Annotated in this window: 54 protein-coding genes and 1 pseudogene (1 of these 55 running past the window's edge); 33 read left to right on the top strand and 22 right to left on the bottom strand. The window is 61.0% G+C overall.

Annotated elements, in window-relative coordinates; translation table 11 throughout:
* Positions 1-234 carry the 5' portion of a hypothetical protein gene (locus NKH37_RS23635; protein ID WP_352642131.1) on the bottom strand. It extends 57 nt beyond the left edge of the window, so the window shows 234 of its 291 coding nt (coding positions 1-234); the start codon lies at positions 232-234; its stop codon lies beyond the left edge, outside the window.
* A gap of 235 nt (positions 235-469) precedes the next feature.
* On the opposite strand from NKH37_RS23635, the gene NKH37_RS23630 reads away from it, so the two are divergent.
* Positions 470-646: a hypothetical protein gene (locus NKH37_RS23630; protein ID WP_023722873.1), complete on the top strand. Its 177-nt coding sequence runs from the start codon at positions 470-472 to the stop codon at positions 644-646.
* Positions 647-1,023: 377 nt separating this feature from the next.
* On the opposite strand, the gene NKH37_RS23625 is transcribed toward NKH37_RS23630, so the two are convergent.
* Entirely contained in the window at positions 1,024-1,260 is a 237-nt protein-coding gene (locus tag NKH37_RS23625) for a hypothetical protein (RefSeq protein WP_353041563.1), read from the bottom strand.
* Between the two features lie 1,889 nt (positions 1,261-3,149).
* Here NKH37_RS23625 and NKH37_RS23620 point away from each other — a divergent pair.
* The 10 genes from NKH37_RS23620 (at position 3,150) to NKH37_RS23575 (ending at position 12,905) form a co-directional block, all read left to right on the top strand.
* The gene (locus tag NKH37_RS23620) at positions 3,150-3,332 is read left to right on the top strand and encodes a hypothetical protein (RefSeq protein WP_023679139.1); all 183 of its coding nucleotides are present in this window, start codon (positions 3,150-3,152) and stop codon (positions 3,330-3,332) included.
* 219 nt (positions 3,333-3,551) lie between these two features.
* Positions 3,552-4,484, top strand: coding sequence for a sugar ABC transporter substrate-binding protein (locus NKH37_RS23615; protein WP_353041561.1), 933 nt, complete (start codon positions 3,552-3,554; stop codon positions 4,482-4,484).
* Between the two features lie 67 nt (positions 4,485-4,551).
* Entirely contained in the window at positions 4,552-5,607 is a 1,056-nt protein-coding gene (locus NKH37_RS23610; protein WP_352642135.1) for an ABC transporter permease, read from the top strand.
* 3 nt (positions 5,608-5,610) lie between these two features.
* Positions 5,611-6,390, top strand: coding sequence for an ATP-binding cassette domain-containing protein (locus NKH37_RS23605; protein WP_353041560.1), 780 nt, complete (start codon positions 5,611-5,613; stop codon positions 6,388-6,390).
* Complete coding sequence (locus tag NKH37_RS23600) at positions 6,387-7,346, top strand: cyclase family protein (protein WP_353041558.1); 960 nt, start codon at positions 6,387-6,389, stop codon at positions 7,344-7,346. The genes NKH37_RS23605 and NKH37_RS23600 overlap by 4 nt, the downstream gene beginning before the upstream one ends.
* Positions 7,347-7,369: 23 nt before the next feature.
* Positions 7,370-8,845, top strand: a complete 1,476-nt coding sequence (locus tag NKH37_RS23595) for an amidase (protein WP_353041556.1) — start codon at positions 7,370-7,372, stop codon at positions 8,843-8,845.
* Positions 8,846-10,093: 1,248 nt separating this feature from the next.
* The gene (locus tag NKH37_RS23590) at positions 10,094-10,693 is read left to right on the top strand and encodes an OsmC family protein (protein WP_353041554.1); all 600 of its coding nucleotides are present in this window, start codon (positions 10,094-10,096) and stop codon (positions 10,691-10,693) included.
* Positions 10,694-10,781: 88 nt separating this feature from the next.
* A complete protein-coding gene (locus NKH37_RS23585) occupies positions 10,782-12,023 on the top strand; it encodes an NAD(P)-binding domain-containing protein (protein WP_353041553.1) in 1,242 nt (413 codons plus the stop codon).
* 109 nt (positions 12,024-12,132) lie between these two features.
* Positions 12,133-12,432: a YjiS-like domain-containing protein gene (locus NKH37_RS23580; RefSeq protein ID WP_084643204.1), complete on the top strand. Its 300-nt coding sequence runs from the start codon at positions 12,133-12,135 to the stop codon at positions 12,430-12,432.
* 14 nt (positions 12,433-12,446) lie between these two features.
* A complete protein-coding gene (locus NKH37_RS23575; protein WP_353041551.1) occupies positions 12,447-12,905 on the top strand; it encodes an alpha/beta fold hydrolase in 459 nt (152 codons plus the stop codon).
* Between the two features lie 287 nt (positions 12,906-13,192).
* Here NKH37_RS23575 and NKH37_RS23570 read toward each other — a convergent pair whose 3' ends face one another.
* The 4 genes from NKH37_RS23570 to NKH37_RS23555 form a co-directional block, all read right to left on the bottom strand.
* Positions 13,193-17,911 carry an alpha/beta fold hydrolase gene (locus tag NKH37_RS23570; RefSeq protein WP_353041550.1) on the bottom strand — a complete coding sequence of 1,573 codons (4,719 nt, stop codon included), beginning with the start codon at positions 17,909-17,911 and terminating at the stop codon, positions 13,193-13,195.
* A 242-nt stretch (positions 17,912-18,153) separates the two neighbouring features.
* Complete coding sequence (cysK, locus tag NKH37_RS23565; protein ID WP_353041548.1) at positions 18,154-19,647, bottom strand: cysteine synthase A; 1,494 nt, start codon at positions 19,645-19,647, stop codon at positions 18,154-18,156.
* A gap of 122 nt (positions 19,648-19,769) precedes the next feature.
* The gene (locus NKH37_RS23560; protein WP_353041546.1) at positions 19,770-21,044 is read right to left on the bottom strand and encodes an MFS transporter; all 1,275 of its coding nucleotides are present in this window, start codon (positions 21,042-21,044) and stop codon (positions 19,770-19,772) included.
* A gap of 108 nt (positions 21,045-21,152) precedes the next feature.
* Positions 21,153-22,439 (bottom strand): ROK family transcriptional regulator, encoded by a 1,287-nt coding sequence (locus NKH37_RS23555; protein ID WP_353041544.1) that lies wholly within the window; start codon positions 22,437-22,439, stop codon positions 21,153-21,155.
* A gap of 216 nt (positions 22,440-22,655) precedes the next feature.
* Here NKH37_RS23555 and NKH37_RS23550 point away from each other — a divergent pair, with 216 nt between their 5' ends.
* The 9 genes from NKH37_RS23550 to NKH37_RS23510 all read left to right on the top strand — a co-directional run bounded on the left by NKH37_RS23550 (position 22,656) and on the right by NKH37_RS23510 (position 30,540).
* Positions 22,656-23,060: a recombinase family protein gene (locus NKH37_RS23550; protein WP_353041542.1), complete on the top strand. Its 405-nt coding sequence runs from the start codon at positions 22,656-22,658 to the stop codon at positions 23,058-23,060.
* Positions 23,061-23,208: 148 nt separating this feature from the next.
* Positions 23,209-23,478: a recombinase family protein gene (locus NKH37_RS23545; RefSeq protein WP_353041649.1), complete on the top strand. Its 270-nt coding sequence runs from the start codon at positions 23,209-23,211 to the stop codon at positions 23,476-23,478.
* Positions 23,479-23,808: 330 nt separating this feature from the next.
* Entirely contained in the window at positions 23,809-24,378 is a 570-nt protein-coding gene (locus NKH37_RS23540) for a hypothetical protein (RefSeq protein ID WP_352642159.1), read from the top strand.
* 262 nt (positions 24,379-24,640) lie between these two features.
* Positions 24,641-25,081, top strand: coding sequence for a hypothetical protein (locus NKH37_RS23535; protein WP_353041541.1), 441 nt, complete (start codon positions 24,641-24,643; stop codon positions 25,079-25,081).
* 717 nt (positions 25,082-25,798) lie between these two features.
* Complete coding sequence (repA, locus tag NKH37_RS23530) at positions 25,799-27,001, top strand: plasmid partitioning protein RepA (protein ID WP_023723090.1); 1,203 nt, start codon at positions 25,799-25,801, stop codon at positions 26,999-27,001.
* Positions 27,002-27,078: 77 nt separating this feature from the next.
* Complete coding sequence (repB, locus tag NKH37_RS23525; RefSeq protein ID WP_352642163.1) at positions 27,079-28,044, top strand: plasmid partitioning protein RepB; 966 nt, start codon at positions 27,079-27,081, stop codon at positions 28,042-28,044.
* A 156-nt stretch (positions 28,045-28,200) separates the two neighbouring features.
* Complete coding sequence (gene repC / locus NKH37_RS23520) at positions 28,201-29,406, top strand: plasmid replication protein RepC (protein ID WP_353041539.1); 1,206 nt, start codon at positions 28,201-28,203, stop codon at positions 29,404-29,406.
* Positions 29,407-29,635: 229 nt separating this feature from the next.
* Entirely contained in the window at positions 29,636-30,025 is a 390-nt protein-coding gene (locus tag NKH37_RS23515; RefSeq protein WP_353041537.1) for an antitoxin Xre/MbcA/ParS toxin-binding domain-containing protein, read from the top strand.
* Positions 30,022-30,540: an RES family NAD+ phosphorylase gene (locus NKH37_RS23510; protein ID WP_352642169.1), complete on the top strand. Its 519-nt coding sequence runs from the start codon at positions 30,022-30,024 to the stop codon at positions 30,538-30,540. The genes NKH37_RS23515 and NKH37_RS23510 overlap by 4 nt, the downstream gene beginning before the upstream one ends.
* A 133-nt stretch (positions 30,541-30,673) precedes the next feature.
* On the opposite strand, the gene NKH37_RS23505 is transcribed toward NKH37_RS23510, so the two are convergent.
* The 3 genes from NKH37_RS23505 to NKH37_RS23495 are packed head-to-tail and all read right to left on the bottom strand — an operon-like array spanning position 30,674 to position 32,447.
* Entirely contained in the window at positions 30,674-31,807 is a 1,134-nt protein-coding gene (locus NKH37_RS23505) for a site-specific integrase (RefSeq protein WP_353041535.1), read from the bottom strand.
* A complete protein-coding gene (locus NKH37_RS23500; protein ID WP_353041533.1) occupies positions 31,804-32,190 on the bottom strand; it encodes a type II toxin-antitoxin system VapC family toxin in 387 nt (128 codons plus the stop codon). Before NKH37_RS23500 ends, NKH37_RS23505 begins: the two co-directional genes overlap by 4 nt.
* Complete coding sequence (locus NKH37_RS23495) at positions 32,190-32,447, bottom strand: type II toxin-antitoxin system VapB family antitoxin (RefSeq protein WP_031195575.1); 258 nt, start codon at positions 32,445-32,447, stop codon at positions 32,190-32,192. Before NKH37_RS23495 ends, NKH37_RS23500 begins: the two co-directional genes overlap by 1 nt.
* 170 nt (positions 32,448-32,617) lie before the next feature.
* Here NKH37_RS23495 and NKH37_RS23490 point away from each other — a divergent pair, with 170 nt between their 5' ends.
* Together NKH37_RS23490 and scpB are read left to right on the top strand one after the other, a co-directional pair.
* Entirely contained in the window at positions 32,618-33,574 is a 957-nt protein-coding gene (locus NKH37_RS23490) for a DUF1403 family protein (protein WP_353041531.1), read from the top strand.
* A 2-nt stretch (positions 33,575-33,576) separates the two neighbouring features.
* Positions 33,577-34,284, top strand: a complete 708-nt coding sequence (scpB, locus tag NKH37_RS23485; protein ID WP_353041529.1) for an SMC-Scp complex subunit ScpB — start codon at positions 33,577-33,579, stop codon at positions 34,282-34,284.
* A 41-nt stretch (positions 34,285-34,325) separates the two neighbouring features.
* Here the strand turns inward: scpB and NKH37_RS23480 are convergent, their stop codons facing one another.
* Both NKH37_RS23480 and NKH37_RS23475 read right to left on the bottom strand, forming a co-directional pair.
* Positions 34,326-34,850, bottom strand: coding sequence for an RES family NAD+ phosphorylase (locus tag NKH37_RS23480; protein WP_352642177.1), 525 nt, complete (start codon positions 34,848-34,850; stop codon positions 34,326-34,328).
* On the bottom strand, positions 34,847-35,233 hold the full coding sequence (locus NKH37_RS23475; RefSeq protein ID WP_352610130.1) for a hypothetical protein: 387 nt from the start codon (positions 35,231-35,233) through the stop codon (positions 34,847-34,849). The genes NKH37_RS23480 and NKH37_RS23475 overlap by 4 nt, the downstream gene beginning before the upstream one ends.
* On the opposite strand from NKH37_RS23475, the gene NKH37_RS23470 reads away from it, so the two are divergent.
* A complete protein-coding gene (locus NKH37_RS23470) occupies positions 35,210-35,632 on the top strand; it encodes a DUF982 domain-containing protein (RefSeq protein WP_353041527.1) in 423 nt (140 codons plus the stop codon). The two genes, NKH37_RS23475 and NKH37_RS23470, sit on opposite strands and share 24 nt — an antisense overlap.
* Positions 35,633-35,905: 273 nt before the next feature.
* On the opposite strand, the gene NKH37_RS34080 is transcribed toward NKH37_RS23470, so the two are convergent.
* Entirely contained in the window at positions 35,906-36,067 is a 162-nt protein-coding gene (locus tag NKH37_RS34080; RefSeq protein ID WP_502897854.1) for a DUF6894 family protein, read from the bottom strand.
* Between the two features lie 191 nt (positions 36,068-36,258).
* On the opposite strand from NKH37_RS34080, the gene NKH37_RS23465 reads away from it, so the two are divergent.
* Complete coding sequence (locus NKH37_RS23465) at positions 36,259-36,519, top strand: hypothetical protein (RefSeq protein ID WP_352642178.1); 261 nt, start codon at positions 36,259-36,261, stop codon at positions 36,517-36,519.
* Between the two features lie 378 nt (positions 36,520-36,897).
* On the opposite strand, the pseudogene NKH37_RS23460 reads toward NKH37_RS23465, so the two are convergent.
* The 9 genes and pseudogenes from NKH37_RS23460 to NKH37_RS23420 form a co-directional block, all read right to left on the bottom strand.
* Positions 36,898-37,615 (bottom strand): annotated as a pseudogene (locus NKH37_RS23460) (aspartate/glutamate racemase family protein).
* 29 nt (positions 37,616-37,644) lie between these two features.
* Complete coding sequence (locus NKH37_RS23455) at positions 37,645-38,874, bottom strand: MalY/PatB family protein (protein ID WP_353041525.1); 1,230 nt, start codon at positions 38,872-38,874, stop codon at positions 37,645-37,647.
* 59 nt (positions 38,875-38,933) lie between these two features.
* The gene (locus NKH37_RS23450) at positions 38,934-39,701 is read right to left on the bottom strand and encodes an amino acid ABC transporter ATP-binding protein (protein WP_353041647.1); all 768 of its coding nucleotides are present in this window, start codon (positions 39,699-39,701) and stop codon (positions 38,934-38,936) included.
* 24 nt (positions 39,702-39,725) lie between these two features.
* Positions 39,726-40,850: an amino acid ABC transporter permease gene (locus tag NKH37_RS23445; protein WP_502906001.1), complete on the bottom strand. Its 1,125-nt coding sequence runs from the start codon at positions 40,848-40,850 to the stop codon at positions 39,726-39,728.
* Positions 40,851-40,868: 18 nt separating this feature from the next.
* On the bottom strand, positions 40,869-42,056 hold the full coding sequence (locus tag NKH37_RS23440; protein ID WP_352642183.1) for an amino acid ABC transporter permease: 1,188 nt from the start codon (positions 42,054-42,056) through the stop codon (positions 40,869-40,871).
* 70 nt (positions 42,057-42,126) lie between these two features.
* Entirely contained in the window at positions 42,127-43,140 is a 1,014-nt protein-coding gene (locus NKH37_RS23435; RefSeq protein ID WP_352642185.1) for an amino acid ABC transporter substrate-binding protein, read from the bottom strand.
* A 164-nt stretch (positions 43,141-43,304) separates the two neighbouring features.
* Positions 43,305-44,267 carry a LysR family transcriptional regulator gene (locus NKH37_RS23430; protein ID WP_352483467.1) on the bottom strand — a complete coding sequence of 321 codons (963 nt, stop codon included), beginning with the start codon at positions 44,265-44,267 and terminating at the stop codon, positions 43,305-43,307.
* A gap of 44 nt (positions 44,268-44,311) precedes the next feature.
* Positions 44,312-44,593: a hypothetical protein gene (locus NKH37_RS23425; protein WP_352483466.1), complete on the bottom strand. Its 282-nt coding sequence runs from the start codon at positions 44,591-44,593 to the stop codon at positions 44,312-44,314.
* A 274-nt stretch (positions 44,594-44,867) separates the two neighbouring features.
* Positions 44,868-45,650: an IclR family transcriptional regulator gene (locus tag NKH37_RS23420; protein ID WP_352483465.1), complete on the bottom strand. Its 783-nt coding sequence runs from the start codon at positions 45,648-45,650 to the stop codon at positions 44,868-44,870.
* 242 nt (positions 45,651-45,892) lie between these two features.
* Here NKH37_RS23420 and NKH37_RS23415 point away from each other — a divergent pair, with 242 nt between their 5' ends.
* The 9 genes from NKH37_RS23415 to NKH37_RS23375 all read left to right on the top strand — a co-directional run bounded on the left by NKH37_RS23415 (position 45,893) and on the right by NKH37_RS23375 (position 56,988).
* Entirely contained in the window at positions 45,893-47,494 is a 1,602-nt protein-coding gene (locus NKH37_RS23415) for an ABC transporter substrate-binding protein (protein WP_352483464.1), read from the top strand.
* 12 nt (positions 47,495-47,506) lie between these two features.
* Positions 47,507-48,364, top strand: a complete 858-nt coding sequence (locus NKH37_RS23410) for an alpha/beta hydrolase (RefSeq protein WP_353041521.1) — start codon at positions 47,507-47,509, stop codon at positions 48,362-48,364.
* Complete coding sequence (gene ggt, locus NKH37_RS23405) at positions 48,361-49,974, top strand: gamma-glutamyltransferase (protein WP_031195105.1); 1,614 nt, start codon at positions 48,361-48,363, stop codon at positions 49,972-49,974. The genes NKH37_RS23410 and ggt overlap by 4 nt, the downstream gene beginning before the upstream one ends.
* A 58-nt stretch (positions 49,975-50,032) precedes the next feature.
* A complete protein-coding gene (locus NKH37_RS23400) occupies positions 50,033-51,010 on the top strand; it encodes an ABC transporter permease (RefSeq protein ID WP_352483463.1) in 978 nt (325 codons plus the stop codon).
* A 1-nt stretch (position 51,011) separates the two neighbouring features.
* Positions 51,012-51,935 (top strand): ABC transporter permease, encoded by a 924-nt coding sequence (locus NKH37_RS23395; protein ID WP_084643072.1) that lies wholly within the window; start codon positions 51,012-51,014, stop codon positions 51,933-51,935.
* Positions 51,932-52,894 carry an ABC transporter ATP-binding protein gene (locus NKH37_RS23390; RefSeq protein ID WP_023722414.1) on the top strand — a complete coding sequence of 321 codons (963 nt, stop codon included), beginning with the start codon at positions 51,932-51,934 and terminating at the stop codon, positions 52,892-52,894. The genes NKH37_RS23395 and NKH37_RS23390 overlap by 4 nt, the downstream gene beginning before the upstream one ends.
* The gene (locus tag NKH37_RS23385; RefSeq protein ID WP_353041519.1) at positions 52,891-53,949 is read left to right on the top strand and encodes an ABC transporter ATP-binding protein; all 1,059 of its coding nucleotides are present in this window, start codon (positions 52,891-52,893) and stop codon (positions 53,947-53,949) included. The genes NKH37_RS23390 and NKH37_RS23385 overlap by 4 nt, the downstream gene beginning before the upstream one ends.
* Before the next feature lie 19 nt (positions 53,950-53,968).
* Positions 53,969-55,849 (top strand): CocE/NonD family hydrolase, encoded by a 1,881-nt coding sequence (locus NKH37_RS23380; protein ID WP_353041517.1) that lies wholly within the window; start codon positions 53,969-53,971, stop codon positions 55,847-55,849.
* Positions 55,850-56,304: 455 nt separating this feature from the next.
* Positions 56,305-56,988: a recombinase family protein gene (locus NKH37_RS23375; RefSeq protein ID WP_353041515.1), complete on the top strand. Its 684-nt coding sequence runs from the start codon at positions 56,305-56,307 to the stop codon at positions 56,986-56,988.
* A gap of 271 nt (positions 56,989-57,259) precedes the next feature.
* Here NKH37_RS23375 and NKH37_RS23370 read toward each other — a convergent pair whose 3' ends face one another.
* Entirely contained in the window at positions 57,260-57,583 is a 324-nt protein-coding gene (locus NKH37_RS23370) for a hypothetical protein (protein ID WP_353041513.1), read from the bottom strand.
* Positions 57,584-57,671 lie beyond the last annotated feature (88 nt).

Genomic DNA, 57,671 nt, shown 5'->3' with positions numbered 1-57,671 from the left:
ACCTGTGACGAGAAAACATTTATCACCGAGGACTTCGAAGAGTGAGCTTGACGCGGCACAAACCGGCAGGTTCTTCGAATTGGCGTACGTGCCGAGGGTCGCGGTTTCGACCTTACGGTCCTTGGCTTCGGCACAGCCGACACTGATGGCGAGGATTGCGATAGCAATGAGAGTCGTCTTGCTCGTATTTTGCCCCTGGAGCCAGGCTCTTGTCGGGTAAGTCGCGCGATCCATCAAAGTAGCAGTGGCCCACGATCGGCTTCATCCATCGATCGGAGGAAGCGGGCTCATCCATAATTAGCAATATCTTGAGTAAGGCGCCGAGCGCACCAGACTCATGGAACCGCGCGCGGAATTTCCATTCGTGACGAGGTGGCGATCAAGGCCACCTTCGCAAACGGGTCACTCAGCACCTAAACGTCTCGATTGCGAGCTATAGCTTTCCGCATTCGATCATCGAACAACCAAGGTGAAGAAGGGGCAGCAGATCGAGCTTGCCGGAGAGATCACGCTCATAGACGAGGAAGGCGGCAGGGTGACCGTCGATGTGGGACCGCTGGTGACGATCGCCATCGACAAGGTCAGGCTGGTCGAGAAGTACAGGACGCCAAAGCGCAAGAAGCCGCTGCGCGACATGGTGGATTAGCTCGCGGACCGCCGCTTATCCACGCGACATCGGTACCACTCAAACGAATGGCAATTTTCTGTCTGAATGCGTTTAGGGTCCATGCTCGAGACCTCGCATGGGTGTCGCGCGGGAGACAGGTGACTCCCCGTTTCAAGGCGTCGAGATGCTACGAGCACTGAAAAGTCAGTTCCTTAGACCTAAAGATCGGGCGATCTGCCAGCGGGTTGTCGACCAGGTAACCGCCGACGCGAAATGGTACAGCACCCCGATAGACGGTCAGATTCTGGCCTCGACCACTCTGAATCTCTTTCAATCAGGGGTCGTAAACGAAACGAATTTGCTGGCACATGTTCGCGCGCGGCGCCACGACTTCACTAAACTGACAGGCTAGTTCTTCACCCTCGCGACATGGGCGCGAAATGCGGCTCCTCGTAGTCCGCCGGCCTATTATTCAACAGATTGAGCGCCTTTCGCATATCACGATGCAACTGGTCGATTGTTTCCCAATGCGCACAGAACGGCTTGAGCGCCAACTGCGCATCGCGGAGTTCTACCGTCAAAAGCCATGCCTGCCATTCGATTTTGGCGAGATGGAATTCGGAAATCTCTTCATGGCGGCGATAGCGTGGCATCCCGCTCTCCTTGGGTGAACAGGATAGGAATATATTCCTGATGCCGTCAAGGCACATAGACTTCGTCCCGCCCTCAGCGCATGCTCGCCGCGGGCATTTTGGGGGAAGCATGAAAATCAAGTTATGTGCGTTTGTAGCCATCGACGTTTTGTCGGGCTGCGCTACTCGCCCAGCCGACATCAAGCCCATGCTGGTTTCGTCCAGCGTACGCGGGCAAGTCCTGCAGCCAGTTGGAAGCCGAACTTTACCGAACGAGTTCCGACCTGGTGCCGAATAATGGCCGTACAAGACAGAACCGCCCGCCATGACGTGGACGGCGTGTTTTGGCTTGGCTTGCCGGTTGGCAGCATGATGGACAACACAGACATGAAGGCACGTTAAGCCACGATCAGCGAGCTGAAGGGCAACATGGACGCGATCAACGCAGCCCGACGAAAGGGCGGCTGTGTTGCCGGCACTCTGTAAGCCGTTCCAACGTTAAAATTGTCGGCTTGCTTCCCGCCCTCGCGACTGCGGAGTGGTCGTTTAATTCGATTGACTCGCGTAATGCACCGGCAGTTAATCTCCCCGCCAGGGCAAAAAGAGGGGCTATGAAACTGGGAGAAAACGATGACTGTCCAAAAAGAAGACTATCGAACCAACAGAGCCGACTACGCCACAGCTGCGATGCATAGCCGAGCGACCGTTGAGGGCGATCGTGACGATTTGGTGGCGAGGAAAAAGTCCCTGTGGGTAACAGATCGGCGATCTGCAAAATTGGCCGCAAACCCGTCCGAAAGCTCGCCAGAACCCAAGGCAAAAGCGCGCGGTAAGTGAATCGTGCCAGCCACTTTCTTACCGCCGCGTACTTCGTTCGCATGGTTCAATTACATTAGGTTTATCTAATATATTAACCAGCCAGTCGAGCATTCCCTAAGGCTCGCTGGTCAGGCCCAGCGGCCGCCCCCCCTAACCCAAGCTGCTGGGCCGCCACTCAGAGCAAAGCGATGTATGAGCATACTAGCATAAGTGATCGTCTCCACCTTGCCGGCCTTGCTTAGCACCACCTGGAATCAGCTTCGAATCCCCGAAGGTGCGGGGTCCAGGGGCCATCACTAGACATTTCGAGATTTGCGGTTCGAGCCGGCTCCCCTCATCGGCATGAGCGGTGACAGAGTACATCATCTTGGCAAATCAACACAGCCGGCATCCTCGTCCCCTCGTTCGGTCGAAAGCTAGGTGGAACAATCAGGGTGCGCAACTTGTCATCACTGATATTGCCGCTTCACCCCAGCTTTGAGCGTGCGCCCTTCGGCCTATGCGTGGTTCACCGTTTTTTACTTTATTAGCGCACGTTCATAAACGGACATGTTGGTGTAGCTTGTACTTGCCCAAAGCCCCGGCGCAACGACCCAGCGCCGGGGCTTTTTTGTCCGCCTGGTAATCCGCGTGTTAAATCCGAGGTAGCTCTCAATTCGAACGCGAGCGAATTACGCCGCAAAGTCCCTTAAGCAAGACGCTGAGGGCGGCACCGTGGTGCGAAGCGCGAGTGCGGAGGGACGTTCTGGCACTCCGCCAATTATTCTGCATGTCCCAAACAGCACACGTCGAACCGCCCCTTCTCTCCCAGGACAGCCCGGACAGGAGCGTGAACTGCGCAGTCGCCCTCGAGGCGCGTACGCCGCTCTGGTGTCCTCTTGCATCGAGCAAGGCTGGACGGCTGAAAAGACTGCCACCGCACTTTTCAACCTCGCCAAGGAATACCTTGAACAGCTCAAGACGAGGCCATCGACTTAAGCCTAGCTGTGCGAGTTTCGGCATTTCGACGTCGCGGTGTCGGATTATTTGCATGCAAACCAGTTTTACGACGCTATCCTCCCATCCTCAACGGAAGATTCTGGGAGGAGTGCATGGCTGCGCATGAGCAACATGCCGTTGAAATCATTAGGGACAAAGAGTGGTCGGTTCGCGTGACGGTCAACGGCACCACCACCACGGTCCCTTTTACATCTGAGAGCTACGCGCGTTCGTTTGCAGACGGTCAGGCGTTCCGACTGGGCGTTCAGGTCGCGGAGATCAAGAAGGCGGCCTAGCTGCGCGCTTGCCCCAAGAGCCCCACAGCGATTGAACCTCGAGTGACCAAAGCCGGTTGAAATTAGCCGTTGCGCGGCATAAGAGCTTGTGCCTATAGTTAGTACGTGGCTCGCACGAACAAACAGACTGAGTGTGACGACCTGTAGATGGCGCCCAAGCTGGGCTGCTGCGCGGTCTGGAGGTGAGCCGGAACACTCGGTCAACAGGGGATACGCACAGTGAACCGCTTTCAGAAACTCTCGACCGCAGCGCTCGTCGCAACATCCTTCACGTCGGCCGCCCTCGCCGCGAATGACAAGCTGACGATCGGCATCGTCACCTTCTCGACATCCGACGTCGACACAAACCAGATGGTCGACACGATGAGCCAGGAAGCCAAGTCCAAGGGCTGGTCGGTGGAAACGCTCAATGCCAATGGCGATCCTTCGCAAGCGATCACCAGCATCAAGCAGCTGGCAACCAAGAAGGTGGACGCCATCATCGTCACTGTCTTCGATTCGACGGGCCTGGCGGCCGGGCTCCAGGCGGCGGCGGACGCAAAGATCCCCGTGCTTTCGGCCGGCGGCGGCATGGCAGACGGGATCGCGCTGTCTGCAAGTACCGGTGCTGCGCAACCGCTGATCGACTTGATGCTGAAGGACATCGGCAAGTCCGGAACTGTACTCGACCTCACCTACCATCCCGGCATTCCGTGCCGCGAACGAGCCGACGCCTTCGACGCGGCGGTCAAGGCAAATCCGGGGCTCAAGGCGACCTCGCACGAGATCAGTATCCCGGGTGCTGCCGAATCCTCGCAGGCCGCGACCAGCGCCTGGCTTGCAGCCAATGCCAACGCCAAGGGGCCGTTCGCCATCTTCAACTGCTATGACGACAACGCTATGGGCGCGATCGCGGCGCTGAAGCAGAACGGCCGCAGCGACGTGAAGGTCTATTCGTTCAACGCCACGGCGCCCGCTGTCCAGGCTGTCAAGGACGGGACGATGACCGCCACGCTCGGTGTCGATCTGACTTCGACAGGCAAAATGCTAGTCGATCAGATTCCCGACATCCTGGCAGCCGGCGACCAGTGGAGGCCCAAATCCTTCGTGCCAGGCTATACGCTCGTCACCAAAGACAACGTCGACAAGTTCATCAAGGACAATCCGCAGTAAGCTCTCCTGAGTGGGGGTCTGGGCCGGACTTGACTGGCCGGGCCGGAGTGCTGTCATGAGAGCCGCCATGTCCGCTGATCATTCCCTGCCTGAAACCCACGCTCCGGCAGAGGCGCCCCGCGTCCTGCCGTCAACGCAGACCGGCTATGCCTCGCCCAATGCCCGACAGCGGCGCGCGTTGCTCATGCGCCTGCTTGGGACTTACGGCACCATCATCGTGCTGGCGTCGATGCTGGGGATATTCTCGGTGCTGGAGCCGGGGACCTTCGCAACCATCGGCAATTTTCGCAATATCGTAAACGACATGGCGATCGGCACCATTGTCGCGGCCGGCCTCACCGTGCCACTCGTCGCCGGTGATTTCGACCTCAGTATCGGCTATGTCGCGAGTTTCTGCGGGCTGCTCGTGGTCGGGCTGTTGAGCAGCAGTGGCTTGCCGATCCTACCCGCCATCTTCCTTGTCGTCGGCCTCGGAACGGTCGTCGGCATTGTCAACGGCATTGTCGTTTCGAAGATCGGGGTGAACGCCTTCATTGCCACGCTTGGCACGGGCACCATCGTCGTCGGGCTGAACTACGCCTATTCGGGCGGAATTCCGCTGCAGCTCACCCAATCGCGCGAATTCACCAATATCGCGATCGGCCGGATTGCCGGAGTGCCGCACCTCGTCATCATCATGGCCGTCGTGCTTGTGCTGCTGTGGGTGATCCTCAACCGAACGGTGCAGGGCCAACACATCAAGGCCATCGGCGTCAGCCCGGAATCAGCGCGCCGCGCCGGCGTCGCCGTCGATCGCAGCCGCATCGTTGCCTTCGCCATTGCCAGCACCTGTGCTGCCATCGGTGGCGTGCTGATGGCCTCCAATCTCGGCTCCGGCCAGGTGACGGCGGGTGACAGCTTCATGCTGACGTCGTTCTCGGCCGCCTTCCTCGGCTCGGCGGCGCTGCGAGAGGGTCAGTTCCATATCCTCGGAACCTTGATCGGCGTGCTGACGGTCGCCGTCGGCAACAATGGGCTGGCCATGATCGGCGCGCCGATCTTCACTCAGTTCCTGTTCACCGGCTGCCTTCTCGTCGTCGCCGTAGCGCTCGGCGGTATTGGCCGCCGCTATGCGAGGGGATAGGCCATGGCGCAGAAGATGCTGCTCAGCCTGCGCCGGATCTGCCGCAGCTTCGGCGGCATCCAGGCACTCGATGACGTTTCGCTGGACATCGCCAAGCGCGACATACTCGGCCTCGTTGGCGACAATGGTGCCGGCAAGTCCACGCTGATCAAAATCCTGGCCGGCGCGCATGATCCGGATTCCGGCGACGTGATCCTCGAAGGGCGGCCGCAAAAGTTGTCGCCGCCGTCCGAAGCGCAACGCCTCGGCATTGAGACGGTCTATCAGGACCTGTCGCTGATCGGCACGTTCACTGCCGCCGAAAACTTCTTTCTCGGCCGCGAGATCGCGCTTGGCCGCGGCCCGGCGCTGCTGCGCTGGATCCGCCGCAAATCGATGGGCGACATCGCGATGCGCGGCCTCGAGGAACTGCACATCGATATCCCCGGGGTGCGCAGCAAACCGGTGGATCGCATGTCCGGCGGCCAGCGCCAATTGGTGGCGATCGCGCGCGGTGCCTTTTGGGGCCACAAGCTGCTGCTGCTCGACGAGCCCACCGCGGCGCTCGGCGTACGCGAATCCCGTGAGGTGCTCGACCTCATCAAACGACTCGGCGCCCAGGGGCTGACGATCGTCATGGTCACCCACAATCTCGATCATCTCTGGCAGGTGTGCAACCGCGTGGTGGTGATGCGCAGGGGCCGCAAGGTCGCCGATCTCGCAAGTTCCGGCACCAACATGGAGGACGTCGTCGCTTATATCACCGGCGCCAGGCAGCCGGCGACCGCGCAGGCGGAAGCATGAGCGCGACTGAAACGATGACGCTGCGCCGGCTGCTGGGCAATGCGCCGAGCCGCTGGGGGCATTGGGGTGCCGACGACGAGATCGGAGCGCTCAACTATCTGACCGCCGACGAGGTCAAGCGCGGCCTGGCGTCGGTGCGGGACGGCCGCACCTTCACCCTTGGCGTGCCGGTCGGGACCTCTGAGGGCGATGCCGTCTTTCCCGGCCGCTGGCCGGCGAAGCATTTCATGGTCGCCGACAAGGCCGGCTTCGCGAACGGTCACTGGCAACCGCTTGCCGGCGGCCTCGAATTCGCAGACGACTATATCACCGGCTTCGCACAGGCCGGCACGCATTGCGACGCGCTCGGCCACATGTGGTTCGACGACACGCTTTGGAACGGCTTCGCGGCAAGCAGTACCAATGGCGGCATGACCAAGGCCAGCATCATGCCGATCGCGGAGCGCGGGATCGTCGGACGCGGCGTGCTGCTCGACATCGCCCGGTTCCGCGGCAAACCGGCGCTTGAGCGCGCTGAAACATTCACGCATCGCGACCTCATGGAATGCGCCCGGGCCCAGACGGTCGATATCCTGCCGCGCAGCATCCTTCTCGTTCGCACCGGCTGGGTCGGCGCACTGGCGGCGGGAAGCCAGTGCGTCGGCGATGGATATTGGGAACCCGGACTGACCTTCAGCCTCGACCTCGTGCGCTGGTTCGACGAGATGCAGATCCCCTGTCTAGTTACCGACACACTGGCCAACGAGACAACCTACGAGCCCGAGACCGGGTTGATGCTGGTTCTGCACGCCGCGCTGATGCGCAATCTGGGCGTGGCGTTCACCGAAATGGCATCGCTCGACCTGCTGGCCGCCGACTGTGCCTCGGACCGCCGCTACGAAGGCTTCTACTGCGCCAGTCCGGTCAAAGTGAGCAAGGGCACCGGCGGCGGGGCAAATCCAGTGTTCATCAAATAGCACCCAACAAGGTGGAACGGCTTATGACTTCTGCAGACGACCAGATCTGTTTCCTGCCAGCCACGGAACTGGCCCAGCGCATCCGGCGCCGCGACCTGTCGCCGGTTGAAGTGACCGAGGCCTATCTGCGCCGCATCGAGGCGCGCAACCCGGTGGTCAACGCCTATACGCTGGTTCTCGGCGACCAGGCGATGGAAGCTGCGCGGGCCGCCGAAAAGGCCGTGATGGCAGGCGCTCCGCTTGGACCGCTGCATGGCGTCCCCGTCGGCATCAAGGACCTCGACGATATGGCCGGCGTGCCGACCTCAATGGGGTCGTGGGCGGTGCACGACCGGGTGCCCAAAACAAGTGCCGTGGCGGTCGAGCGCCTGCTCGACGCAGGCGCCATCGTGCTAGGCAAGACCAACACGCCGGAGTTCGGCCATAAGGGCATCACCGACAATCTGCGCTTCGGGCCGACCAGCACGCCCTTCGCGATCGGCTACAATTCCGGCGGCTCGTCCGGCGGCAGTGCGGCAGCGGTCGCCGACGGCATGGCGGCCCTGGCGCAAGGCACGGACGGCGGTGGTTCGGTCCGCATCCCCGCCTCGTTCAGCGGCACCGTCGGCTTCAAGCCCTCTTTCGGCCGCATTCCTTCGGTGACTCGCCCCGACGCCTTCCTGTGGGGACATCCTCTGGTCCATATCGGACCGCTGACCCGCACCGTTGCGGACGCCGCGCTGATGACCAAGATCATGGCCGGGCCACACAACCGCGACCCGTTCTGCCTGGCGGATGACGGCGTCGACTATGTCGGCGCCGTTGCCGGGTGGACGCCGAAACTGCGCGTCGCCTACAGCCCGCGACTAGGCAATTTCCCGGTGGACGCTGAGGTCGCCACCGTCGTTGCCCGTGCCGTCGATGTCATGCGAGGACGTGGCATCGAGGTTGACGAGGTCGAGCTCGATTTCAGGGCCGATCACAAGGAACTGGCGGCGCTTTGGGTGCGCACGATCTCGATCCACTATGCTGCCATCGCCGTGTACTTGAAACAGGAGGGCATCGACCTGATGGGCAAGCACGCCAAGGTGCTCACCCCGCAGTTCCTCGCCATGCTGGAGGGCGCCTACAAGGTGTCCGCCATCGACCATGCGCTCGACGATCTTTTGCGCACCGGCGTCCATGAGGGCCTCGAGGATGTATTCGAAACCCATGACCTGATCGTCTCGCCGACGCTGGCCGTTCCGCCCGTCAAGAATGCCACGGACGGCAACACGATCGGGCCGACATCGATCAATGGCGAGGCGGTCGATCCGCTGATCGGCTGGTGCATGACTTATCCGATCAACTATACCGGCCACCCGGCGATTTCGGTTCCGGCCGGCCTTACGGCGCGGGGCCTGCCGGTCGGCCTGCAGATCATCGGGCGGCGGCACGCCGACGAAACCGTTCTGGCGATGGCGGCTCAGTTCGAACGCATGCAGCCCTGGTTCCCAAGCTATCCGGGGCTCGCTGGATAGTTGGGTGTCGAAATACCCAAGGTCGTGAACCCATAAATCTGAGAGAAGGATGGGTTCACGCTGGTGGCATAAAAATAGGCCTCAGGGGGGAACCGATCTCCCTCGCACATCAGCTTTCCGCCGCTCTCTTCGGCCCTCCGCTGGGATTTCGAGTTCCACGGCCGCTGATACGCTGATATCGGCCCGCAAGTGCGGGCGGATACATACTTGCCTGAACTAAGTAATCGCCAGAGGCAGACCCCCCTTACCGGACTGGTCGGCGTGCTAAGCAAAGCCCGCCATATGTTACGTTGAGTCAGCAGCCCACATCAGCTCCTCTGATAAGAGTATTCACCTCGTCGACTGAGCTCGCATCGGCGGGCGTACGTCGGAAACCCACCGCGAACCCGAGAAGCGAACAGGCGGATAACGGGATGAGAACTGGCCCGACTAGCGAATAGCTGGCGAAGCAGCTTGGTAGGCCGTTGCCAATCTGACTGCGAGGTCATCCAGCGCGACCACATCGACTTCTGTGGGAGGCGTGTCGGTCGACGACCTCGGCGTTGGAGCCACCACCTCCAACTCGGGTGACCGAGTTGAAACCGGACAGAGCGGCAATCTCAGGTTGGGCGCCGAGCATCTCCGGGAATTTTGGGCAAGACCGGGCACGACGCAAGTTGATCGTAATGCGGTCATTCCCGAGTGCGGGCTGGCTCCTCGAAGCATGCGTCGAGCGAAAATCCCGACATTCGCCGGACGTGTTCGGGCGCGGTCTTCTTTGCCTGGCTGGACGTCGACCGAAAACATTATTCCGACAAGTGTTGTCGAGGGGGCCGATCGGCACTCCCGCCGCAACAAGCCTCATGTGGTTTTTTCGCGGCCGTGCCGATTCAGGGTGCTCGCGTATGTGTGAGTCTTCGCGATATGGGCAAGCACCTCGGCTTTGCTTGGCCCGCGAACTATCACTGCCCAGTCGGTCGAGGACGGGCGGGTATCCATTCCAAACGAACGAGACATGGTCTGATCTCCTGTGGTTTCGGTGTGACGCCTTCTCGGCGCTTACGGGAGGATCGCAGCGTGGCGGCGAAGCAAGCGTTTGAAGGCCCGTCGTTTTGCTGACTGCAGACCAGCGCGGCTCACCGTTGGCTGACGCAAAAAACCTCTCGTTTTCCCACTATTGTTCCCACTGCACGTCAAACGCTGCCGGCCGATGGTTAGCCGTCCGGGGCGATCCCGGTCGCGCAACATCCGAACCCAGGAGTGAATGACATGCAGGACGATACAATGGTCATGGAAAAGGCTACCGTTAAGAAGGCGCCGCGGGAGCCGAGGAACGGCGTCAATACGCCCACCCTTCTGGCCACCATCAATGCCGTCGCGGGCCAGCCGGAGCTTGCCAAGTTCCAGTTCCGGGCCAAGAGCCGCTGGATCACCGGCACGCACAGCCGCAGCACGATGGCCAACTTCTTCGGCGCTGGCGCCGAGCAGCCGCATGTGACGGCATACCAGGCCGACAGCGATCATCCGGCGGTCCTGTGCGGCGAAGACAACGGCCCGACGCCGGTCGAATACCTCCTCCACGCGCTTGCTTCCTGCCTCACCGCCGGCATCGCGAACATCGCGGCCTCGCGCGGCGTAACGCTGCATGAGGTGGAATCGACCGTCGAAGGCGACATCGACCTTCGCGGCATCCTCGGCATCTCTAACGAAGTCCGCAACGGCTACCAGGGCATCCGTATCTCCTTCAAGATCAAGGGCGATGCTTCGGCTGAGAAGCTCGAGGAAATCGTCATGCAGTCGCGCGCCCGCTCCGCGGTGTTCGACGTGCTGACCAACGGCGTGCCGGTCTCGGTTGCCGTGAATGGCTGACTTCGGTCCGCAAGAGCAATATCGCCGGCCTCGTCCTGGAAAGGATGGCGCCGGCGATCTGTTGCCCCTGCTTACGAGGCGCGAATCCATGCAGCGTACAGACGTAGCCATTATCGGCGCCGGACAGGCGGGTCTCGCCATGAGCCGGTGCCTGTCCGAGCGCGGAATCTACCACGTCATTCTGGAGCGCGGCCGGATCGCGGAGCGCTGGCGCAGCGAACGGTGGGATTCGCTGCGCCTGCTGACGCCCAACTGGATGACGCGCCTGCCCGGCGGCGGCTATCGCGGGGCCGATCCCGATGGCTTCATGACAATGGCCGAGACCGTCGGGTTCCTGAAGGATTACGCGTGCTCGATCACCGCGCCGGTAGAGGACGGTGTGGAGGTGCTTTCGGTCGAAAAGATCGAGGGAGGCTTCCGGCTGCTGACCGATCGTGGCCAATGGAGCGTGCGTGCGGTCGTGGTCGCGACCGGAAACAGCGACCGGCCCCGAATTCCATCAATCGCAAAGCACATCTCCTCCCGTATCAGGCAGATCGTGCCGCGAGACTATCGCAATCCTCGGCAGCTGGTTCAGGGCGGCGTTCTCGTGGCCGGAGCCTCGGCGACGGGAATACAACTTGCGGAGGAGATCCATCGCTCCGGGCGCCCGGTGACCCTGTCGGTCGGCAGCCATACACGCCTGCCTAGGCTATATCGCGGGCATGACATCCTGTGGTGGCTCGACCGGCTGGGAGCGCTTGTCAAGCCTGTCGCTGAAGTTCCGGATCTCGCCGCGGCACGGCGGCAGCCCTCGCTGCAGCTCATAGGGACACCCGAGCGCAGGTCGCTCGATCTCGCCGGCCTTCAGGAGCAAGGCGTTCGTCTTGTCGGTCGAGCCATTGCCGCCTGCGATACACGCATTCGGTTCAATGGCGATCTCGCCGACACGACCGCGGCGGCGGAACGCACACTGAGGCGCGTACTGGCCAACATAGACCGCGCGGCCGTCGCCGAGGGTCGTGACTCGATCGATCCCGGTTCCATTCCGAGCCTGATCCTGAGCGCCGAACCGACCGAAATCGACCTCATCGACGAGGGTATCGAGACCATCATATGGGCCACCGGCTATCGCCGCGAATACCCATGGCTGAAGTTGGATGTGTTCGACACCCGGGGCGAAATCCTGAACGATGGCGGCATCTGCTCGTATCCGGGACTTTACGTGCTCGGCCTCAATTTCATGCGCCATCGAAGCTCCAGCTTCCTCGATGGCGTCGGCCGCGATGCCGAGGCTTTGGCGGCTCACATGGCAATGTTTCTCGACGCCTCCCGCCGAGCCGCGGCCTGACCGTCGAATACAACGTTGGCGCGGCAAAGATCGACGTTGACTTCAACGCTGACGCTCACGCCCGACCACGACAAGGGCTCCACTGGCGCCGTAGTCAGCGCCCGCAACCATGGAGAAAATCAAAATGAGTGCAATGGTGAACCCATCCCTCTCGCTCACCACAACGCGAGGTTTGCGCTGGGCCGGCGGAACAATGCTGGCCGCAGTCTGGCGTTTCATTCGCATCCAGCGGGACCGTCGACAGCTCCATGAGCTGCCGGACTACCTCCTGCGCGACGTCGGCATCACCCGCTTCGAAATCAACTCGATCACTTGGTTTGCTGGGCGTGATACCAGCACGCGTTCAGGCGTTTTTGAGCGCGAAGGGGGAGGTCATCCGATGACGTATCGACGTTCTGCGTCTCGCTAAGGTGTGCCACGCGCTTGTCATCGTCCTGTACTGCTCCCGGCGGCAGCGGACGGCAATGGCGCAACCTGGCGGAGCGGCTCGATGACGGATACCGGTTCATCCCACCCGATCTGATCGGGGCGCCGGGCGGCGGCACCTGGACTATCGCCGGCGCTTTCCATCTGGCCGACGAAGCCGCCGGGGTCCTGGAGATGATCGACCACCATGACGGAGTGCATCTTGTTGGCCATTCCTATGGCGGTGGATTGGCCCTGCATACAGCGTCGATGCGTCAAGACCGGCTGGCCGGCCTCTCCCTTTATGAACCGTTGCCTTTCGCCGGCAGCGTAAGCTGGACTCTGAGGGCCACGAGGTGCTCGGCGAATGCCGGCGGTCGCAGCGCGATACACGACGGCTTGATCGGCGGTAGCCATCTCTCCGGACAGCTCGTTTCATCGACCACTGGAGCGGAGCCGGCACCTTCGACGCGATGAGCCAAACTTCAGACTGCACTCGTACAGTTTCTGCGGAGCAGGCTCGACTTCCACACGTCCATGCCGGCTCGGGAATATGCCCGATTTGGCTTTCGGGTCTTGGTGTTGTGCGGCGAAGTTGCACCGGCTCCGACTCGGCTCATCATCCGTGAGCTGGTTTCCGTATTCCGGCCGCGATTGGGCGATTGTTCCCGGCGCTGCTGACCCATGCGCGAGCTGCGTGACCGCAACTTGCCTGCCCTACAGGCAGCGTAAACCTTCGAGGCAACTGCGTGGATGCGGAGGAGTCACACCGTGGCGGCTATGCGATCGCGCACGATATTTCCGGCCGGATCCTCCGTTTCGAAGAAATCCTCCCGCATCTGCATTTCTGTGTAGAGCTTGGCCGCTTCCGCGAGAGTGGCATCCGCGCCAGCGATCTTGCCGCGCCGCTTCGCAAGCCCGAGAGCTAGCAAGGAGCGGGCAAGCTCCGGCCGTAGTTCAACCCGCCTGGCAAGGCTGCAGGCCTGTTCGAGCCAACTAATGGCCGATCTGGAAGTTTTCAGCTCGGCAAGGCCGCGCAGTGCGACGATCTCGCTCCACGGATCGCGGCGTCCCCGTGCAAGCTCGAGCGCATGGCCGAGATTGGCCGCGGCTTCCGGCTCACAGAGGCGCGCACGCACGCATGCGAGTACAGCGCGCGCGTGACATTCGAACTGGGCAAGATCGAGCCGCTCAGACTCGGTCACCGCCATCTCCAAGGTGGCGCCCGCGTCGTGGTTGCGGCCTAGCAGGAATTCCGCATGCCCGAGCACCGTCAACAGCCATGGCCGGAGTAGGATAGATCCGCTGGTCGCGGCTTCGGAGGACCACAATTGCAGCGCCTCGACAAGCGTCGGCTCGGGCCCGCGCAGGACGCCCACCACACCGGTGAAATAGGCGGCCGCGCAGCTGTCGATCGGGCGCGCCACTTCGGCGGCGACCTTCTGCAACTCGCCAAGCGAGCGCTCCGCATCGTCGAACCGGCCAAGGCGCGCTTCCGCCTGCGCGCGGTGCCCCAGGTACCAAACCGCACGAGCACCGAGCTGTCCGAAACGCTCAAGACGCCAAGCTTTGGTGAATCTCTCCTCATGCGGAACAAGCCGCTCCAGCACCTGCCGCGCCTCGCTGCGGATCAGAAGCGCCTGTGAGGCGGCCAGATCCGACTCGCTTATGCAGCGCTGCACGCCGTTTGCCGTCGCGCCGCGCTTGAGTGTATCGGCCGGTTCCAGCGCCTCCTCGTAGCGGCCGTGGGAGCTGTTGAGATAGCTCAAGTGGAGCAACACGTCGGAAATGAGTTGCGGATCGCCCAGTTCCATGGCCAGTTCGCGCGCTTCCAACAGCTGCGGCAGCACCTTCCGATAGGCACCGAGGGCGCCGTAGGCGGGCCGCATCCGCACCCGCAGGTTGATCGCCTGGGCGAGGGTTTTCGGATTTCGGGGCAACGCGGCGACCGCTTTGCGGGCGCTTTCGAGGAACTGGACCGCGGCGGAATAGGCCGAGCGTTCCTCGGCCCGACCCGCCGCTTGCAGCAGATAATCCGCGGCAGGTTCCCATGCCTCGGCACGAAGCGCGTGTTCGGCCAGTTGCTCGATGTGGTGGTTCAGCGATCCGGCATAGAGTCTTTCCATCGCAACCAATGCAGCCCGATGCAGCCTTTTTCGGTCCTCTGCCAGGAGGGATTCGTAGGTCACCTTCAGCGTCAGCGCGTGCTTGAACGTATATTCCACGTGAGGATAGCTCTGGACCTCGAACAGGAATTCCAAAGTCTGCAGTTTGGCCAGGCATACCTCCAGCTCCGCCTCCGAGAGCGACGAGAGCGCCCGCAGCAGCGGATACGGAACATTCTTGCCGATAACCGAAGCGAGTTGGAGTGCCTGCCTTTCCGAGTCACCCAGCTGCTGGATGCGTGCGGCGATGAGCGATTGAACCGTCGACGGGATGGTGATGGATTCCACCGGTCTCGTGAGCTCGTAGCGGCCCGACTGGCCGGCAAGGACGCCGTCCGCCACCAGTCCGCGCACCATTTCTTCCAGGAATAGCGGCGTGCCCTCGGCCCGCTCGGCAAGTGATTTCCGCAGTTCCCCCAAATTGGGATCGAGTCCCAGCAATTCGGTGAGGAACTGCTCCATTTCGTCCCGCGCGAACCGCTCGAGCCTTATCTGCTGGAAATAGCCGCGGCGGTTCCATTCGTGCCGGTACTGCGGCCTGTAGGTGGCGAGCAGCATGATACGGTTGGCGCCCATGACTTCGACCAGCCTGTTCATTACGGCCTCGCTCTCGGCATCCATCCAGTGCAGATCCTCGATAAGCACGGCTACGGGCGCGGCCCGGCTCAAGGCAACGAGAAAGGCGCTCATCGCCTCGGATACCCGTGAGGTCCGCTCTCGCGCATCGAGATGCTGCCAGGAAGAATCGTTGATCGGCAGGTCCGCCAGGAAGGAGAGCGGCGCCGTGTGACGTGGATCCAGGTTCAGCTCCGCCTGTTTGAAGGCAAACAGGCGCTGGGCCTCCGCCAGGCCGTCTTCGCCGCGAATGCCACAAGCCGAGAGCAGCAGTTTCTTTACAGCGCCCAGAGTAACTGACGAATCAAACTCCAGACCGCCGCATTCAAGCACAGTAAAACCAGCCACCTCGTCGAGGGAAAGAAATTCATGGGCAAGCCTCGACTTGCCCATGCCGGGGTCGGCGACGATCCCGACGACCTGGCCGTGGCCCTCCCTGACCCTGCGCCAGGTTGAAAGAAGGATTTTGAGCTCGAGCTCGCGCGCCACCAGTCCGGTGAGGCCACGGTTGGCCCTCAGGTGCCAGCGCGACAGCGCGTAATTTTCGCCCAACAGCTCGTAAATGCGTTCGTCGCGGCCAAGGTGCGGATGCTCCGAATGCGCCAAGCGGTGCATCTGCACATAGCCCCCCGCGGCTGCGCGCGCTCGGCCTGTCGCGGCGATCGTCGCACGGTGCAAGGCACGCATCAGCCGGTTGGCTGCACGCGGCGCGGCTCCGGCCAGTTCAACCTTACTGGCTTCGGTCGTCCATTGCTGCCGTACGATCACCTCGCCGGTGTCTATTGCGGCCCTCAACTGGATCCCGCCCTGGGAAAGCTCCTCCACAGCCAGCTTGGCCGCAAGCGCGGCGCGGCACGCAAGATAAGCGTGATCCTCGGTGGCGCGAGCGAGGCCGAATGCTGCGGTGATTGTCCCGTCAGCAGCCGACGTGACGACGCCGCCGTGGCTTTCCACGACTTCTATCACCCGATCCTCGACGGGCTGGAATTCGCGAATTGCTACTTCCGGATCCGCCGTTTCGAGGAGATGCACGGGACTGATCACTTCCGCGGCCAGCACTGTTATGTACTGCCGAGAGCGGTTGATTCCCAAGGACGCCGGAGGGCCTGCCAGTTGCTGCGTCTGTTCGGGGTCGGCGAGGAAACGACGCGTCTCTTCCACGAAGGTCGCGAATGCCGGTTCATGGCCAAGCAGCACGTGGTTGACGCTGTCGAGCGCGACGAAACGCGCGCCGGGGATTTTCCCAGCCATCGCCTGGCCATGATCGAACGGAATGACTGCGTCCCTCGTGGCATGCATCACCAGGGTCGGAACGCGGACCCGCGGTAACAGCTCGTCCACGTCGATGACGGCGCCTTCCTCGAAGATGCGATGGGCAATCTCGGGCGAGACGGTATTGCGTTGCAGCTCGTTGTACCAATTCCTCTGTTCCGGCGTTGCTTGCGGAATGAAGAGAGAGGTGAACATCTGCCGGAACACCGGGTCGTCTTGGCCCCAGCCTTCCTGTATCAGCGCTCCCATCGCTTCGCGGCGGGCTATTTCGCGCTGATTGCCCCGTTTGCGCCAGCCTTTGGTAAATCCGCCATACAGCACCATCCCGGCCACGCGCTCAGGATGCCGGACGGCATAGGCTATCGAAACGGCGCATCCCTGGGAAATGCCAAGCAGGGAAACGCGGCGCAGACCGGCCGCATCGATGATGCTCTCCAGGTCGGCGACCATGGCCTCGAAGGATAGGTCGGCGGGATACCGATCCGATAGGCCGTTCCCGCGCTGGTCGTAGCGTATCAGCTGGTAGTGCGCGGACAGGCCCTCGATCCAATGCTTCCATACCGGACTGTCCCATTCGAGCTCGAGATGGGACATCCAGTGGGCGGCCCTTACCAAAGGGGGGCCTTGACCACTCAAGGAATAGGCGAGGCGCGCGCCGTCGGGCGTTGTGCACCGCCGGATCTCCTGCGCAAGGACCCGCTCCGGCGCAGGGGGGAGCTGTATCTCCGCCCCCGGCCAAACCTGGGTCGGAGTGACGCTCTCACCGGCGGGAGCGACCTCCGTGTCCGTTCTCGAGGCGCGGCTCTGGACCATGGCGGATTGCCGTGCTGCCTCGCTCAGCCGACGGATGTCTGCTCGAAGAGCCTCGTCTCCGGGCTCCAGCCCGTGCAGGACATGGGCGTACGGAAGCGCCCGCGCCGGCTCATCCGCCAGCCGGTCGACTAGCACCCGAAGGATGCGCAGATGCGTCACGTGCAGTTCGTCGGCGGTCGCAATGCGCCAGGCTTCGAATTCCGGACAGCGCGGCAGTGAGAGGTCATCCAGGAAACGTCCGCGAAACGCTCCGGCGAGGGCTTCCAGCTTTTCCCGATCGAGAGCCTCTATGTCGCGAGTGCCAACGCCGCGGAGCGGCGCGATGTCCAGCACGATTTCGCTGGTGTTCAGGCGAACTGCGTTGCGGTCGGCTTGCAGGATCTCGCCGTCCCCGAGGTCGACGACCTGTCGGATCTTCGAGAGACTCCAGCGCAGGGCGCCGCGAGGATCGTCAGGTACCTCCCAGAACATTTCGCAAAGGCGCTCGCGCCGCTGCGGGCGCTCTACGAGCGCAAGATAGGCCAGCAGCGCCCGCGTCTTTTTCGAAGGCGGCAAGGAAACGACCTCGCCAAGGCGAAGGACGGTCAGATCTCCGAGAACGCGAATTTCGAGCGACACTTTGTTGATCCTAGTGCGCCTGCTAAATTAGCGATGGATTGTATCAAGTCCGTGCCGCTGCCGAAAGCGTTCGTTTCCGGAGCGCGAGGTTTCCGCCTGCGCTGATTGCTCTTCTCTTGGTGGGAAGGCCGACAAGGCCGACACGGACAAGTACAGATGAAAGCCGAGCCGGAACGGGATCACGCCCGTTCCGCTCGCTTGATGGTGGCGACGGCACTCTGAAAAGACCCGGAGGCGGGATCTCACGCTGCCGCGCGCACCCATCGAGGCAGCAGGTTCTCGGGATTTGCGCATGCGCCGGGCGTGTAGTTTGCGCCGACAAACTCCAGCCGGGCGGCGAGCGTGCCGTCCCGCCAGGCCGCAAGCGTATCCATGCAGCCACCGATATGCTCGCCGCCGACAAAGACCTGCGGAATTGTAGGCGAACCGATCCGGGCCCTCAGGGCCTTGCGGATTTCTCCGTCCAGGCCGTTCTTCTGGAATTCCGGAGTATCGATTTCGATGGACCTGTAGGCGATTCCGGCACGGTCGAAGAGCTTTCTTACCGTCCAGCAGAATTCGCACCATGTCAGCGCGAACATGACCACCGGACGCTCCGGATCATGGATCGCCTTGTCGACCATCGCATGCGCCGACTGATCGATTTGGATTTCGTTTACGGGTGCCGATGAAAGGGCGAAGGACGGCGGCCGGTCGAAGCGGTAGCCGGGTGTGGAGCGAGAGATCGCCTCTTCGGCGGGCGACATGTCCTCGCTGATGTGATCGAACAGGATCGTGCTGAGATACCGCTCACCCGTATCAGGCAACATACAGAGCACGTTCCGGTCCGGGCCGACGCGTCGAGCAATTTCCAGTGCCCCGCTCAAAGTTGCTCCGCCGGAGATGCCCGCCAGTATTCCTTCTTCCGTCGCAAGCCGGCGCGCGGTTTCCAGAGCGCTGGCGCCTGAAACGGGTATGATCTCGTCCACAAGATCGTCAGCCATCGCCTTGCCGACGATCTGCGGAATGAAATCAGGGCTCCACCCCTGCATCGGGTGTGGCCGGAACCGAGTATGCGCCCGAGTCGGCAGCCCCTGTTCGTCGAAAGTTTGAGGAATGCCACTCGACAGCAGCGCCGAATTGTCGGGCTCGCAGACTATGATCCGCGTTTCCGGCCGCTCGCGCTTGAGCACTCGCGCCACACCGGCAAGTGTTCCGCCGGTCCCGGTGCCGGTGACCCAGTAGTCGAGTGGACGGTCCTGGAATGCCGCGATGATTTCGAGCGCTGTCGTGCGGGCATGGACATCGACGTTGACGGGCGTCTCGAATTGCCGGCAGAGGAACCAGCCGTGCGCTCCGGCCAGCTCGACCGCCTTGGCGAGCATGCCGCTGCCGCGCTCGACGGCAGGGGTCAACACGACCTTGGCACCGAAGAAACGTATCAGCTTGCGGCGTTCGAGGCTGGCGTTCTCCGGCATGACGATGACGAGAGGATAGCCTTTCCGCGCGCAAACCATGGCAAGTCCGATGCCCGTGTTGCCGCTCGTCGCCTCGATCACCGTCTGGCCAGGCCGAAGTGTACCGGAACTCTCCGCTTCTTCGATGATCGCGGCGGCAAGACGATCCTTGACCGAGCCGCCAGGATTGAACGCCTCGATCTTGGCATAGAGCGAAGCGGCACCATTGTTGATGCGGGAAAGGCGGACGACCGGCGTGTCGCCGATCGTGTCGAGAATGCTGTCGTAGATACTGCTCATCTCAGCTGTCCTTGCCTGGTGATGACGGTGCTCCGCCCTCTTCGATCTCTGAGGTTGGCAGGAAGGCCGTGGTTTGCAGCGTTCGAACCAACGTGGAATTAAGCGGAGTTTCGACGTTTGAATCAGCGGCTTATCGCAGGATCCGCAAGGCGGCCGCATGGGAACTGCGCTCTCGCGCCGGATGATGCCGCCAATACGCCCAGAACCACGAGATTGGCCGCGCCTGCGACAGATGCCACCAGGAAAGCGGGCCCATAGCTGCCGAAGCTGTCATAGACGAACCCGCCGAAATAGCCGGCCACGCCCATGCCCACCCAGGCGATCAGCATGACGATGCCGAGTGACTGACCAAAGCGTTCGGCTGGCGCAAACTGGTGCACGCAGAGGATCAGGCATGTCATGTTCCCGGCAAAGCCGAAGCCGAAAACCGCCGACAGCACCAGCAGGCTCACTTGCTGGCCCAGCGCGGGAAAAATCGCAACGCATGCAGTCTGAATAAACGACGCCAGGGCGTAGGCAGAAAGGTTGCCTGCCCGGTCGGCGAGGAGCCCGAATGCGATCCGCCCGATGGCGCCGAACAGCATGGCGATCAACACGCTAAGCGATCCGACATCCGAAGACCCGCACACGGCCGTGACGAAACTCGTGAGGTGCGTCAGCGGGACGCCCATGCAGGCGCAGCAAAGGAAGGCTGCGGCAGATAGCAGCGTCACCGGGGAAAGATGGCCACCTTGGAAGCCTGGCGTCGCTGAAAAACGCACCGGTGCGGCAAGGATCCGATCTACGGGCGGCGCCTGAACCGCCGGCATGAAGATCGCCAGCGCAGCCGTCGTCGCCACAGCTATGATCGCGTATGCGAGGCGCCAGCCGACACCGTCGATCAATGCATTTGCGGCGTAGGGCAGTATGCCCTGACCAAGGGCTCCGCCTGCTGTGACGATCCCTATCGCCAGGCCGCGCCGGCGGTCGAACCAGAGTCCGGTTACGCCAAGTACCGGCGCGTACAGACAGGCAAAACCTAGCCCGCCCAAAGCGAAGTTGGCCGCATAGATCTGCCAGAGCGAAGTGGCGAAGGAAAGCGCGGCGAGCGCGATCACCATGCCGGCCGAGCCGATGAATAGCAGTGTTCTGATATTCAAACGGTCCGCAAGCCGGCCCCAGAACAGCCCGCCCAGGGCCATGCCGACGCTCGATAGCGTGTAGGCAAGGCTTATATCGGCTCGCGACCAGCCAAACTCCGCCTCAAGCGGTCTGATGAAGACGGATGTGAGCGCCAGGCTGCCAAATCCGAAAGCCATGGCGGTCGTGGCGCCGGCCGCAGCCAACAGGCCGCGTAGCCGTCTTGCGCTGTCGGGAACCTCCCTGCCTCCAGTTGGTAATGATTGACGATTCGACATGTTCCTGCCCTCGAACGACCTCTTCGAGGCTGTCATCGGCCAGCGGTATGGAAGCAGGCGTGTGCGTCAGCGTGGAAAGCTCCAACGCGGGCCGTGGAAACGGCGGTACTAGATCGGAAGCTGCAGCAGCTCGGAAATCACCAGACCGGCTGCGCCAACGAGGGCGGCCCGGTCGCCTGCATCGCCGGCAATGAATTCGATGGCGCCGCCCGGTCGTGTCGGAACCATGCTGCGCACATGCTCCGCGATTGCGCCCAGCAGGCGATCGCCGCCCAGCACGACATCGCCATGCATGATGAAAATGTTGGGCGCCACCGTCTGCTGGAGATTGGCGATGCCGACGGCGACGTTGCGGGCATAGCGGTCGAGCAGTTCAGCCGCCCCCGGCAGCCGCCGCGCCGCCATGTCGACGAGGCGGGCCGAGTCGATCAGGTCGGGTTCGGGCAGAGCCGCGCGGGCGGCCTCGCGCCGGAGCCAGCTCAAGGTGGCGATGGTGTCCCAGCAGCCGCGCCTGCCACAGCGGCAGGGCTCGCCGTCGAGCTGCACGAAAGTGTGTCCCAGTTCGCCGCCTGCGCCTGCCGTGCCACGATAGAGGTGCCCGTCGAAATAGAGTGCGCCGCCCAGAACCTCGCCCGTGTAGACAACCGCGAATTGCCTCACGCCGCGCCCGGCGCCGAACCAGCGGTCACCGACCAGCAAGGCGCGCGGATGATGGTCGAGCTTGACCGGCAGGCCGAAGCGTCGCCCGAGCTCGTCGGCAAGCGGGTAGCGGTCGAGCGCCGGCGCGAGATTGACAGCGACGATCGACCCGCGATCGGTGTCAACCATGCCGCCGACGCCAACACCGATCCCGAGAGGCGTGCGCCGCGCCCTTGAGAGAGTGTCGCCGACGCATTCGGCGATGGTCTCGATGATTGGCCGGACCGGACCCCTGCCGTCCGGCAGGGCCATCTTGCGTTCCGATTCGATCTTGCCGTCGAGCGTCGCCACGCAGGCATGCACGGAATCCGGCATGAGCAGCACACCGCAGATCGGACGGGCATTGGGCGAAAACCACAGCGGCCGGGCCGGCTTGCCGCCCCCCGGACTGGGAGGAACCGGCTCGCTCTCGACCAGCACCTGATCGTCGATCAGCGGCTGCACGATTCCGGAAATGGTGGTGCGGTTGACCCCGGCCAGGCGGGCCAGTTCAGCCCTGCTCGTCGGCCCAAGATCGAACAGGGCCTGCAGCACACGGCCGCGATTGGTCGAGCCGACCATCGAGGACGACAGCAGCGCCTTGCGCCGGCGCGAAACCCGCTCCGCGCCGGACGCATCGCCGGGCGGCGTGAACAGAGCGCTGCATCCGCCATTCGGGCGCCCATCGTCGGTATCGTCCATCGTCGGGTTTTTCATAAGGGGCATCCTGCCAGTTCTTCTAACCCAGGACCTTACCGGTTTCGAGCACTTTGTGCGAGCAGGCAACAAACTCGTGCATTGCCAGACAAGATGCGTCGCCAATGTTCAAAGACACTGAGATCTGCGGGCCGCCGAGTGGGGAATTCACCGAATGCGACAGAGTTCTGAAAGACATTTCGTGTCTCTGGGGTTGTTCAAGCCCAAGGAGACCCCATGGCTTTCGAGTTGCAGACAGCGCCCCCTATCCGTGCGGCGCAGTACATTCGCATGTCCACTGAACATCAACTCTATTCCCTGGAGAACCAGGCGATGGCCATTAGAGAGTACGCGGAGCGGCGCGGATACACTATCGTCCAAACCTACGAAGACGCTGGGAAAAGCGGCCTGAGCATAAGAGGTCGCGACGGACTGAAGCAGTTACTGGCCGATGTCATGACTGGCCAAAAGACTTTCTCGGCAATCCTCGTTCTTGACGTCAGCCGCTGGGGCGCTTTCCGGATACGGACCAGTCCGCTCATTACGAGTTTATCTGTCGTGATGCAGGCGTCGCGGTGGAATATTGCGGCGAAGAATTCGAGAACGACGGCAGCATGGTCTCTGCAATCCTCAAGACCATGAAAGGGGTGATGGCAAGCGAGTACAGCCGCGAGCTATCCGCAAAGGTCTCCAGAGCGCACCTGCAGCAGGCTCGTCTCGGATTCAGACAGGGCGGACCTGTGCCCTACGGCGTCAGGCGACTGTTGCTGGATAAAGATGGGGAGCCCCGATACCTTCTCGGCTCTGGAGAACAGAAAGGGCTCGCTGGCGACCGCGTTCTCCTTGTGCCGACCCGCCGAACGAAATCGAGCTTGTCAGGCGCATCTTCAACATGTTTGTTGCTGAAGGGCAGAGCATGGCCGGCATATCGGTTCGTCTGAACAAGGAAGGAGTGCCCTCCACATATGGCTATGTGTGGACGACCGGGCGCGTCGCATCCCTCCTCAAAAGCGAGTTGATGATAGCTACTATGTCTACAACCGAACGTCGCACAGTATGAGTAGCCGATCCAAGCCAAACATTCCCGATAAATGGGTCCGTATCCGGGTCATGGAGCCGATTGTGACGGTTCAAATATTCGAGAGGGCACAACTCGCAAGGGGAAAGCGCGGGTACACCTATACAAAGCCCGAAAGGCTCAACGAAATTCAAGACGGATCAGCGCAGCGGAATCGCCTTAAATTGAAACGCGCAGGGCTTTTATTCTGAATGCGGCCGAATTCTTATTGGCCCACGTGAGCTCCTGGCATTCTTGATACTCTTTGACAGAACCGCACTGCCCGTGTAGGTGTCCGTGGTCCTCGGACAGCGGACAGCGGATCGGAATCAAATGAAAAGCCAGGACATCGTCGTCCTGCTCAAGCTCGTCAGCCTTCAGGAGCAGGAGAAAGAAAAAGGTGTCGAAACTCTGCGCCGAGAAGCGCAGGGCGAGGATCCATACTCGGTGCGCAATCTGGAGTCTTCTCTTGGCATAAGCAAGACGGAGGTCAATGCATCCATCAATCGAAGTCTTGCATCCGGTATCGCGGCCAGGGACAGAGACACGGGCCGAGCGAAGCCGAGCCGCAGGAGCCTGCAGAATTTCATCGTGCACGGGTTGAAGTTCGTTTTTCCAGCGAAGCCCGGAGCAATGCAGCGCGGAATCCCGACCGCTTTTGCGGCGCCCATCCTAAAGAACGCGCTAATAAGCGCTGGCAGCTACATCCATGTGTGGCCCTATGCCAGCGGCCGCGACATGGGACAATCGGTGACGCCGTTGTTCAAAAGCGTACCTGAAGCCGTTCAAAAGGATGATCGGCTGTACGAGTATCTTGCCCTTGCGGACGCAGTAAGACTCGGAAACCAGCGCGAGGCTGGCCTCGCGGCGGAGCGTCTTGCGGAAAGGCTCGGGCAGAAATGACCAGCATCCAAGGCCAGCTACTAGCAATGCTAAGGGCTGTCGCGGAAGCTCTAGGCGATGACCTGCGCAAACGTCTTGTGTTCGTCGGCGGATGTACGACCGCTCTTTTCATCACCGATGCCATCACGCTCGAGGATGTCAGGGCAACTGACGACGTCGACCTAATTGTCGATCTGGCCGGCTTTTCGGAATGGGGGCAGCTCCTGGAACGGCTTCGAGAGCGGGGTTTCTCGGAGTCACCTAACGACCGTGTCATTGCCGAATGCATCTTGGCCAGATCAAAGTCGACTTCATGCCGGACGATCCCAAAATCCTCGGATTCAGCAATCGTTGGTATGAAGCGGGTATTGAGACGGCGGTCGATTGTCCGTTGGACGATAAGCTCATCATCCGCCTCTTAACACCGGCACTCTTCGTCGCGACGAAGCTGGAGGCATATCTCGGCAGAGGTGGGAACGATCGGCTTTTTAGCCGAGATGCCGAGGACATACTTTTGATCGTCGATGGCCGAGAAGAGTTGGTCGCTGAGCTGGGAGGCGCCGAACAGGAGGTCCGTACCTATATCGGCGACCAGTTCAAAGACATGCTTGCAGCCCCAGATTTCGACGACTTTCTGGAAGGCAATATCAGAGGGCCCCAAGGCCGGGTCGAGATTGTGCGCCAGCGATTCATTGCGATAAGCCAATATGCCAGCGGTGGCTGACCTGGTCTTTCAAAGTCGGACACCAGGCAGGACACAAGAACTCCGGACAACCGCGACCATGATCCGACGCCGCTGCCGCCATGCTGACGCAGGTGCTCGAAGTCTAGTGCGCCACGGTGTTGAGAGCGAGCTTCGCCATTATGGACCGGGGAGCGTTCTCCCATGAACTCGAGGCTGTCTCGTTCCGGAAAGTATGCTTCCCGGTGTTGATCAGGCTTAACCTCGGCCTTGAGGAGGGCTTCACCCACTCCTTCAACGGTCTCCCTTCACGGTCTTCATTGTAGTCGGCTATTCCGATATCGGCCTCGCCCCCAGCCGGTCCGCTCCTCGAGCTGAAAGAGTCAGTCTGGCGTTGAGCGGCTTACCCTAACCGGCAACGAACCCAACCGGCCACGTGCCATCGGATCCGATGCCCTGCCCTGCCCTGCCCGCCGCACTTGCATCCCGCCTCTGAGCGTGCCTGATTTACTGCCGTAAAATATGATCCTTATGACAGAGAAAACATGCCGTTAGCTTGGATAGCAAGGCAATACCGTACTCAAAAAACCGAGCAGCTGCCTTCGTGATGGCAAGAGCAGCTGGCAGCAAGAAAATCCGGTCAGTGCCGTTAACCTTTTGTTAACCCAAAACTTCTTGCCGGAGCCGCCCGAATCGGAGCTTAATGGCGCTTGTTGAGTGAATTGCTCACAAAAAGCGCCAATTCAGGTTTCGACAGAAATGAATATCTCCATGCGGCTGCCACGCTTCGAGTTCGATGACAAGATCCTCGAGCAGGGCGCAGAGATATCGCGGCGGCTTAACCAGCTCCGCATGGAGAAGTTTCCGCCAAACGCAACAAAGACGCTTCGTCCTTTTTCGCTGGCGGAAGTGGCCCACTACCTCGGGGTCTCGCAGAACAATCTCAAGCGCCTCCATCTGGAGGGCAAGGGCCCCCTGCCCGAGCAGATACCATCCGGACGCCGTTCCTATACCGCCGAACAGATGCTTGAACTGCGTCATTTTCTGGATCGGCATGGCAGGACCGAGGTAAAAAAATACGTCCCGCACCGCAAGCCTGGAGACAAGCTCCAGGTGGTTGCTGTCGTCAATTTCAAGGGCGGCAGCGGCAAGACGACGACTGCGGCCCACCTCGCCCAGCACCTTGCGCTGACCGGGCACCGCGTGCTTGCCATCGATCTCGACCCGCAGGCGTCACTTTCGGCTCTTCATGGCTTCCAGCCGGAACTCGATCGCAATCTCTCTTTGTATGAGGCGATCCGGTACGACGACGAGCGCAAGCCGATATCCGACGTCATCGTGCCTACCAATTTTCCGGGCCTGGATATCATCCCGGCCAACCTCGAGCTTCAGGAGTATGAGTACGACACGCCGCTTGCCATGCAGGACAAATCGTCCAGCGTTGGCCGCCAGTTCTTCACCAGGATTGCAAAGGCCTTGGCCGAGGTCGACGAGCGCTATGATGTGGTCGTGGTCGATTGCCCGCCGCAACTTGGCTACCTCACCTTGACCGCCATGTCGGCGGCGACGTCGGTTCTCATCACCGTCCACCCCCAGATGCTCGACCTGATGTCGATGAGCCAGTTCCTGCTGATGCTCGGCGGCATATTGAAGACCATCAAGGCCGCCGGTGCTGCGATCGAGCTGGATTGGTTCCGCTATCTGATCACGCGCTACGAACCCACCGACATTCCCCAGGCACAGATGGTCGGGTTCATGCAATCGATGCTTGCCGGCCAGATCCTTGAGAATCCCATGCTCAAGTCGACGGCAATCTCGGATGCAGGACTGACGAAACAGACGCTCTACGAGGTGGAAAAGTCGTCTTTTACCCGTTCGACCTACGAACGGGCGCTCGAATCGCTGGATGCGGTGAACTCCGAGATTGTTGCGCTCATCCATCGCGCATGGGGGCGGTCATGACGGCGCATTTTACGGCAGTAAAAAGTGGAAATTTTGCTCGTGAAATCAGCCGACTAGCTGCGAATCGGAGTGATTGAATGGCGCGCAAGGATGTATTCGGCAGTGTGATGGGCCCCGCGACGTCGGTCGCCGACAGCGGGGATGTCTCGGGCTATGCGGTTCGCGGGGCATCCCGGTCGATCATGCAGTCATTCGAGGAGCTCTCTAAGAGTTCGGTCGTCGATCTCGATCCGGGGTTGGTCGACACCTCATTCGTCTCGGATCGCATGGACGATGACGATGAAGCATTTCATGAGCTGCTGGCGGCGATTCGCGAGCGAGGGCAGGATTCTCCGATTCTGGTCAGGCCCCACCCGAATAGTTCCGGCCGGTTTCAGACCGTCTTCGGCCACAGGCGCGTCAAGGTCGCACGCCAGCTGGGCAGGCCCGTTCGTGCAGTCGTCAAGAAGATCGGCGATGAGGACCATGTCATCGCGCAGGGCCAGGAGAATGCTGCCAGGGCCAACCTGTCCTTCATCGAAAGGACGCTTTTTGCCGATCGCATTCTCAAGCGGGGCCATTCGCCGGAGACGGTGAAGTCGGCCCTTGCGCTCGACGATACGACCTTCTCGAAAATGCGCTCCGTGACCAACAACATTCCCGAGCAGGTCATTGTGGCCGTCGGCGCCGCCAAGAGCATAGGCCGGGACCGCTGGTGGCAGCTTGCCAAGCTCATGGAGCATCCCCGGACCGCCGCACGGGCGGCAGAGTACGTGACAAGTGCCGATTTCGCCGAACCGGGCAGTGACGCTCGTTTTGGTCGTCTGTTCGACTTTTTGAATGCGCCGGTGAAGCAGCCGCGAGCCGCATCGAAGCCTCAGGAAAAGGCCTGGGTGCCCCAGGACAAGTCGGTCCGAGCCAAGATCACCGACACGGGAAAGGTGTTTACGCTTGCCTTGAAGTCAAAGGATGCATCGCCCTTCGGCGCATTCATCGCCGACAAGCTCGACGAGCTTTTCGAGGCTTTCAGGGCATCGGAAACGGCAAAGAAAACAGGAGACTGAAACCGCAAAAGAAAAAGGCCCCCGAACGTCACCGTCGCGGAAGCCCTTCTCAGGTCTGTAGCAAGCTGAGAATCGCATTTCCCCGAATCACTGTCAAGAGTCGTTGGCGTCGTTTCGACGAGCAGTTTTCTTTTGCCTGATTGAAAGGCGAGGGAAATGGAGAGTGGTTATGCGACGACGCCCTTTGGGCGGCGGCCGATGACGCTTGCCTTGGTGCAAGCGAACACGGCATCACGAAAGATTCCTGAAGGGGCCGCCGTCGAGAAATGGCAGGTGTATCGCTGGCTGTGCGAGGGCAAGACGATCATAGGCGTGGGAGATCGCGCCCTGGCCGTCCTGAGCGGACTGCTATCGTTCTATCCGGACGATCAGATCAGCGAAGAGAACGGGCTGATGGTCTATCCTTCGAACGCGCAGTTGTCACTGCGGGCGCACGGCATGGCCGATTCCACGCTGCGCAGGAACCTGGCCGAACTGGTGAATAGCGGACTGATCATCCGCCGAGACAGTTCAAACGGCAAACGGTTCGCTCGCAAGGCAAAGGGCGGCGCAGTCGAGGAGGCGTTCGGGTTCTCGCTGGCGCCACTGCTTGCACGGGCCGCGGAGTTTCAGGAGGCTGCCGAGCAGGTCCGCGCCGACAGCCGGGCGCTCAAATTAACGCGGGAGCGGATCACCCTCCATCGGCGCGACATTCACAAGCTGGTCGAAGCCGCGATCGACGAGGGCGCTCCTGGCGACTGGGGAACCATTTGGAGGCGGTTCAGAGCAATCGTGGAGGCTATTCCTCGGCGGGCAGGGCTGTCGGAGATGGAAGCGATTGTTGCGGAGCTCTCCTTGCTTCACGACGAAGTGGATATGATGCTGGAAAGCTTCATGAATTCCACGAATCCTAGCGGCAATGAGTCCCAAAATGAGCGGCAGCAATCTGATTCAAACACAGACTCCACATTTGTATTTGAACCAGCTTTAGAACAAAGCAGGGCGACGGTCGAACCAAGAACGGCCTACGCCGAGAAGCCGAAAGGCTTTCCGATAGGACTTGTGCTGAAGGCCTGCCCCGAACTTGCCGACTATGCCGCCCACGGAATCGCAAGCTGGCGCGATTTGATGATCACCGCCGCCCAGGTGCGTGGCTACCTTGGCGTGTCGCCCTCGGCGTATGAGGAGGCTTGCCATGTGATGGGCCAGGAGGTCGCCGCGATCGTGATTGGCTGTATCCTGCAAAGGGCGCAGCATATCAACTCGGCCGGGGGCTATCTGCGCGTGCTGACCGAAAAGGCGAGGGCAGGACAGTTCTCGGTCGGACCCATGCTGATGGCAGCGCTTAAGGCCAATGGCACGACGGCAAGAATGACCGGCTAGGGGCTGGAAATTCTTGTGCGTAATGCTGCCGTTGCTGGTGGTCCGGGCGCGGTCGAGGAGACGAATGGCAAGGTGGTGTTCTGAGATCCACGTGCCAAGCAGCTCGCAAGCTGGTCTACGCAATCAGAGCCACCAAGCAACGTCATGCGCCTGCGGGCTTGAAACCAGTCGACAAGGCGCCATATGTTTTGCACAGTAAACGCGGCTACTAATATGACAAGGAAACTATATGGGGCAGGCCCTCAAAATATCCGTGCAGAATGGACCCCTGGTTTTGTCCTATATGGACCGGGCCGGGAAAATTGCCGTTGACCAGGTGGCCGACAGCTTTGGAATGTCCAAGGGTCAGTTGGCTCAGACGGCCGGGCTTGCCCGCGAAACCCTCTATCGGCCGGAGCGCAGCCGCACGGCCAAGACGCAGGGGCGTCTGCGCGAGATGCTCGAAATCATCAGCCGCGTGACGGATTGGGCGGGAGGCAAGGAACAGGCCATGGCCTGGTACCGAGCCCAGCCGCTGCCGGCATTCGGTGAACGCACCGCCGAAGCCCTCGTGAAGGACGGCAAGGCAGCTGCTATTCGCGACTACCTCGATCACATGGCCCTGGGTGGCTTTGCTTGAGGCTTGTCGGAACCTGCTACAGGGCGCATGATCCACGTTGGGCATTCAAGCCGAGTTCCGGTGATGGAGCGGCGATCAGGGGCGCTCGATTCAATCCCAAAGGTGTGCCCGCGCTATGTTTGGCGCTGACGGTCATGACGACTGTCAAGGAAGCCAACCAGGGCTTCGCGCATCGCATCGACCCCTGCGTGCTCTGCTCTTATGAGGTGGACTGCGAGGACATCACTGATCTGACGACCGAGCAGGGGAGGGGAGAATCTTCTGTCACGCTTACGGACATGGGGAGCGCCTGGGCCACGGCTCTCGGTAACGGCGAGCGACCTGCATCCTGGTCCATCTACGACCGGCTGCGGCCTGAAGGCATCGCTGGAATTCTGGTGCCGAGTTTTGCTCCGGGCGCGGAGACGGAGGACCGCAATCTGGTGCTATGGGACTGGGGCCCGGATCTTCCGCACAAGGTGAACGTGTTCGATCCGAGCGGTCGGCTGCCGAAAGACCAGCTGTCCTGGCGATGAAACAGGCCGGATGGGCAGGGGCGGTCCCGAACGACAGAAGTGACCAATTCGTTTAGCGAAAATGCCTGGTCAGGGTGGAAGGCGTGCGCGGATCCCGAGAGGCAAGAACGGCAGGGGAGGGGCTTTTGCCTCCTTAGAGGCCGGAAGCCTTGGTCAAGTTGATGCGGAAGCGATCTCTGCGACGCTGGTAGCGGCGGGTCATCTCCGCGGAGGCATGGCCGAGCTGTTTTTGCACATAGCGTTCGTCGACCTCGGCCGACGAGGCGAGGCCGGCGCGCAGTGAGTGGCCGGCGAATTTCTTGGCCCGTTCGCCCTCCGACAGATCGCCGCGCACGCCGGCGGCCAGGGCCGCGCGCTTGACCAGGCGTGCGACCTCCTGGTCGTTCAAGCGATCGACACCGACCGCTCTGCCTTGACCAGCAACGCGCCGGAACAGAGGTCCGTGCGCAATGCGCGCCAGTCTTAGCCAGGTCTGCAGAGCGACCACAGGGCAGGTGGCGTCGGAGGAGCCGCGGCCGATTTCGACCTCGCGCCAGCCGGTTTTGCCGCGCAATGTGACAAGCAGACCCTTATCGGTAAAAATCTCGACCCAGCCGCGTCCGTCCTCGGTCTGATCCCTGCCGACGTCGAGGCCGACGATTTCGGATCGGCGAAGGCCGCCGGCGAAACCCAAAAGCAGCATGGCGCGGTCGCGCAGACCACGCAGCGTGCCGCGGTCGAGCGTCTCGAGCATGGCGATCAGATCCTCGGGCAGGATCGCTTCCTTCTGCCGGGGAGGGGAGGCGTGGGTGTTGCGAACGCCAGCCATCACCGTGACGATATGCCGGTCCTTGCGGTCCAGCGGCTGGCCGCGCTGGGCAAAATTCCAGGAGAGCGACGAAAGCCGGCGCTCGATGGTTGAAACGGTGTTGGGCTTTTTGTCGCCAGTGGCTGTACCTGACGCGCAGGCGGCGATATAGAGCCCGGCGACCTGAGGATCGGGCGGGAACATCTCGATGCCTTGGCGCCGGCACCAGCTCGAAAAATGCTTCCAGTCGGCTGCGTAGGCGCGGCGCGTGTTGGCCGAACTCGCCGCCTCGATATAGTCGCGCGCGCGGCCGGCGAGCGCCTCAAGATGCGCAGGCAGGCTGGGATTGGCGATGGCTGGAAGGGGAGGGGGCGAGCCGTGGTCGGCATCGTCCATCTCCATGACGACGTCGATGATGTCGGGCATGTCGTCATCGCCGGAAGCAGCCGATGATCTTGGAGCGTCGTCAGTCATGCTCATGCCGCTTCGATATCCGTTTGAGAGAAGTCGTTGCCGATGAAAAGCAGCGGTTCGTCTGCACGCTTTGCCAAAGCATAGGAGAGGCAATCGGCAAAATTCAGCGCCGCCGGGTGGTGGCCCTTGCCGTAGGTCAGCCAACCCTGGGTCGCAAGATCAACCAATTCGGAGTCGACAGGAATGATGTCGGCCTCAATTTTGCGCAGCCAAAGATCGATCTCGGCCAACACGTGTTCGCCGCGCCTGCTGACCAGCACCATGCGTGCCTCGAGCACGCAGGTTGCCGGGACCAGACGGATTGGGTCGGAGACCAGCGCTCGTTCCAGCCGTGCTGCCTCAGGCTCGCTCCGAAGGATCGCTACAACGGCTGAGGTATCGATCACCATCAGTTAGGGATTCCATGCTCGTCATACCCGATGATCTCCTCGTCGCTGCGACTATCCAGTTCAGGCAATCGTGCCACTCTTTCTCGGATGGCGCGCAATTCTGCCAGCAGACGCTCCTGAGCGGTCTCTCCAAAGCCCAAGCGATGCAAGCGCTCGCTCAGGGCCTGATGAATGGCTGCTGTCTTACTGATACCCTGGCGGCGTGCGAGTTCATCGGCGAGAGCAACGGTGGCTGGATTTTTGATGTTCAGGGACACGAAAGACTCCAAAAGTCTACCTTTCAGGCGTCTTCTACCATGGTCCCCCAGCCCTCGTAAACAACGAATGATAATGCAATATTATCGTTCGTTATGTGCGCACGACAGCCTGTGCGTTTTGGTGCAAAGTTTGTCGCAAAAAGCGCACGGCTGCTTTACCCTCCACAATCATGATTCGCCTCGACCCCGCCGCCGCCATTCCCGTTCTCGAGCCGGTCGTCCCGGCCTGGGCGCTGGCCAACGGCGCTGTCGTCACCGACGCCGGCGCCGCCTTCTGTGCCGGCGCCGCCTTGAGCGCGCTCGAGACGCTCGCGCGCACGCAAGCCGGCTGGGCCGGCGCCTGGCGCCAGCGGCTGGCGCTGAAATGCGCTGCCGCCAGCATGCGGCTGGCCGGGCGCTCGGAGGACGAGGCCGCCTTGCGCGACGCATGGCATCTGCGCGAGGCCGGAGCCGATCCGGGCCCCGCCGGCGCCACCTTTGGCGCCTGGCGGCAGTTGGCCGGGCAGCCGCCCGCTGCCAGCGCCGATCAGCTCGAAAAGATCGTCGACCAGATGGGTCTCCATTGGGACGTTGAGGCGCTGACCACGGTTTGTGAACACATCGACGACCTGGCGCGCTCGGGGCGGCCGGCGCCGTTCGCCGCGGCGGCAATCGCCGCCCACGTCGTCGCCATGCAGTCCGACTCCGAGCTTTTTGCCTGGTGGCTCGCCGACCTGGTGCTGGCGCAAAACCTGCGCTGGCCGCGCCCGCTGCCGCTGCTGATGGCACACGCTTTTGGCCCGGCGTTTCGGTCCAAGTCTGGCGGCGGCAAGCGGATCCGGCCAGGCAAAAAAGGGTTTGAGCGGGCAGTGTGCCTGGCGCTGGCGCAAGCCGCGGCGGACGCCTGCCGGTTGGCCGCCGAGCTGTCGCGGCGCGCGGAGCGGCTCATCGCCGTCGCACCGAAGCTCAGGGCAAAGGGGGCGGGCGATGTGATCCAAAGACTGCTCGACGACGACGCCCTCTCCGGATCGCTGACGACCAAAAGCCTGTCGCGGTTTGCGGCGCGGCGCCTGTTCGACCGGCTGCAACAACTCGATGCCGTGCGCGAGCTTTCCGGCCGCACCACCTTTCGTCTGTTTGGGCTGTAGGGATGAGCGAAGCGTCCACCCGCCGCAAGCCGAACCAACAGTCGGCCTTGCTCGACACGGAGCTCGAACATCTGCCGCCGGAACTGCGCTGGCGCGAGTGGATGGGCCGCGTCGAAGCGGTTGTCTTTGCGGCCAGCGAACCAGTGCCACGCGAGGTGCTGGCGCGGGTCGTCGGCAAGAACTGCAATCTTGAGCTGATCATCGACGACATCCGCGCCGAGCTCGCCGGCCGCCCCTATGAGCTGGTCTCGGTCGCCGGCGGCTGGCAGCACCGGACCAGAAAGGTTTTTGGCGATGCCATTCACGCAGCCTTCGGCACGGCAGCGGGCGAGCGGGCAAAAGAATTGCCGCAGGCGGAGGCGCTTGTCTTGATGTGCATTGCCTACTTCCAGCCGATCACCCGTGGCGAGCTCTCCAGCTTTTTCGGCAAGGAGGTGTCGCGTGACCTGATCGGCATGCTTCGCGCGCAGGATCTTATCGCTTCGGGTCCGCGCTCGCCGCAACCTGGCGCGCCCTATACTTATGTGACGACGAAAACTTTTCTGTCGCAGTTCGGGCTCGACACGCTGCGCCAGCTACCCGATTTCGAGGCGCTCGAGGACGCAGGGCTGCTGTCGAAGGAGAAGCTGCTGGCCGGCGATATTCCAGCCGGGCTGGCGAGCGGGGAGTGCGACGGCGAGGACGATGTCGTTGGGGACCAAGCGCCATGACTGGGGGCGTCGTCGCGTTGCGATCCCAGAGACAGTCTAACTCAGGACCAGGACGACTGGTCGTGCGGCAACCGTTGATCGGGATCGTGAACCGCGACATGGTCGCCGTCGACAAGATTGGCCGGAAAGATCACCAGATTGGTGCCGCCGGCGTGACGCAGCGACGGAAACAGGATGCCCCGAAGTCCGGCGGTGATGACCAGATCCGCTAGCTTCCACGACGGCGGGATCTTCTTGTATATGCGAGCGACCTGGCGCCAGACACAATCCCACTCCTTCCACGCGCCATCCCAGATGTCCGGGTCGAACCCCTGCGACAGGTCGGCTACCTCGGCGAGCGTGATCTTGTAAGCGGCAAGGGTGGCGGGCGGGGTGATGCTGGCACCCTGCTTGTATTCATCAAGCGCCGTCTGGGTCGCACGCGACAGATAAAGTGCTTCGATGCCCGGCCGGTTGAAACGACCGCCGTCCATCGCCGCGCCTGCACCGCTGATGGGCAGGAAAGCCCATTTGGGAGTCAGATAGCGATGGAAGATTTCGTCTGGACCGATGCGGGTGATCCTCACCCGCGCGCCCCATTCTCGAGATCCCGGATAAAGGCCAGAACCGCCTCGACCTGGCCGTCGGCGACGAGCTCGGCTGCGGTACGATGGCCATAGTCGGCGATCGGTTCATTGCGGTACCAAAAGATCGCCTTGTTGACATCGCCGGTGAGTTCCGTCGCCGCCGAGATCACCTTCACCATCTCGCGCATCCGGCCCTGCAGGCGCTCCGATGACGGGTTGCGGAGCGTGTTGCGGTGGACACCGATCAACTGGGCCAAGTTGGCCACCTTCACGCCAAGCGCCTGCGACAGGCGCTTCGGCGAGATATAAGGCGTGCGCGGCTCCTGCAGGCTATCGACAAAGCCTGAAATCACCGTGGAATGTGCGAGCTGTGCGTGGGCCATGACAAATCTCCGACCTCTCATATGCACAATATATGCACATTTAGACGCATAGCAAGTGTACAAAGGCCCGACCCATTCCACCACACTGCTTGCCCTTCTTCATCCCCGTCGCGGTTGTTAGATAGCGGCGGCAATGCCCCCAATGTCAGCCGTAAGATCGCCCATTGGTTCGTCCCTCCGGTGTTCGTGAAGACTGAAACCGGCGACAGGCATGGCTGCAACAATGCGAGGACAGCCCTTGAGCAACTTAAGAGGTGGACCCGGAGAGGACCTCGCTGGCACAAGGCGGTGACCCTCTGCCTGTCAGATCTGGAGGGCGATCCGATTGATCCTCAGGTGGTACGAAAGGCCTTTGAGGCTGCCGCTAAGGAAGCCAAGATGTATCTCTCACCAGAGTAGGAACCCTCCACTCGTGTTCATCGGCCCGGTTCGCCATCCGGTCCAGCAGCTTACGGGATGCAATTACGCGGCGGGTTGCGTCAAGGGAGAGCCGAAGGCATCGATGTCTGCGCGCGCGCGACGCTCATTCAACCGAGAACTCTCTAATTGTAAGCGAGAGCTGTCTATTAAGTGATCCCAATCGGAAACCATCTTTGCAGACCTAGTGCGTCCGCATCTTAAACTCGATCATAGCCTCTAAGTACGTCTCGTTGGACTCGTCGCGAACGGTCATCACAAATTCTCTATAAGTGCCATCCGGCAGCTTATCCTTGGTAATCTCGACCAAGGCTTTAACACCTCTTGTTTTGCAGCTTCGAGGTCGGGGAGATCGGTACCCTCAACGTCAAGGAAGACTTTGCCAGTGTCGGTGAAGTCGAAGAAATAGCGCGGCATCCCTACACGCGAGAATGGTTCACGCTTGCGTTGCGATTGGCTGTGCAGCGGGCCGTGGCCGCTCTAATGGGCGCAACGCTAACGAGCGTGACCTGACGTCCAATGATGTCCGCGACATTTGGTTAAAAACGTACGCGCCAAGACTCATCCCCCCGATCGGCTTAGAGTTACTTCCGAAAGGAAGCGCTCTCATGCTGCCATTGCCCCACGCCCTCGATCCAAAAGTAGTTGCCGAGATCAACAATCTTCTAGACCATCACGCCGGGGCGGTACCGGTGCCCGTTCACAAGCTCGCCGCGGTTGTCCGGCTGCGCCTCAGAAGCCATCTTTCCATCGCGACTATTGAGGCGCTGATCGTGGACGAAGCCGAGTGTCGCCACCTGCCCATGCTGTTCGAACTGCCGGCAACACATGCGGCTGTAGTTTCATCTGCTCTGGGCCGTGCGATTTGAAGTTTAGGCGCTCTGCCGTCTGGCCACGAAAGCGGACCCTCAGGCTCGCGAAGCGGTATGCCCACGGCCTTCGATGATGAGCGCGAGCGGCCCCCCTTTCGGTCGTCCAAGTTGCGTTGGCCAACTTTCAAAAGCTGACGTCGCCTGAGCGACCCACTCACCGCACCACGGAGCTTTCTTGCTCGACCTGCAATCGGCCCCTAAATTCTCGCTAAGGAGAATGATGTTTTGGGCGGCGACACCTCGGCGTACGCGTCCGTTCGGCAGCAGAAAGGAAGGGGGGAGCGCTTCGGCGTGGATATGCTAAACGACTGACCACAGCTGGACGCACTCGATTGACTGCGGTTGGACGCCCTCCTTGCGAGGGGCCGCTCTGTATCATTCAAACCTGTCCAGCCCCTTCGCGCGCGCCGGCATGGCCCATACACCACGTTTGGAGGGCTCGAGGCCGCAACGTATCAGGGTCTCCGCAAGACCGACCGCGCCGCCGACTCCGTCCACCGCGGGAATATCGTGCTTGCGCTGGAGAGCGGATGCGAACTCGGCCATACCGGCGCAACCCAGCGCAATCCCCTCCGCCCCCAGCCTGATGCCTTCGCGTATGAACTCCGAGATCCGTTCGGACGCACCACTCTCAGGCCTCTCCAGCTCAAGGACCGGAATGTCGGAAGCAAACACCCGGCGGCAGCGATGGGAGAAGCCGTAGCGCCGAATGTTGTCTTCAATGAGCGGCATAGAGCGTGACAAAGTGGTCACGACACAGAAGCTGTGGGCGACAAGGCTGACGGCATGGAACGAGGCCTCACCGATGCCAATAACCGGCTTGGTGGCGATCGCCCTCGCCGTGTCGAGACCCGTGTCGTCGAAGCAAGCTATGATATGCGCGTCGACATGCTGCGCTTCCGCCGCGACAACCTGCTTGAGCAGGCCCGGCAAGCAGAGTGCGCCGTCAAATGGCCCTTCGATTGCTTCAGGTCCCACAGTTGGCTGCATGCCGACGATTTCGGTCCCCGGGGCCTGCCGCCGCCATAGCCGCGGCAACGATCCCTCTGGTCATTGAGGTGGTCGTGTTGGGATTGATGACGGCAATTCGCATTCGGCGTATCCTGGCCTGGTTCCGGTCGATCACATGGATGCCAGCGCGCTGGACATGCGCTCCAGCCCTCGGCGCAACAGATGACGCGGGCAGCCGACATTCAGACGAATAAAGCCTTCGCCGCCAGGCCCATACACGCGCCCGTCGTACAGATTGACACCCGCCCGATCGACGAAGAACTTCTGAATTCCACCCACTCTGCGATCGAGCGCGCGCGCATCCAACCACACCAGAAACGATGCGTCGGGCCGCATGGGCGTAATGCCTGGAAGGTATTCGCCGGCGAATTCGCAAACCAGATCAATGTTGCTGGCGACGTAGCCTGTGAGTTGGTCGAGCCATGGCGAGCCGGCGCTGTAGGCAACCTCCAATGCTAGTCGGCCGAAAAAATTCGCGTTCACCATGAATGACGCCTGCATTGCGGCGAGAAGCGTCTCGCGGCGCTTTCTGTTGGCGACCGAAATGGTTGCCGAAGGAACCCCGGCGAGGTTGAAAGTCTTCGTCGGGGCGGTGCAGATGAACGACTTGTCCGCGGCATCGTCCGAGATGGAGGAGAAGACGATGTGGGAACGATCCGACAGCCTGATGTCGCAGTGAATGTCGTCGGATATGACCAAGATCCCATGGCGCTCACAAATGTCGTTCAGCGCCGCCAATTCTTCGCGTGTCCAGGCCATTCCGGCAGGGTTGTGAGGATTGCAGAGCAGGAACACCTTGGCGCCGCCCGCCAGTTTCTCGAAATCCTCCAGATCGAGCTCATATCTGTTGTTCTGCAGCCTCAGCCGGTTCGTAAGCAGAACCCGCCCGTTTCCCTGAACCACTTCGAAATAGGGCGAGTACACGGGCGACTGCACGATGACGCCGTCACCGGGCTTGGTGAAGGTTCGCAGTATCGCAGCCACCGACGGCATGATCGCCGGCGCGGGAAGCAAGGTCTCCAGTTTCGGCGACCAGTTGTGCCGGTGCGCGAACCACGATTGCACGATCTCATAGTGGCGCGGATCGCGGCGTGTGTAGCCATAAATGCCGTGGTCCGCGGCTTCGCGCAGCCGCGCGATGACCGTTTCCGGGGCACGGAAATCCATATCCGCCGTCCATAGGGAGAGCAGGTCTTCTCCCTCGACCCGTGGCGAGAACTCATCCCATTGGTTGGCCCATTTGACGGACCCGAATTGCTGGCGGTCGTGGATCTGGTCGAAATCGACTTCCGCAATATTTCTTTGCCCGAGCGCCGATGCGGGCGTGTCTGCACAAGCCATTTGCTTATCACCAGGAATCTGTTGCCACGGTTGCGGCCGCTTTGCCGCTGCGGACGTCTCTATTTGAGGATTTGAGCCAGAAACTGCCGCGCCCTCTCCGATCGGGAGTTGGTGAAGAACTGATGGGGCGTGTTCGTCTCGACGATCTCCCCGCGGTCCATGAACACCACGCGGTCGGCCACCTCGCGCGCGAAGCCCATCTCATGCGTCACGCACAGCATCGTCATGCCTTCGCCGGCGAGCGACACCATCGTATCGAGAACCTCCTTGACCATCTCCGGATCGAGGGCAGAGGTCGGCTCGTCGAAAAGCATGATCTTGGGGTTCATGCAGAGGGCCCGGGCAATTGCAGCGCGTTGCTGCTGGCCACCCGACAACTGCCCGGGGTAGCTGTCCGCCTTCTCCGCAATTCTGACGCGCTCCAGATAGTGACGCGCCATTTCCTCAGCCGCCGTCTGCGGCATCTTCCTCACCCACACCGGCGCCAGCGCGCAATTCTCAAGCACAGTAAGGTGGGGAAACAGATTGAAGTGTTGAAAAACCATCCCGACATTGCTGCGGACTTCGTCGATCTTGCCCAGATCCTCGGTTAGCGCCTTGCCGTTGACGATGACCTCGCCCGACTGATGCTCCTCAAGATGGTTGATGCAACGGATCATCGTCGACTTGCCCGACCCCGAGGGGCCGCAGATCACAATGCGCTGCCCCTGTGTCACCGAGAGGTTGATGTTCTTGAGCGCATGGTATGAACCGAACCATTTGTTGACGTCATGCAGCTCGATAGCGATCGCCTTGTCGTGGGGCGTTGCCTTCGTTGCCGCGTGCATTGCTTGTGGCATCATCATCGCGTCCTAGGATTTGTGGCCACGCGCCAATTGGCGCTCCATCGATTGCGAGTAACGGGACATGCCGAAGCAAAAGCCCCAGTAGACCAGTCCCGCAAAGAGGTAGCCGGTTGATGAGATCGTCGGGCCTGCCCAGTTCGGATCGACGCGCGCCGTTTCGACGGCCTTCAGGAAATCCGCGATGCCGACGATGGCGACCAAAGTCGTGTCTTTGAACAGACCGATGAAGGTCGAGACGATGCTCGGTATGACGATCGCCAACGCCTGAGGGAGGACGATCAGGCGCATCATGTCGAAGTAGCTGATCCCGAGCGCCTTGGCCGCTTCGTATTGGCCCTTCGGGATCGCCTGAAGGCCGGCTCTCACAACCTCAGCCATATAGGCGGAGGAGAACAACGCTATCGCGATGAGCGGGCGCAGCAGACGATCAGGCGTCAGATAATCCGGGACGAAGAGCGGCATCATGAAGTTCGCCATGAACAACACCGTGATGAACGGCACGCCGCGGACGACTTCGATGAATGTGACGCAAACCGTCTTGACGAAAGGGAGTTCCGACCTGCGTCCAAGCGCCAGGATAACCCCGATCGGAAGCGAGAAGACGATGCCCACGATCGACATCAGCAGCGTGATCAAGAGACCGCCCCAGAGCGTCGTATCGATGACAGGCAAATGAACCAAGGCAGCGCCGCGCACGAGAACGAACGCGGCAACAGGGTAGACGAGGAAGAACAGCAACGCCGCCACTTTGCGCCGCGGAGCCTTCGTCCACAGGAGGCCAACGATGAGAATGGCGCCGATCGCCTGTGCAAGGTCCACGCGCCACCGCTCGGAAGCCGGGTACGCGCCGTATCGCAGGTAGTCAAACTTCTCGGTAATGAAAGGCCAGCAAGCTCCTTGGCTGTTCGCACGGCAAGCTTCGTGGCCGCCGCTCCAGACCGCGTCGAAGATCGCAAAGCTCAGAAAGTGATGCAGCAGCCACGCGGCGACGAGGACAAAGCATATTGTCAGCGCGCCTGAGCACGGCGTCGAAAACAGATTCTTTTTCATCCAGGTCACTGGACCCGGCCGAACGTCCGCGGGAGGCGCCATCGCTGGTATCAGCGCGCTGCTGACAACTGGCGAATGCATGGACTGATCGCTCATGCGTCACCTCTCAACGATCGCAAAATGTCGGTTACACGCGTTCATGGCCAATGACGTGGCAAGGGAGATAACGAGATAGACCGACAGGGTAATCGCCATGACCTGGACGGCGGCTCCGGTCTGGTTGAGTACCGTCCCGGCAAAGATCTGAACAAGGTCGGGATAGCCGATGAACACTGCAAGCGACGAGTTCTTGATGAGATTGAGATACTGGCTTGTCAAAGGCGGTATGATGATGCGCAGCGCCTGGGGAACGACGACCAGACGAAGCGTCTTGCGCGGCGCCAGCCCCAGCGCATACGCAGCCTCGGTCTGCCCCTTTGGCACTGCCTGGATTCCACCTCGGACGATCTCGGCGATGTACGAACCGGTGTAGACCGACAGACCGATCAGGAGAGCGGCAAACTCCGGATAGAGCTGATGCCCGCCTTGAAAATTGAAACCCCGTAGCTGCGGCGCGACGAACGAGACCGGCTCGCCAGCCGCCAAGAACACGACCAGCGGAAATCCTATCAAGGTCGCCAGACTGACCAAAAGCACCGGCAGCTGCTTGCCCGTCCGTCTCTGGACGCTCCTGGCGCGAAACCAAAATGCAACGCAGCAGGAAATGGCCGCCACGAATGCCAGGCCCACCAGCCCCGCTCCCGGATGCAAATGAATCTCCGGAATGATGAGGCCGCGATTGTTGAGGTAGATGCCGCCGGGAATGGCGATGGACGCCTTCGGGGAGGGCAACGGCTTGAGGACAGCGTTGTACCAGAACAGCAGCTGCAGCAACAACGGGACGTTGCGCACAAGCTCGACATAGGCGGTCGCCACCCTCGAAACGATCCAGTTCGGGGACAGGCGAGCAACGCCAATGACGAAGCCAAGCAAGGTCGCCAACAAGATTGCGAGGACGCTGACGTAGAGGGTGTTGACCACTCCCACCCAGAAGGCCTGACCGTAAGTGGAAAGTGCATCGTACGGTATCAGGGTTTGATTGATGTCGAAGCCAGCAGACTCATTCCAAAAATCGAATGAGAGCGGAATCCCCCGAACCCGCATATTCGATGCGGTCTGCATGCCGATGCCCAGGGCCACGGCCAGCAGGCAGCCAGCAAGCAAGAGCTGGTAGAAGACGCCGCGCACTCTCGTGTCGTGCAGCGAAAGGCTCCTGCGCGGTGGCGCGGGAAGCGACAAATCGGACATGGCCTGTTCCTATCGAGATCCGTGCAAGGCGCTGGTGGCAATGCGCCAGCACCTTGCAACCATGCTTTGCCTAGCGGATCGGCGGAGCGTACTGAACGCCGCCTTTGTTCCAGAGCGCGTTCATGCCACGCTCCATTTTCAGCGGGGAGTCCTTGCCGACATTCCGATCAAACACTTCGCCGTAGTTACCGACCTGTTTGATCACCTCGACCGGCCAGTCGTCGCCGAGCCCGATGTCCTTGCCGATGCTGCCTTCCAGTCCAAGCAGACGGCGGATGCTGGGATTGTCCGACGACTTCATCGCATCAACGTTTTTGGAGGTGACCCCGTATTCTTCGGAGGCCACCATGACGTAAAGCGTCCACTTCGCCACATTGAACCACTGGTCGTCACCCTGCCGCACTGCCGGGCCAAGCGGCTCCTTGGAGATCAGTTCGGGAAGAACGATGCTGTCGTCCGGCTTGGGCATGCGAAGCCGCGATGCGTTCAAGGTAGAGGTGTCCGCCGACAGGACGTCGCAACGCCCCTCCTCGTAAGCCTTCACGACAGCTTCCTCGTCGGCGAAGCCAACCGTGGTGTACTTGATCGACTGCGAGCGAAAATAGTCGGCAAGGTTCAACTCGGTCGTGGTGCCCTGGGTGACGCAAATCGATGCGCCCTCGAGCCCCTTGGCTGACGTGATGTTGTCCGCCTTGCGCACCATGAATCCCTGGCCATCATAGAAATACGTGCCGGCAAACAGTATGCCTAGCGACGTATCGCGGGACGATGTCCAAGTTGCGTTATGCGCGAGAATGTCGATCTCTCCCGACTGCAAGGCGGTGAAGCGATCCTTTGGCGTCAATGGGATGAACTTGGCCTTTTGCGCATCCCCAAGCACGGCAGCGGCCACGGCGCGACAATAGTCGACCACAAATCCGGTCCATTTGCCTTCATTGTCGGGAAGACTGAAGCCGGCGGTGGCCGAATTCGTGCCACATGTCAGCACGCCTTTTTTCTTGACATTGTCGAGGGTTGCGGACCACGCCGAGGAGGCGGTGCACGCGATAGCGAGGCCAAGAAGGCCCTTGAACGTTGATCTCATTTCGGAATTCCCCTGTTTTTGTTTGAAAGGAATGTGCTCTCCAGGCTAAGTATTCGTCAAATCGATTGTTCTCATGATGAAAATGAGCGTCGCGCATAATTGCGAAGCACTCCTCGCAGGTGAAAAGGCGCTTGAGTCGTAAAACAGACGACAGCGCGCGCGACCTATTTTGCGGCCGACCCCGGTGCTCCGACGGTCGACCCTTGGTGTCTCTTGGTCCGCGACTCGTTGTCGATGCCCACGATGATTTCCCGGAGCCACTTGGTCCCCGGGTCATTCGCCATCTGGCGGTGAACAATAAGCCAGGCATTCACATTCGATATGGGAAGGGGTGGCGGGACCAACGTCACCTCACTCCTCTCGTCCAGCATTTGCAGGATGGCATCACCGCAATGGGTAATCAGTTCAGTGCCGCGAAGCGCCCAGGGCAGCACCAGATAGTTCGAGATGGTCGCAACGACTTTGCGACGAAGACCCATCTGTTTGAGGGCGGCATCCGCGAGGCCTTCTGCCAGGCCATCTGCGGAAATCTGGAGGTGAGAACTGGCCAAATACGTTTCTAATGTCATTGCGTTTCTGGCAATCTTGCTTCCACTCCACACCGCGCAAAACAGTCGGTCCTGGCCAAGCTCCACCTTCAAGAGACCTGGGTCGTCGCGTATCGCTGCTCCCGTCAGCGCACAGTCGACTTGTCTCAAATAGACCGATGAACCGATTTCAGGTCCGTTTGCGGGAATGACGTTCAGCGTCGCGCCAGGAGCTTGCCTAGAAAATTCTCGAATGAGGCCTGGGATGAAAACCATGGCATGATAATCTGTAAGTCCAACGCGAAAATTACGTCGGGTCGTTGCTGGATTGAATAACTGATGCCGATCGATCGATGCGCGGATCGTTGCAAGCGCGGCAGAAATATCTGACAACAGCTCAACTGCCCGAGGAGTTGGCCGCATCTCGCCCCCATCTCTGGTGAACAATTCGTCCTGCAATAGATACCGAAGCTTCGATAGGGAGTGGCTTACAGCTGATTGTGTTCTGCCTAATTCGATAGCCGCGCGCGTCACGCTCCTTTCACGCATCATCACGTTAAAGACTCGCAATAGATTGAGGTCGATATCGTTATAGTTCATGGAACTACCCTCATCTGCCACAGAGACGGACGCGCTAGGCCGCGCTACCACGTTGGATTGCGACGGTGACAGATGGCGCACGAAGAGTGAAGATAGAAGTCCTGCGCCACGCCTTTGACTCTGGCGGTTGAACAGGTGACGGCCAAGGCGGCGGCGCGCAATTTCCCCTCGCTGCGGATATTGCGAAGCTCGGTTTCAAACATATCGAGAGCTTCATCAATGAGTCCGACGGCGAGCGTTGCGAGCGTTTTGCGCTCGATAAAGACATCTGATCGGCACTGCTGGCGAGCAACCGATGCAAGACTGCGAGTTTTGAGCTCCGCCAATAGTTTGTGCTGCTTGGGTCCGCAACGAGGGTCGCCAGCGGAACGTCCGCTTGCTGATGACTTCATCCTAGAAGCTGACCCGTCTGCTGGCGGCCCCAACTAGCCGCGTACCTTTAGGTCCACACAGGTTCATAGACCCCTTTTTGAAGAGACTCAGCTTGCATTAAAAACTAGTCCTCCTCCTGGATGGGCCGCCTCCGCCTGCGAGTAGGCGAGCGCCATAGCCAGGAGATTCTCGATCCCAACCGGGCCTTTGCCGAGGGCGCTCGCTGCATCATTTCATAACCGGTGAGCGGAAACCGAGAGCGGCAGAAATTCGCTGGGCGGCTTTGGCCACCATTTCACCGAGTTCGCATATGCGTTCTTCTGGTACGCGGTTTTCCGGGGCAGCGATGTTCAGTGCTGCGACTATCTTGCCAGGGGAAGCGAACACAGGCGCGGTGATCGAAATCAGATCGTCATTGATCTCGCCGTGACTGACAAAAAATTTTGACTTCCGAATCTGCTCAAGCCCGGTCCGCAGAAGCTGGGGATCGGTCACGGTTTTCTTGGTGAAGCGCTTCAGGGGGCTGGCAAGAATGGCTTCGCGCTCGTCATCTTCAATATGGGCCAAGAATGCCTTGCTCGAACCTGCATGCAGTGGACGCCGCCGGCCTACAATCGCGTTAACCCGAAGATCCCGCTTCGGTTCCCATTTGGCGACGCAGAGGCTTTCATGGTCATCGCGGATTCGCAGTTGCGTGGTCTCGCCGATCTCGCGGCCGAGTTCTTCCAGCACAGGTGTTGCGATGCGGATCAGGTCCATCTGTTCGCTGGCGGCATGCCCTAGCATCAGTGCGGCGAGGCCGAGGCGATAACCCTTTCCGTCTGTCGAGCGCGCCAGCAAGCCGCGCCGCACCAATGTCTGCAAAAGCCGGAACGCACGCGCCTTGCTGTCGCCAGAACGCCGCGCGATTTCGGAAACACCAAGGTCTGCCTCGCCCGCGACGGTCTGTAACAGGCTGATGGCGCGATCGACGGAATCCACCGTGTATCGGGTCTCTACTTGAACGGTCATGTCTTCGATCAACCCCCAAAAACGTCACATACCCATATAAGCTATCGATTTTGTTTCGTCTAGTGAAACAGCGGTTTATCTGTATTGACAAGAGCAGGGCCTTGTTTTTCAACTGCCTGGTCAATGGAAGGAGGCCGGCACCGTTAACGGGTCCAATTTAAGAGGGCACGACGATGGCAAGCGGCGGCAAAAAGAACTCCTCCGGACTGAACTATCCAGAGTGGACACGGAGAAAAACGAGAATGATCAGCCGGACAATTTCACGGCGTGCGCTGATGCGATGGGCGCTCGGCAGTGCCGCTATTTTGCAAAGCACCAGTTGGAGAGGGCTTGCCCAGGCGGCTGCAAGAGGCCAGTTGCGGATCGGCATGGCCGCTCCGCCGACGACCTTGGATCCGCATCTGAAGAGCAATGCTCCGAACAATGCGCTTGCCACACATATTTACGATACGCTCGTCACAAACGACGAAAAATCAGTCTCCAGACCGGGGCTTGCGACGGCCTGGCGGGTGATCGACGACACCCATTGGGAATTCGAACTCCGGCCTGACGTGCGCTTCAGCGACGGCGAACCGCTGACGGTGGACGACATCACTGTCTCCTTTGACCGAGCCAACACGATCGAAAGCACGGCCTCCTTCCGGACCTATACGCGCAATATCAAGTCAATCACCTCACCTCAAGCCGGCAAGCTTGTCATCGAGACGAAGCAGCCGGAGCCCCTGCTGTCCAATTCGCTCAGCCGCATTCGCATCATCCGCGCTAAGTTCAAGGATGCGACAAGCGACCAGTTCAACAACGGCACCGCCTCGATCGGCACGGGTCCCTATGTGCTGAAGGAATATGTTCCCGGTAACCGTGTCGCACTCTCCGCCAATCCTAACTACTGGGGCGCGAAGCCTGCTCTGCCAGAGGTCGAGCTTCGCATCGTCACCGATGCCGGCGCGCGGCTTGCGAACCTGCTTGCCGGCGACCTCGATCTTGTTGAGCAGGTGCCCTATGAAGGCATTGCGCGCGTCGAAAAGGACGAGCGGTTTCATGTCGTCCGTGGTGTCTCGAGCCGGGTCGTCTTCTTCTCGTTGGACACGTTCAGGGACGTGTCGCCCTTCATCACCGACAAGGACGGCAAGCCACTCGACCGCAACCCGCTGAAGGATCTGCGCGTGCGACGCGCGCTGTCCATGGCCATCGATCGTAAAGCCATCGTTGAACGCCTGATGCAGGGCAATGCTGTCGTTGCCTCGCAATTCCTGCCGGTCGGCGCGCCGGGCACTTCAGCTGCTATCAAGCCCATTCCGTTCGATGCCCAGAATGCCAAGGCGTTGCTCGCCGAGGCCGGTTATCCAGATGGATTCGGCTTGACGATCCACGGACCCAACGACCGCATCGTCAACGACTCCAAGATCGTGCAGGTGGTGGCCCAGATGCTCACCCGCATCGGCTTGAAGGTCAGCGTCGACGTCATGCCCTGGTCGGTTTATGCCGACAAAGCGGATGCGCATACGTTCAGCTTCAATCTGGATTCTTGGGGCGTAAACACAGGCGAGACTTCGAACCCGCTGACGGCGCTGATCGCGACGCAGAATTCCGACGCTGGTCTGGGCATCGCCAATTCGGGCCGCTACTCCAATCCCGACGTCGATGCCAAGCTCGCCGTGGCCAAGCGGACGCTCGATGATGCCAAGCGCGAAAAGATGCTGTCGGAAATCAGCGACATTGTCTTCAACGATGTCGCCCTGATCCCGATGCACCACGAGGTTCTCGTGGTGGCTGCCCGCAAGGATATTCAGTTCATGACGCGGGCCGATCAGTACACGCTGGCCATGAACGCCAAGACTGCCTGAGGAGTTGTCGACTTGACGAGCACTACCATTGGGTTCGTTGCGGATCCCGGTCGCGCTATCTATGATCTTGGCGCGACCGCAATCTTTGCTTCCAAATCAGATCCGCGCTTTCACTATTGCCTCTATGTACCGCGCTCGGTCGGAGACGGCGCCAAGGTCGATCTGCTGGTTGCCATGCACGGCACTGGCCGAACCTCCTTCCTGGACTTCCGAGACGGTTTCGCCGAGTTCGGGCGCTGGAATGACTGCGCCATTTTGTGCCCGGTGTTTCCAATGGGCGTTCTGGGCGATGGTGCCCGCAGCGGTTACAAATACATGCTGGAAGGCGACATCCGTTACGATCAAGCGTTGCTCGCCATCGTCGAGGAAGTCAGTGCCAAATACCGTCAGGACTGGAGCCATTTCGCCATGTTCGGCTTTTCCGGCGGCGGGCATTTCACGCATCGTTTCGCCATTCTGCATCCGGATCGGCTGTGGGCGGCTTCGATCGGCGCGCCCGGCTCGGTGACCCTGCTCGACCCGACCCGGGACTGGTGGGTAGGCATTCGCGATCTTCCAGAGAAGTTCGGTATCACCTTCAACGCCGCGGTACTGGCCAAGGTGCCTGTCCAGATGATTGTCGGCGACGCTGATCTGGAGACTTGGGAAATCACGCATCGTGAAGGCGGGACCCACTGGCTGCCCGGAGCCAACGATGCCGGCCGCACGAGGCCGGAACGCCTCAGGGCATTGTGTCAATCGTTCGAGCAAGTGGGCGTGCGCGTCCGCTTCGATTTGCTGCCGGGGGTCTCCCACGACCGATTGGAGGTTCTTGATCCCGTCCAGGATTTCCTCGCAGAAGAACTCAAGCAACGACGGAACGCGTCGTGATGAATGCAATGATCGTTGCGCCACAGCCCGAAGCGGTGGAGGCAGGCGCCCTCGTGCTCAAGCGCGGCGGCAACGCCGTCGATGCGGCGATTGCCTGCGCTTTCTTGCAGGGCGTCGTGGATCCACAAATGTCCGGCCTTGGGGGCTTTGGCTCTATGCAGGTCTATATGCCACGGCGCGGCGTGCACGAGGTGCTTGAGTTCTATGCAAGGGCGCCGCTCAAGGCCTCCCCGGATATGTGGAGCGAACTGCTGGTCGGCCAATCGCGCGACGGTTTCGCTTTTCTGCTGGAAGGCGGCATCAGCGAGGTCGGCTATCTCGCCGTCTGCACCCCCGGCAGCGTCAAGGGTTACGCGGAGGCGCTGGCGAGATACGGCACCTTCGATTGGGCCGACGTCATCGCACCCGCGGCCGGGCAGGCGAGGCGAGGTTTCATGGTACGTCCGCATGTCCATTGGTATTGGGCGCAGGACGGAGTCGATACCGGTGAAGTGCGGACCCTCGACAAGCTCGGTTTCAGCAAGACCGGACGCGCCATCTATTTCCGCGCCGACGGCACGGTGAAGCTGCCGGGCGACATAGTCGTCAACGCCGACCTCGCGCATACGTTGGAGCGCATCGCTGCAGCTGGCCCTGATATCTTCTACAAGGGCGAGATCGCCGACGAAATCGCGGCCGACATGGCCGCGAATGGAGGCCTGATCGAGAAAGACGACCTGGCCAACTATCAGCTCTCTACCGCCGAGCCACTCTGGGGGGAGTATCGCGGCTACGATATCGCGACCAGCCCACCGCCCGCCAGCGGCATATCCATGCTGCAACTGCTCCATACCCTTGAACATTTTGACATCGGTGCCCTGGGCCACGGCAGCACCGAGCATGTCATCGTACTGGCAGAGGCGATGAAACGCATGACCATCGACAAAGATCGACACCTCGGCGATCCAGCCTATGTCGATGTGCCGGTCGGGCGTCTTTTGTCCCGGGAGTATTGCGGTCAAATGGCCGACGAGATCAAGGCTGGGGTTCGGGCCGAAGTCCAGCGAGTGGACGACCGGTCGCCGCGCGAGACGACGCATATCTCGGTGATCGACCGGGAAGGCAATGCCGTCGCCTTGACCCACACGCTGGGCAGTCCGTCGGGAGCGATCACCGATGGCTTGGGTTTCATGTATAACGGAACGATGAGTCGCTTCGATCCGAGGCCGGGCAGGGCAGGATCGCTGGCCCCTGGCAAACGGCGAGCCAGCTCAGCGGCACCCACCATTGTCTTCAAGGATGACCGGCCGGTAATTGTGATGGGAGCGCCGGGCGGCAGCTATATCGCGCCATCCATGGCCCAGGGCCTGATGAACATCATTGATTTCGGCATGAGCATGCCGGAAGCGGTGGCCGCCCCGCGGATCGTGGCGGTGTCGAACACGATCGACGTCTCCAACCGCATTCCGCGCTATGTCACCGACGAAATCGAGGGCAAGGGCTACGAGGTGAAGCGCTCGTGGCAGAGCTACGCTTTTGCCGCTCTTCACGGAATCCAGATCGAGGACGGAGTTTGTCGTGGCGGCGCCGATCCGCAACGCGACGGCATGGCTATCGCGGTGCCGGCGTGACGGGTCTTGCGCACACGACCGGCGATACTTCCGGGCAAGCGGGCTGGGGAAGGACGTCATGACCGCTGCCATTGTGCGTCGTCTGTTTCAGGCCGCAATGGTCATGTTTGCCATGACCGTCATCGTCTTCATCGCGGTCAACGTCATTGGCGATCCGGTCGACATTCTGATCTCGCCCGATGCGGACCAGATCGAGCGTGCGCGCGTCGTCCAGGCACTTGGACTCGATTTGCCGCTTTGGCAGCAATATCTCCGCTTCCTTCAGGCGGCGCTGCATGGCGATCTCGGCCAGAGCTACGTTTACAATGAGCCGGCGCTCGGGGTGATCCTCCAGCGCCTGCCGGCAACGCTCGAACTGGCCGTCTCAGCGATTCTCATTGCTATCGTCGTCGGCGTGCCGCTCGGCCTCTATGCCGGGCTGCGGCCAGATGGCATCGTCAGTCGCATCATCATGACTGTCAGCATTCTTGGTTTCTCGCTGCCGACGTTCTGGGTCGGTCTGGTGCTGATCATGCTTTTCGGCGTGCAACTCGGATGGCTGCCGAGCGGCGGACGCGGGCAGACTGCCGAATTGTTCGGCGTCCAATGGGCATTTCTGACCAAAGACGGCCTTGCCCACCTGATCCTGCCGTCGTTCAATCTCGCTCTGTTCGATGCCTGCCTCATTCTACGCCTGACACGCGCCGGTGTCGCCGAAGTCCTGCCGCTCGACTACATCAAATTCGCCCGGGCCAAGGGACTCAAGGAGACGCGGGTCATCGGCGTCCATGTCTCAAAGAACATCATGATCCCGGTGGTGACCATCGTCGGCCTGGAGTTCGGTTCGATCGTCGCCTTCTCGGTCGTCACCGAAAGCGTCTTCAGTTGGCCAGGCATGGGCAAGCTGATCATCGACAGCATCAACGTGCTCGATCGTCCGATCATCACTGCCTACCTGATGGCGATCGTCGCCTTCTTCGTCATCATCAATCTCGTCGTCGACCTCACTTACACCGCACTCGACCCTCGGGTGCGGCTCCAGGGCGAGGGATCGTAACATGAGTGTCGACACCTTGCCGCCGCAACTGCCGACCGACGCTGAAAGAGGTGAGGAGCCCCCGTTCCGGATACTTATGCGGGCGTTCTTCCGTTCGCCCGTGGCCGTCGCCGGTCTGGTGTTGCTGGCGGCGATCGTTCTGCTGGCGCTGCTCGCACCGTTTATCGCGCCGCAAAATCCATATGACCTCAATCAACTGGATATCATGGATAGCCGACTGCCTCCCGGCTCGCAGTCGATGGCCGGCATGACCTATTGGCTCGGCACCGATGACCAAGGCCGCGATATGCTTTCCGGCATCATCTACGGCTTGCGCATATCCCTTGGTGTCGGCGTCAGTTCAGCGCTCTTCGCGGCGCTGTTCGGCGCATCGCTCGGTCTGCTCGCCGCCTACATAGGCGGCCGCACCGAGACAGCGATCATGCGCATCGTCGACCTGCAACTCTCCTTCCCGTCCATTCTCGTCGCGTTGATGATCCTTGCCTTTCTCGGGAAGGGCATACTCAATGTCGTACTCGCCCTGGTGATCGTCGAATGGGCGACCTACGCCCGTGCAGCGCGTGGCACCGCATTGACGGAACGCCGCAAGGAATACATGGAAGCCGCAGAATCGCTTGCCATTCCGCGATGGCGTATTCTGTTCGTCCATCTGCTGCCGAACTGCTTGCCGCCGCTGATCGTGATCGCGACGGTGCAGGTGGCGCGCGCCATTTCCCTGGAGGCGACCTTGTCCTTTCTGGGCCTTGGCGTGCCGATCACCGAGCCCAGCCTTGGCCTGCTGGTCGCCAACGGCTACCAATACATGCTCTCCGGCATGACCTGGATCAGCTTCTACCCTGGCGTTGCGCTGCTGATTACCGTGGTTGCGATCAACCTCGTCGGCGACCGGCTCCGCGACGTGCTCAATCCGCGGGGGCGCGAATGAATGCGGCTGTGCTCGAAGTCCGCGATCTGCGGACCCATTTCGGAGCGGCAAAAGCCGTTGACGGCGTCTCGTTCAGTGTCGCGCGCGGCGAGGTTCTGGGTCTCGTTGGTGAAAGCGGGTCCGGAAAATCGGTCACCGGCTTCTCCATCATCGGCTTAGTCGATCCGCCAGGGACGATCGTCGGCGGCCAGATAGTGTTCGACGGCCGCGACATCACCCACTCCAGCCGCGAGGAGATGCGAGCGCTGCGCGGCCGCCGCATGGCCATGATCTTCCAGGATCCGATGATGACGCTGAACCCGGTCCTGCGCATCGATACGCAGATGATAGAGGCGGTACAGGCGCACGAAAACGTCTCGCGAGCGGACGCCAGGGCGCGGGCGCGCGATGCGCTGGGTATGGTCGGGATTCCGAGCCCGGACGAACGGCTTCGGGCCTATCCCCATCAGTTTTCCGGCGGCATGCGCCAGCGCGTCGTCATCGCTATCGCGCTGCTGCACCGGCCGGACTTCATCATTGCCGATGAGCCAACCACCGCGCTCGACGTGACGATCCAGGCGCAGATCCTCGCCGAGATGCAAGAGCTCGTGGCGCAGAACAACACGTCGCTGATCTGGATCACCCATGATTTGGCCGTCGTCTCGCGTCTCGCCGACAGGATCGCTGTAATGTATGCGGGTCGTATCGTCGAATCCGGGTCGGTGTCGGACGTTCTCGGCAGTCCGTGGCATCCCTATACTGCTGGGTTGATCGGCTCCGTTCCTAGCCGTAACCGGCGTGGCGAGCGGCTGCATCAGATCCCCGGAATGACGCCCAATGTTGCGCGGCTACCGACAGGGTGCGCTTTCGCCCCGCGTTGCGCGCGCGCCGATGCCATGTGTGCCCAGGCGGTACCGCTGTTCACCGCGGGGATGCGCGAGCATCGCTGCGTCCATCCTTTGCCGGAATTCCGCAAATGACCTTCTCCACACCCCTTGCAGCAAGTGTTCAAGGCGACGGCTTGGCGGGCTCTGCCGAGGCGGCGCCGCTGATCGAGTTGAACGACATCTCCCACAGCTTCGGCACACGACCGGATTTCGCCGCCCGGCTGGCGATCTCGCTCAAACTTGGCAAACCAGCGGCAAGGGTGCAGGCGGTCGACGGCGTCAGCCTCGTCGTTCGCAGGGGCGAGGTTCTGGGCCTTGTCGGCGAGTCGGGATGCGGCAAGTCCACGCTTGGGCGGATCGTCGCCGGCATCGTGTCGCCGACCAGTGGATCGGTATCGTGGCGCGGCAAGGATTTGAAGACGCTGTCGTCGTCCGCGCGGCGCGAGGCCAAGCTGCGCGTGCAGATGATCTTCCAAAACCCTTATGCCTCGCTCAATCCCCGCTGGAAAGCTGCCGATATTGTCGGCGAGGCACCACGCGTTCATGGTCTGGTGGAGGGCGGTCTCGGCGTCTTTGTGGATGAACAGTTTCGACGTGCGGGCCTGGATCCGGCGCTGAAGCATCGCTTTCCGCATCAGTTCAGCGGCGGTCAGCGCCAGCGTATCGGCATTGCGCGCGCATTGGCCGTGCAGCCGGAGTTTCTGGTGTGCGATGAGGCCGTGGCAGCCCTGGATGTTTCCATCCAGGCGCAGATCCTGAATCTCTTCATGGATCTGCGCGAGAGACTTAACTTGACCTATCTGTTCATCAGCCATGACCTCGGAGTTGTCGAGCACATTTCCGACCGTGTGGCGATTATGTATCTCGGCCGCATCGTCGAAGAGGCTCCGGCCGAGGAGATATTCGCGCGGGCCAACCATCCCTATACGCAGGCGCTTCTCGCCGAGGTGCCACGCCTCGAGACCACCAAACGCAGCTTCGCTGCAATCAAGGGTGAATTGCCCAGCCCGCTTTCGCCGCCGAACGGATGTCACTTCCACCCGCGATGTCCGCACACGATGCCTCGCTGCCGGATCGAGGTACCTAGGATGAAGTTGGTTGCGGCCGGACACAAGAGCGCCTGCCATCTCAACGACGCCGCCTCTTGAACGCCTGGGAATTATACAAGTGACTGACCGCCAGGCATTCCAGCCGGTGACTGATGAAATGGCGCTTTGTCGTGACGTCATGGTGACGATGCGCGACGGGGTCAGGCTCGCGACAGACATCTACCGACCCGCGAGGGAAGGCCGCGCGCTGGACCGGCCTGCGCCCGTCATCATCGAACGAACGCCTTACGGCAAGGCGATGACGTCGCGCGCTGAGCTCGAAGTCGGTATGAGCGAGCCGATGGCGCGCGCGACCGTCGCCGAGCATTTTGTGCGTCATGGTTATGTCGTCGTTTATCAGGACTGCCGAGGCCGCTACAGCTCCGAAGGCAACTTCGTCAAATATCTCTCCGAAGGACCGGACGGCTATGACACGCTTGCGTGGATAGCGGCTCAGCCATGGTGCAATGGTCGGATCGGCACCATGGGCCTTTCCTATGCCGCCCACACCCAAATGGCGGCGGCATGCCTCGCGCCGCCGGCACTTGCGACGATGATCCTCGATTCCGGCGGGTTCTCGAACGCTTTCACCTGCGGCATCCGCCAGGGCGGCGCGTTCGAGCTGAAACAGGCGACTTGGGCCTACCGGGAAGCCCGGGAGAGAGCCATCGCCGCCGGTGATGAGTTAGCCCGAAAGGCGATGGAGGCCGAGAACCTGCATCGCTGGTTCAGCAAAATGCCTTGGTCGGAGGGGCGATCGCCGCTTCGCTGGGCGCCGGAATACGAGGCTTATCTCCTCGAACAGTGGCGCCACGAAAGCTTTGACGCGTTCTGGCAACAGGTCGGCATTCATGCGGCCGGCTTTTACGACGCGATACCCAATATTCCGATCGCCCTGATTTCGAGCTGGTTCGATGTCTATGTCCCGACAACCTTCGAAAATCTGGCTGGCCTTGCCCGCAACGGCAAACGGCCGCTCGCCTTGGTCATGGGCGCGGGCTTGCACGGCGACCGCAACCTGACCTTTGCCGGCGACGTAGATTTCGGGCCGAACGCTCCGCTCGGCGGCAATGTGAGCGCAAGCTGGCTCGAGTTTCGCCGCCGCTGGTTCGACCGCTGGTTGAAGGGCGGGCCGGGGGACGATCTCGACAACGAGCCGATCCGCCTTTTTGTCATGGGCGGAGGCACTGGTACGAAAAACGCCGAGGGCCGTCTCGATCACGGCGGGCGCTGGATCAGGGCTCAAGAATGGCCGCTGCCCGATGTGGAGGAGCTAAGCTACTACTTGCATCGCGAGGGCAGGCTCTCGAAGTCCCTTCCTGCGCCCGACGACCCGCCGCTGAGCTATGATTTCGATCCCGCCGATCCAGTCCCGACCATAGGCGGCGCGCTGACAAGCGGCCAACCGATCTTCGCTGGCGGCGGCTTCGACCAGAGGGAGGACGAGAGGTTCTTCGGCTGCCGAAATTTCGGCCTGCCGCTTTCTGCCCGCCTCGACGTCCTTTCGTTCGAGACAGAGCCGCTGGTCAACGATCTGACAGTGCTTGGCAAGGTGGCAGTGGAGCTCTGGGCGGCGACCGATGCGCCTGACACTGATTTTACGGCGAAGCTGATCGACGTTCATCCACCGAGCGCGGACTATCCGACGGGCTTTGCCTTGAACCTGACCGACGGGATTTTCCGATGCCGGTTCCGGCATTCATTCGAAAGAGCCGAGCTGGTGAGGCCAGGTGAGATCATGCGGCTTCGCATCGAGCTGTTTGCAACCGCCAATCTGTTTCGTGCCGGCCACCGGCTGCGGCTGGACATATCCTCGAGCAATTTTCCAAAGTTCGACGTCAATCCGAATACCGGTGAACCAGCTGGCTTCGGTCGTAGCCGTCAGGCGGCGCGCAATACGGTTTTTCTGGATGAGATGCGACCCTCGCGGTTGATCATGGATAAGATTGATACCAACTAATGGCGCGCGTTTGGGCGCGACCGCCACTGTCGAACCTTCGACCGGACACGTCCTTGACCGGATCGCATCTGATCATGAAATTTTGCCGGGCGGCGCGGATGTTGTCTTCGAATGCGGTCCTCCAGGGAACCGTGGGGGCGGGCCGTTTTTGACGAGCCGTGACGTGGATTTGGTAGGCGGCTGATGGTCAGCCCTTCTGCGATCCATCCGAGTGCATCCCTGCTGGGGCTTTCCTGATGAACCGCCCTAGCCAATTCGATTGAGTGGGATACGGTCATGCAACACTGGGGATCGAAGCTGGCGGAGCGATCACTCCGGCAAGTGGTCCTATCGCACCAAGACCCCGCTACACAGAACCACCTCACAACTTCGGAGGCGGCGAGGGTTTCAGCGTCTTCCCTGCCGCTTTTGGCAAGACCGGCGTTGATAGCTGCCTATCGCGAGGCCGACCGACATTGGCGGATTTGATTGCCGTCTGGCGGCGACTTCATGTCGCCGATTGCGCGCAGATGAAAATCCGTATGGAGGAGACGACCTTCGCGAACGGGGACAAACAAGGTGCCACTTACCCGATGGTGACCTTGGCCCCAAATCCCAGCTTGACTACAGTTAGCAGCATGCTGAACGCCATTCACCTTGCCGCCGCGAGGGCTAAGGCGTGCGATGTAGAGTTGGAACTGACCGGCCCCAACGTAGGCACGTTAAACAAATCCGCTCTCGCCTACCTCCGACCGGATGATGTTCTTGTAGTTTGGAAACTCGATCGTCTTGGGCGCTCCCTCGTCGAGATGATGCGCACAATTGATACGCTTCGACGGCAGGAGATTAAGTTTCTCAGCCTCACCGAGCATTTCGATTGCGAAACGGCACATGGACGTTTCGCCTTGCAGATGCATGGCGCAATGGCTGAATACTACCTTGATTTGAACCGCGAACGAACGATCGAAGGACTTAGATCAGCATTGGCACGCGGTCGCAAAGGTGGGCGAAGGAAGAAGCTTGGTGCAGGAGATATTGAGGCCGCCGGCGCCATGCTAAAGGCAGGTACGATTCCCGTCGCCGACGTTGCCAAACGAATGGGCGTGTCACGAACTACATTCTATTCCTACTTCCCGTCCGCACGATCAAGACAGCAGTAGCGGATCGTGTCGATGGCCCGCTTCCAGGGTCCGCCGTCGTTCTCTCGGCGGTTCTACGGGCAGTTAGTTTCTGTCAGGCCAAAGAGGGGCCACTTTCAGCCCCCTCGTTCGAAAGTTGGCTTCCAATCGCGATTGCGCTGCCCGCTGCTGGCCTTCGTAGTCAGGAATGATTGTGAAGAAGCATGGCGATGGACCGGCTGACGATCAGTATTCGAAGCAACGACGGAAAGCGCCATGACGGGTTTGAGATGGATGGACTGTTTAAGGGTTCTCAGCAACCTTCCGCCCTCAGGGATCGCACCATTCGCACCACAATCGGATCGTACGGGATTTTTTCATCGCTGCTGTAATTTATGACAAAGAGCGCGGCACGGTCGTTGCAGACCGCAATGGCGCGGACATATCGGATCTGTTCGTTCTTAATACCCGAGTAGCTGGCCCATCTCGGCGTGACGCGCCTATAGGTCAGTTTCCAGCCCTCCTTTTCATCCTCGACCATGCGGTGCTCGATCTCGGCGCGAAAACTGTGCTTGCCGAGCCTTGCGCCCCACACGGTAAGAAGGGCATCGTTTTCACCCCGTGACGTTGCCCCCAAGTTTTATCCAATCCTGAGTTCGCTCCGGCGATCATTGTTGCCCTGTTGGGCGGTTTGAGCGACGGGCACAGGCGCGGAGCTGATCATG

The sequence above is a fragment of the Mesorhizobium sp. M1217 genome (genome assembly GCF_040318275.1).
Taxonomy (GTDB): domain Bacteria; phylum Pseudomonadota; class Alphaproteobacteria; order Rhizobiales; family Rhizobiaceae; genus Mesorhizobium.
The sequence above is the reverse complement of the archived record's forward strand: the minus strand, read 5'-3'. Positions and strand labels throughout refer to the sequence as shown.

Bases quoted from the DNA above. Each gene is read 5' to 3' on its own strand.
- NKH37_RS23620 (WP_023679139.1), top strand. From the start codon at position 3,150: ATGGCTGCGCATGAGCAACATGCCGTTGAAATCATTAGGGACAAAGAG.
- repB (WP_352642163.1), top strand. From the start codon at position 27,079: ATGGCGCGCAAGGATGTATTCGGCAGTGTGATGGGCCCCGCGACGTCG.
- NKH37_RS23625 (WP_353041563.1), bottom strand. From the start codon at position 1,260: ATGCCACGCTATCGCCGCCATGAAGAGATTTCCGAATTCCATCTCGCC.
- NKH37_RS23435 (WP_352642185.1), bottom strand. From the start codon at position 43,140: ATGAGATCAACGTTCAAGGGCCTTCTTGGCCTCGCTATCGCGTGCACC.
- NKH37_RS23505 (WP_353041535.1), bottom strand. From the start codon at position 31,807: ATGAGCATGACTGACGACGCTCCAAGATCATCGGCTGCTTCCGGCGAT.
- NKH37_RS23555 (WP_353041544.1), bottom strand. From the start codon at position 22,439: ATGAAAAACCCGACGATGGACGATACCGACGATGGGCGCCCGAATGGC.
- NKH37_RS23550 (WP_353041542.1), top strand. From the start codon at position 22,656: ATGGCTTTCGAGTTGCAGACAGCGCCCCCTATCCGTGCGGCGCAGTAC.
- NKH37_RS23585 (WP_353041553.1), top strand. From the start codon at position 10,782: ATGCAGCGTACAGACGTAGCCATTATCGGCGCCGGACAGGCGGGTCTC.
- NKH37_RS23420 (WP_352483465.1), bottom strand. From the start codon at position 45,650: ATGACCGTTCAAGTAGAGACCCGATACACGGTGGATTCCGTCGATCGC.
- NKH37_RS23500 (WP_353041533.1), bottom strand. From the start codon at position 32,190: ATGGTGATCGATACCTCAGCCGTTGTAGCGATCCTTCGGAGCGAGCCT.
- scpB (WP_353041529.1), top strand. From the start codon at position 33,577: ATGAGCGAAGCGTCCACCCGCCGCAAGCCGAACCAACAGTCGGCCTTG.
- NKH37_RS23595 (WP_353041556.1), top strand. From the start codon at position 7,370: ATGACTTCTGCAGACGACCAGATCTGTTTCCTGCCAGCCACGGAACTG.
- NKH37_RS23445 (WP_502906001.1), bottom strand. From the start codon at position 40,850: ATGCATTCGCCAGTTGTCAGCAGCGCGCTGATACCAGCGATGGCGCCT.
- cysK (WP_353041548.1), bottom strand. From the start codon at position 19,647: ATGAGCAGTATCTACGACAGCATTCTCGACACGATCGGCGACACGCCG.
- NKH37_RS23515 (WP_353041537.1), top strand. From the start codon at position 29,636: ATGGGGCAGGCCCTCAAAATATCCGTGCAGAATGGACCCCTGGTTTTG.
- NKH37_RS23540 (WP_352642159.1), top strand. From the start codon at position 23,809: ATGAAAAGCCAGGACATCGTCGTCCTGCTCAAGCTCGTCAGCCTTCAG.
- NKH37_RS23535 (WP_353041541.1), top strand. From the start codon at position 24,641: ATGCATCTTGGCCAGATCAAAGTCGACTTCATGCCGGACGATCCCAAA.
- NKH37_RS23455 (WP_353041525.1), bottom strand. From the start codon at position 38,874: ATGGCTTGTGCAGACACGCCCGCATCGGCGCTCGGGCAAAGAAATATT.
- NKH37_RS34080 (WP_502897854.1), bottom strand. From the start codon at position 36,067: ATGCCGCGCTATTTCTTCGACTTCACCGACACTGGCAAAGTCTTCCTT.
- NKH37_RS23600 (WP_353041558.1), top strand. From the start codon at position 6,387: ATGAGCGCGACTGAAACGATGACGCTGCGCCGGCTGCTGGGCAATGCG.
- NKH37_RS23430 (WP_352483467.1), bottom strand. From the start codon at position 44,267: ATGAACTATAACGATATCGACCTCAATCTATTGCGAGTCTTTAACGTG.
- NKH37_RS23490 (WP_353041531.1), top strand. From the start codon at position 32,618: ATGATTCGCCTCGACCCCGCCGCCGCCATTCCCGTTCTCGAGCCGGTC.
- NKH37_RS23450 (WP_353041647.1), bottom strand. From the start codon at position 39,701: ATGCACGCGGCAACGAAGGCAACGCCCCACGACAAGGCGATCGCTATC.
- NKH37_RS23470 (WP_353041527.1), top strand. From the start codon at position 35,210: ATGTGCGAGCTGTGCGTGGGCCATGACAAATCTCCGACCTCTCATATG.
- NKH37_RS23610 (WP_352642135.1), top strand. From the start codon at position 4,552: ATGTCCGCTGATCATTCCCTGCCTGAAACCCACGCTCCGGCAGAGGCG.
- repA (WP_023723090.1), top strand. From the start codon at position 25,799: ATGAATATCTCCATGCGGCTGCCACGCTTCGAGTTCGATGACAAGATC.
- NKH37_RS23475 (WP_352610130.1), bottom strand. From the start codon at position 35,233: ATGGCCCACGCACAGCTCGCACATTCCACGGTGATTTCAGGCTTTGTC.
- NKH37_RS23390 (WP_023722414.1), top strand. From the start codon at position 51,932: ATGAATGCGGCTGTGCTCGAAGTCCGCGATCTGCGGACCCATTTCGGA.
- NKH37_RS23440 (WP_352642183.1), bottom strand. From the start codon at position 42,056: ATGTCCGATTTGTCGCTTCCCGCGCCACCGCGCAGGAGCCTTTCGCTG.
- NKH37_RS23385 (WP_353041519.1), top strand. From the start codon at position 52,891: ATGACCTTCTCCACACCCCTTGCAGCAAGTGTTCAAGGCGACGGCTTG.
- NKH37_RS23415 (WP_352483464.1), top strand. From the start codon at position 45,893: ATGATCAGCCGGACAATTTCACGGCGTGCGCTGATGCGATGGGCGCTC.
- NKH37_RS23400 (WP_352483463.1), top strand. From the start codon at position 50,033: ATGACCGCTGCCATTGTGCGTCGTCTGTTTCAGGCCGCAATGGTCATG.
- NKH37_RS23560 (WP_353041546.1), bottom strand. From the start codon at position 21,044: ATGTCGAATCGTCAATCATTACCAACTGGAGGCAGGGAGGTTCCCGAC.
- repC (WP_353041539.1), top strand. From the start codon at position 28,201: ATGGAGAGTGGTTATGCGACGACGCCCTTTGGGCGGCGGCCGATGACG.
- NKH37_RS23590 (WP_353041554.1), top strand. From the start codon at position 10,094: ATGCAGGACGATACAATGGTCATGGAAAAGGCTACCGTTAAGAAGGCG.
- NKH37_RS23580 (WP_084643204.1), top strand. From the start codon at position 12,133: ATGGAGAAAATCAAAATGAGTGCAATGGTGAACCCATCCCTCTCGCTC.
- NKH37_RS23395 (WP_084643072.1), top strand. From the start codon at position 51,012: ATGAGTGTCGACACCTTGCCGCCGCAACTGCCGACCGACGCTGAAAGA.
- NKH37_RS23465 (WP_352642178.1), top strand. From the start codon at position 36,259: ATGCTGCCATTGCCCCACGCCCTCGATCCAAAAGTAGTTGCCGAGATC.
- NKH37_RS23605 (WP_353041560.1), top strand. From the start codon at position 5,611: ATGGCGCAGAAGATGCTGCTCAGCCTGCGCCGGATCTGCCGCAGCTTC.